This is a genomic window from Streptococcus pseudopneumoniae ATCC BAA-960 = CCUG 49455, from assembly GCF_002087075.1.
In the GTDB taxonomy this organism is placed as follows: domain Bacteria; phylum Bacillota; class Bacilli; order Lactobacillales; family Streptococcaceae; genus Streptococcus; species Streptococcus pseudopneumoniae.
Genome location: NZ_MWSM01000023.1, coordinates 1 through 49581 on the forward strand (window position 1 = coordinate 1; position 49581 = coordinate 49581).

General features: G+C 41.9%; 56 protein-coding genes and 8 pseudogenes. 16 read left to right on the top strand and 48 right to left on the bottom strand.

Annotation, left to right across the window (positions count from 1 at the left end; all coding sequences use genetic code 11):
- The 4 genes and pseudogenes from B4W83_RS06055 to B4W83_RS06070 form a co-directional block, all read right to left on the bottom strand.
- A partial coding sequence (locus B4W83_RS06055) for a transposase (protein ID WP_240149530.1) occupies positions 1–109 on the bottom strand: 109 nt, incomplete at its 3' end.
- Between the two features lie 40 nt (positions 110–149).
- Positions 150–410: pseudogene (locus B4W83_RS06060) on the bottom strand (PaaI family thioesterase); the annotation flags it as partial.
- 69 nt (positions 411–479) lie between these two features.
- Positions 480–1961 (bottom strand): UDP-glucose--hexose-1-phosphate uridylyltransferase, encoded by a 1482-nt coding sequence (locus B4W83_RS06065; protein WP_000604333.1) that lies wholly within the window; start codon positions 1959–1961, stop codon positions 480–482.
- 18 nt (positions 1962–1979) lie between these two features.
- Positions 1980–3158, bottom strand: a complete 1179-nt coding sequence (locus B4W83_RS06070) for a galactokinase (RefSeq protein ID WP_000189883.1) — start codon at positions 3156–3158, stop codon at positions 1980–1982.
- A 163-nt stretch (positions 3159–3321) separates the two neighbouring features.
- Between B4W83_RS06070 and galR the strand changes: the two genes are divergently transcribed.
- Complete coding sequence (gene galR, locus B4W83_RS06075) at positions 3322–4329, top strand: DNA-binding transcriptional regulator GalR (RefSeq protein ID WP_000212530.1); 1008 nt, start codon at positions 3322–3324, stop codon at positions 4327–4329.
- Between the two features lie 45 nt (positions 4330–4374).
- Here galR and B4W83_RS06080 read toward each other — a convergent pair whose 3' ends face one another.
- The 3 genes from B4W83_RS06080 to czcD form a co-directional block, all read right to left on the bottom strand.
- Positions 4375–5412: a zinc-binding dehydrogenase gene (locus B4W83_RS06080; RefSeq protein WP_000833735.1), complete on the bottom strand. Its 1038-nt coding sequence runs from the start codon at positions 5410–5412 to the stop codon at positions 4375–4377.
- Complete coding sequence (gene nmlR / locus B4W83_RS06085) at positions 5413–5766, bottom strand: stress response transcriptional regulator NmlR (RefSeq protein ID WP_001022631.1); 354 nt, start codon at positions 5764–5766, stop codon at positions 5413–5415.
- A gap of 243 nt (positions 5767–6009) precedes the next feature.
- Complete coding sequence (czcD, locus tag B4W83_RS06090) at positions 6010–6900, bottom strand: cation diffusion facilitator family transporter CzcD (RefSeq protein ID WP_000645109.1); 891 nt, start codon at positions 6898–6900, stop codon at positions 6010–6012.
- A 132-nt stretch (positions 6901–7032) separates the two neighbouring features.
- Between czcD and B4W83_RS06095 the strand changes: the two genes are divergently transcribed.
- Positions 7033–7569, top strand: a complete 537-nt coding sequence (locus B4W83_RS06095) for a TetR/AcrR family transcriptional regulator (protein WP_000181701.1) — start codon at positions 7033–7035, stop codon at positions 7567–7569.
- 165 nt (positions 7570–7734) lie between these two features.
- On the opposite strand, the gene pnuC is transcribed toward B4W83_RS06095, so the two are convergent.
- From pnuC to pepA, 7 genes and pseudogenes are all read right to left on the bottom strand, one after another.
- Positions 7735–8541: a nicotinamide riboside transporter PnuC gene (gene pnuC / locus B4W83_RS06100; protein WP_000557773.1), complete on the bottom strand. Its 807-nt coding sequence runs from the start codon at positions 8539–8541 to the stop codon at positions 7735–7737.
- Between the two features lie 344 nt (positions 8542–8885).
- Positions 8886–10406, bottom strand: coding sequence for an ABC transporter permease/substrate-binding protein (locus tag B4W83_RS06105; protein ID WP_000182987.1), 1521 nt, complete (start codon positions 10404–10406; stop codon positions 8886–8888).
- Complete coding sequence (locus tag B4W83_RS06110) at positions 10399–11127, bottom strand: ATP-binding cassette domain-containing protein (protein ID WP_000575218.1); 729 nt, start codon at positions 11125–11127, stop codon at positions 10399–10401. Before B4W83_RS06110 ends, B4W83_RS06105 begins: the two co-directional genes overlap by 8 nt.
- A gap of 14 nt (positions 11128–11141) precedes the next feature.
- Positions 11142–11330, bottom strand: a pseudogene (locus B4W83_RS06115) (nuclear transport factor 2 family protein); the annotation flags it as partial.
- Positions 11331–11367: 37 nt separating this feature from the next.
- Positions 11368–11811, bottom strand: coding sequence for a MarR family winged helix-turn-helix transcriptional regulator (locus B4W83_RS06120; RefSeq protein WP_000655205.1), 444 nt, complete (start codon positions 11809–11811; stop codon positions 11368–11370).
- Positions 11812–12923: 1112 nt separating this feature from the next.
- Positions 12924–13220 carry a bacteriocin immunity family protein gene (locus tag B4W83_RS06125; protein ID WP_000230139.1) on the bottom strand — a complete coding sequence of 99 codons (297 nt, stop codon included), beginning with the start codon at positions 13218–13220 and terminating at the stop codon, positions 12924–12926.
- A gap of 19 nt (positions 13221–13239) precedes the next feature.
- A complete protein-coding gene (gene pepA, locus B4W83_RS06130) occupies positions 13240–14304 on the bottom strand; it encodes a glutamyl aminopeptidase (RefSeq protein ID WP_000209172.1) in 1065 nt (354 codons plus the stop codon).
- A gap of 237 nt (positions 14305–14541) precedes the next feature.
- Between pepA and B4W83_RS06135 the strand changes: the two genes are divergently transcribed.
- The 4 genes from B4W83_RS06135 (at position 14542) to B4W83_RS06150 (ending at position 18263) form a co-directional block, all read left to right on the top strand.
- Positions 14542–15501, top strand: coding sequence for an ABC transporter permease (locus tag B4W83_RS06135; RefSeq protein ID WP_000777227.1), 960 nt, complete (start codon positions 14542–14544; stop codon positions 15499–15501).
- On the top strand, positions 15491–16447 hold the full coding sequence (locus B4W83_RS06140; RefSeq protein WP_001159838.1) for an iron chelate uptake ABC transporter family permease subunit: 957 nt from the start codon (positions 15491–15493) through the stop codon (positions 16445–16447). Before B4W83_RS06135 ends, B4W83_RS06140 begins: the two co-directional genes overlap by 11 nt.
- A complete protein-coding gene (locus tag B4W83_RS06145; protein WP_000764295.1) occupies positions 16444–17196 on the top strand; it encodes an iron ABC transporter ATP-binding protein in 753 nt (250 codons plus the stop codon). Before B4W83_RS06140 ends, B4W83_RS06145 begins: the two co-directional genes overlap by 4 nt.
- Positions 17197–17291: 95 nt before the next feature.
- Positions 17292–18263, top strand: a complete 972-nt coding sequence (locus tag B4W83_RS06150; RefSeq protein WP_000858270.1) for a siderophore ABC transporter substrate-binding protein — start codon at positions 17292–17294, stop codon at positions 18261–18263.
- A gap of 224 nt (positions 18264–18487) precedes the next feature.
- Here the strand turns inward: B4W83_RS06150 and yidD are convergent, their stop codons facing one another.
- From yidD to B4W83_RS06205, 10 genes are all read right to left on the bottom strand, one after another.
- On the bottom strand, positions 18488–18730 hold the full coding sequence (gene yidD / locus B4W83_RS06160) for a membrane protein insertion efficiency factor YidD (protein WP_000821628.1): 243 nt from the start codon (positions 18728–18730) through the stop codon (positions 18488–18490).
- Positions 18730–19452 carry a pseudouridine synthase gene (locus tag B4W83_RS06165; protein WP_001222218.1) on the bottom strand — a complete coding sequence of 241 codons (723 nt, stop codon included), beginning with the start codon at positions 19450–19452 and terminating at the stop codon, positions 18730–18732. Before B4W83_RS06165 ends, yidD begins: the two co-directional genes overlap by 1 nt.
- Complete coding sequence (gene scpB / locus B4W83_RS06170) at positions 19439–20008, bottom strand: SMC-Scp complex subunit ScpB (protein WP_000105298.1); 570 nt, start codon at positions 20006–20008, stop codon at positions 19439–19441. Before scpB ends, B4W83_RS06165 begins: the two co-directional genes overlap by 14 nt.
- Positions 20009–20026: 18 nt before the next feature.
- Entirely contained in the window at positions 20027–20755 is a 729-nt protein-coding gene (locus B4W83_RS06175) for a segregation/condensation protein A (protein WP_000351896.1), read from the bottom strand.
- Positions 20755–21489 (bottom strand): site-specific tyrosine recombinase XerD, encoded by a 735-nt coding sequence (xerD, locus tag B4W83_RS06180; protein ID WP_277422124.1) that lies wholly within the window; start codon positions 21487–21489, stop codon positions 20755–20757. The genes B4W83_RS06175 and xerD overlap by 1 nt, the downstream gene beginning before the upstream one ends.
- Complete coding sequence (gene cbpB / locus B4W83_RS06185; RefSeq protein WP_000560725.1) at positions 21486–21947, bottom strand: cyclic-di-AMP-binding protein CbpB; 462 nt, start codon at positions 21945–21947, stop codon at positions 21486–21488. Before cbpB ends, xerD begins: the two co-directional genes overlap by 4 nt.
- Positions 21944–22465 (bottom strand): metallophosphoesterase, encoded by a 522-nt coding sequence (locus B4W83_RS06190; RefSeq protein ID WP_001118962.1) that lies wholly within the window; start codon positions 22463–22465, stop codon positions 21944–21946. Before B4W83_RS06190 ends, cbpB begins: the two co-directional genes overlap by 4 nt.
- Positions 22441–23451, bottom strand: a complete 1011-nt coding sequence (locus tag B4W83_RS06195) for a nucleoside-triphosphate diphosphatase (protein ID WP_370596809.1) — start codon at positions 23449–23451, stop codon at positions 22441–22443. Before B4W83_RS06195 ends, B4W83_RS06190 begins: the two co-directional genes overlap by 25 nt.
- Positions 23409–24203 carry a glutamate racemase gene (gene racE, locus B4W83_RS06200; protein ID WP_000370374.1) on the bottom strand — a complete coding sequence of 265 codons (795 nt, stop codon included), beginning with the start codon at positions 24201–24203 and terminating at the stop codon, positions 23409–23411. The genes B4W83_RS06195 and racE overlap by 43 nt, the downstream gene beginning before the upstream one ends.
- Positions 24204–24406: 203 nt before the next feature.
- The gene (locus B4W83_RS06205) at positions 24407–24655 is read right to left on the bottom strand and encodes a YneF family protein (RefSeq protein ID WP_000364983.1); all 249 of its coding nucleotides are present in this window, start codon (positions 24653–24655) and stop codon (positions 24407–24409) included.
- Positions 24656–24834: 179 nt separating this feature from the next.
- Between B4W83_RS06205 and B4W83_RS06210 the strand changes: the two are divergent.
- Positions 24835–25530, top strand: a pseudogene (locus tag B4W83_RS06210) (helix-turn-helix domain-containing protein); the annotation flags it as partial.
- 95 nt (positions 25531–25625) lie between these two features.
- Here B4W83_RS06210 and B4W83_RS12750 read toward each other — a convergent pair.
- The 20 genes and pseudogenes from B4W83_RS12750 to B4W83_RS06310 form a co-directional block, all read right to left on the bottom strand.
- Positions 25626–26304 (bottom strand): annotated as a pseudogene (locus B4W83_RS12750) (reverse transcriptase domain-containing protein); the annotation flags it as partial.
- 703 nt (positions 26305–27007) lie between these two features.
- The gene (locus tag B4W83_RS06225) at positions 27008–28621 is read right to left on the bottom strand and encodes a ribonuclease Y (RefSeq protein WP_000404950.1); all 1614 of its coding nucleotides are present in this window, start codon (positions 28619–28621) and stop codon (positions 27008–27010) included.
- 81 nt (positions 28622–28702) lie between these two features.
- Positions 28703–28972: pseudogene (locus B4W83_RS06230) on the bottom strand (recombinase family protein); the annotation flags it as partial.
- A 121-nt stretch (positions 28973–29093) separates the two neighbouring features.
- Positions 29094–29879: a DUF6994 family protein gene (locus B4W83_RS06235; protein WP_000669602.1), complete on the bottom strand. Its 786-nt coding sequence runs from the start codon at positions 29877–29879 to the stop codon at positions 29094–29096.
- A 15-nt stretch (positions 29880–29894) separates the two neighbouring features.
- Positions 29895–30035, bottom strand: coding sequence for a hypothetical protein (locus B4W83_RS12965; RefSeq protein ID WP_000899898.1), 141 nt, complete (start codon positions 30033–30035; stop codon positions 29895–29897).
- Positions 29989–30492 (bottom strand): annotated as a pseudogene (locus B4W83_RS13800) (KilA-N domain-containing protein); the annotation flags it as partial. The pseudogene B4W83_RS13800 and the gene B4W83_RS12965, both read right to left, overlap by 47 nt.
- Positions 30493–30497: 5 nt before the next feature.
- Positions 30498–30623: pseudogene (locus B4W83_RS13900) on the bottom strand (restriction endonuclease); the annotation flags it as partial.
- Positions 30624–30838: 215 nt separating this feature from the next.
- A complete protein-coding gene (locus B4W83_RS06250) occupies positions 30839–31093 on the bottom strand; it encodes a Txe/YoeB family addiction module toxin (protein ID WP_000924721.1) in 255 nt (84 codons plus the stop codon).
- Between the two features lie 3 nt (positions 31094–31096).
- Complete coding sequence (locus B4W83_RS06255) at positions 31097–31351, bottom strand: type II toxin-antitoxin system Phd/YefM family antitoxin (protein ID WP_000388571.1); 255 nt, start codon at positions 31349–31351, stop codon at positions 31097–31099.
- A 260-nt stretch (positions 31352–31611) separates the two neighbouring features.
- Positions 31612–32709 carry a nucleotidyltransferase gene (locus tag B4W83_RS06260; protein ID WP_000156344.1) on the bottom strand — a complete coding sequence of 366 codons (1098 nt, stop codon included), beginning with the start codon at positions 32707–32709 and terminating at the stop codon, positions 31612–31614.
- A gap of 9 nt (positions 32710–32718) precedes the next feature.
- Positions 32719–33459, bottom strand: coding sequence for a class I SAM-dependent DNA methyltransferase (locus B4W83_RS06265; RefSeq protein ID WP_000257066.1), 741 nt, complete (start codon positions 33457–33459; stop codon positions 32719–32721).
- Between the two features lie 108 nt (positions 33460–33567).
- The gene (gene rsfS / locus B4W83_RS06270; protein ID WP_001002999.1) at positions 33568–33921 is read right to left on the bottom strand and encodes a ribosome silencing factor; all 354 of its coding nucleotides are present in this window, start codon (positions 33919–33921) and stop codon (positions 33568–33570) included.
- A 12-nt stretch (positions 33922–33933) separates the two neighbouring features.
- Complete coding sequence (locus B4W83_RS06275; RefSeq protein ID WP_000844709.1) at positions 33934–34434, bottom strand: cysteine hydrolase family protein; 501 nt, start codon at positions 34432–34434, stop codon at positions 33934–33936.
- The gene (gene yqeK / locus B4W83_RS06280; RefSeq protein ID WP_000121671.1) at positions 34435–35028 is read right to left on the bottom strand and encodes a bis(5'-nucleosyl)-tetraphosphatase (symmetrical) YqeK; all 594 of its coding nucleotides are present in this window, start codon (positions 35026–35028) and stop codon (positions 34435–34437) included.
- Entirely contained in the window at positions 35028–35657 is a 630-nt protein-coding gene (locus tag B4W83_RS06285) for a nicotinate-nucleotide adenylyltransferase (RefSeq protein ID WP_000151313.1), read from the bottom strand. Before B4W83_RS06285 ends, yqeK begins: the two co-directional genes overlap by 1 nt.
- Positions 35658–35708: 51 nt before the next feature.
- Entirely contained in the window at positions 35709–36020 is a 312-nt protein-coding gene (gene yhbY, locus B4W83_RS06290; RefSeq protein WP_000060169.1) for a ribosome assembly RNA-binding protein YhbY, read from the bottom strand.
- A gap of 212 nt (positions 36021–36232) precedes the next feature.
- Positions 36233–37339: a ribosome biogenesis GTPase YqeH gene (yqeH, locus tag B4W83_RS06295; RefSeq protein WP_000391176.1), complete on the bottom strand. Its 1107-nt coding sequence runs from the start codon at positions 37337–37339 to the stop codon at positions 36233–36235.
- Positions 37340–37341: 2 nt separating this feature from the next.
- Positions 37342–37869 (bottom strand): YqeG family HAD IIIA-type phosphatase, encoded by a 528-nt coding sequence (locus B4W83_RS06300; RefSeq protein ID WP_000963739.1) that lies wholly within the window; start codon positions 37867–37869, stop codon positions 37342–37344.
- 14 nt (positions 37870–37883) lie between these two features.
- The gene (locus tag B4W83_RS06305) at positions 37884–38792 is read right to left on the bottom strand and encodes a magnesium transporter CorA family protein (protein WP_000242250.1); all 909 of its coding nucleotides are present in this window, start codon (positions 38790–38792) and stop codon (positions 37884–37886) included.
- Positions 38793–38849: 57 nt separating this feature from the next.
- Positions 38850–39410 (bottom strand): mechanosensitive ion channel family protein, encoded by a 561-nt coding sequence (locus tag B4W83_RS06310; RefSeq protein ID WP_001168882.1) that lies wholly within the window; start codon positions 39408–39410, stop codon positions 38850–38852.
- Between the two features lie 138 nt (positions 39411–39548).
- On the opposite strand from B4W83_RS06310, the gene sstT reads away from it, so the two are divergent.
- The 9 genes from sstT to queF all read left to right on the top strand — a co-directional run bounded on the left by sstT (position 39549) and on the right by queF (position 45569).
- Positions 39549–40754 carry a serine/threonine transporter SstT gene (gene sstT / locus B4W83_RS06315; protein ID WP_000821228.1) on the top strand — a complete coding sequence of 402 codons (1206 nt, stop codon included), beginning with the start codon at positions 39549–39551 and terminating at the stop codon, positions 40752–40754.
- Between the two features lie 173 nt (positions 40755–40927).
- Positions 40928–41896 (top strand): aromatic acid exporter family protein, encoded by a 969-nt coding sequence (locus tag B4W83_RS06320; protein WP_000028167.1) that lies wholly within the window; start codon positions 40928–40930, stop codon positions 41894–41896.
- A gap of 126 nt (positions 41897–42022) precedes the next feature.
- Positions 42023–42403 carry a MarR family transcriptional regulator gene (locus B4W83_RS06325; protein WP_000221629.1) on the top strand — a complete coding sequence of 127 codons (381 nt, stop codon included), beginning with the start codon at positions 42023–42025 and terminating at the stop codon, positions 42401–42403.
- A 97-nt stretch (positions 42404–42500) separates the two neighbouring features.
- A complete protein-coding gene (locus B4W83_RS06330) occupies positions 42501–42722 on the top strand; it encodes a DUF4649 family protein (protein WP_000570252.1) in 222 nt (73 codons plus the stop codon).
- A 15-nt stretch (positions 42723–42737) separates the two neighbouring features.
- Positions 42738–43052 carry a thioredoxin gene (trxA, locus tag B4W83_RS06335; RefSeq protein ID WP_001029581.1) on the top strand — a complete coding sequence of 105 codons (315 nt, stop codon included), beginning with the start codon at positions 42738–42740 and terminating at the stop codon, positions 43050–43052.
- Between the two features lie 201 nt (positions 43053–43253).
- On the top strand, positions 43254–43907 hold the full coding sequence (gene queC / locus B4W83_RS06340; RefSeq protein ID WP_000828776.1) for a 7-cyano-7-deazaguanine synthase QueC: 654 nt from the start codon (positions 43254–43256) through the stop codon (positions 43905–43907).
- The gene (gene queD, locus B4W83_RS06345; RefSeq protein WP_000464585.1) at positions 43907–44350 is read left to right on the top strand and encodes a 6-carboxytetrahydropterin synthase QueD; all 444 of its coding nucleotides are present in this window, start codon (positions 43907–43909) and stop codon (positions 44348–44350) included. Before queC ends, queD begins: the two co-directional genes overlap by 1 nt.
- Positions 44343–45059 carry a 7-carboxy-7-deazaguanine synthase QueE gene (gene queE, locus B4W83_RS06350; protein ID WP_000196466.1) on the top strand — a complete coding sequence of 239 codons (717 nt, stop codon included), beginning with the start codon at positions 44343–44345 and terminating at the stop codon, positions 45057–45059. Before queD ends, queE begins: the two co-directional genes overlap by 8 nt.
- An 18-nt stretch (positions 45060–45077) precedes the next feature.
- Positions 45078–45569, top strand: coding sequence for a preQ(1) synthase (queF, locus tag B4W83_RS06355; protein WP_000082587.1), 492 nt, complete (start codon positions 45078–45080; stop codon positions 45567–45569).
- 172 nt (positions 45570–45741) lie between these two features.
- On the opposite strand, the gene B4W83_RS06365 is transcribed toward queF, so the two are convergent.
- The 4 genes and pseudogenes from B4W83_RS06365 to B4W83_RS06380 all read right to left on the bottom strand — a co-directional run bounded on the left by B4W83_RS06365 (position 45742) and on the right by B4W83_RS06380 (position 49381).
- Positions 45742–46410 carry an MIP/aquaporin family protein gene (locus B4W83_RS06365; protein ID WP_000714853.1) on the bottom strand — a complete coding sequence of 223 codons (669 nt, stop codon included), beginning with the start codon at positions 46408–46410 and terminating at the stop codon, positions 45742–45744.
- 109 nt (positions 46411–46519) lie between these two features.
- Positions 46520–47251: a DUF2785 domain-containing protein gene (locus B4W83_RS06370; RefSeq protein WP_246863835.1), complete on the bottom strand. Its 732-nt coding sequence runs from the start codon at positions 47249–47251 to the stop codon at positions 46520–46522.
- 294 nt (positions 47252–47545) lie between these two features.
- Positions 47546–47966: pseudogene (locus B4W83_RS13385) on the bottom strand (transposase); the annotation flags it as partial.
- Positions 47967–48187: 221 nt separating this feature from the next.
- On the bottom strand, positions 48188–49381 hold the full coding sequence (locus tag B4W83_RS06380; protein ID WP_007284833.1) for an O-antigen ligase family protein: 1194 nt from the start codon (positions 49379–49381) through the stop codon (positions 48188–48190).
- Positions 49382–49581: the final 200 nt, after the last annotated feature.

The window sequence follows — 49581 nt, forward strand, 5'->3', positions numbered from 1 at the left end:
TGAAGAGAGTTCTGACGCCAACATCAAAAACCTTGGCTGCCTCGACATGGCTGTGCCCCTCTTTGATGTAATCTAATGCTCGCTGTTTAAAATCTGTACTATATGCCATAGCTTTATTATAACATGCTTGTTTGAAACTAAGTAACTATAATAGTCAGCACATCGTCAAGTTTTCCTGATTTGAGGTAGTTGATAGAGGATTGGAGTGTCACTCCATCAAGCCCCAGAGATATGAGCACCAAACCGCTGATCTGGTCGCAAAGGGTAAAGAGATAACCACCATGGGCGTTGCCATAGTAGTTGAGCGACGAGTCCACTACTTTGGTCGTCACCACAACGTGACCATCTCTCATTTGTTCAATTTCGTAATTTTCAAAGGCAGATATAGCGTCAAAATGAAAGTCTTTCATCGTTTCCTCCTGATATTTCAAACGACACTATGATACTACTTTTTATAGGACTGTGCAAGGAGAAAGCTCCTAGTCTGGCAAAATTCCGACCTGCTCTACAAAGCGCATAAAGGCTGCCTGTCCTTGCTCCGTCTGCTTATAGACTCCTGCATCCTCAAGTACACGCGCAAAAATTGCACCCACAGAGTCCTTGACGATTTCAAGGGCTTTTTCTTTATCTGTTAGATCTGGATGTTGGCCTTTGAGTTGGTCTGCCCATTCCTGATGATAGTCGGCAACTGTATCAGCTTCTCCTACAAGATAGCTAGCGACTTGCTCCACTTCTTCTTTCAGACGTGGTGGCAAGATTGCCAAGCCCATGACCTCAATCAAGCCGATATTTTCCTTCTTGATATGTTGGACATCCTTGTGGGGATGATAGATGCCATCTGGATGTTCTGCAGAAGTCTGATTGTCTCGCAAGACCAAGTCCAACTCAAACTGTCCATCGCGTTTGCGGGCAATGGGTGTAATGGTATGGTGTGGTGTTCCATTACTTTCTGCCAAGACTTGCACTCTTGGATCTGAATACTGGCGCCATTCCTGCAAAATCTTATCAGCCAAGTTGATCAAATCTTCTTTGGAATCCGAAGTCAAACGCAACACTGACATTGGCCACTTGACAATCCCAGCCTTGACCTGATTAAAACCAGTAAAAGAGAAAGTCTTTTGCAAGGGAGCCAATTCCATAGGAAATACGTGACGGCCTCCCTGATAGTGGTCATGAGTCAGAATAGAACCTCCCACAATCGGCAAGTCGGCATTAGAGCCCGCAAAATATCCTGGAAACTGCTCTACGATAGCCAACAAACGTTCAAAGCTCTGACTGCTAATCGTCATGGGACAATGCTGGCCATCTAAAAAGATACAGTGCTCATTAAAATAAGCATAGGGCGAATACTGGAAGCCCCACTCCTGACCAGCCATTTCAAAACGGATAATTCGGTGATTGCTACGGGCTGGGTGGTTGACCCGACCATGGTAACCTTCATTCTCTAGACAAAGTTGACACTGAGGATAATTACTAGCTTGCACCAACTTGGCTACCGCAATCTCTTTCGGATCCTTTTCAGGCTTAGAGAGATTGATGGTAATTTCAAGTTCTCCATAATCAGATGGAACACGATAAGCGATATTTTTAGCAATGGCCTTGAGTTTGATGTAATCATTTTTCTGACTGAGTTGATAAAAATCCTCTATCGCTTGCTCAGGAGAGTGGACATAGGCTTCCCAGAAGTCACGATTGACCTGACTCGGATAAGGAGTCACCAAGTCCATCAGTTCAGTACCAAGGATTTCACGCGCAGTCTGACTATCCTCAATCATCTCTAATCGAACGGCTTCCTCAACTAGCTGGTCCTTGAGGTCAATCAATTTATCCAGATTGGTCTCAACTTCCAAAACACCTTCTCCCACTCGTGCCAAAACACGGTTGGTCAGGTAGATTCGATCCATTTCCTCAAATGAACTTTCAGAAATGACATGTGTTACAAATTTATCTACTAAGATCACTATAGAGCCTCCTTTTGACTAGTCAAGGACGCGAGTGCCACCTGCAACTTCAGCGATATAGAAGCTTGGAGCGTATCCAACTACTTCCTCGTAGTGTTTGCCTACAGCTTCCTTAAAGGCCTCAACAGCATCTTTTTGCACCAAGGCAATGGCACAGCCGCCAAAACCTGCCCCTGTCATGCGAGCACCGAGAACGCCTTCTTGTGCCCAAGCTGTGTGAACAAGAGTATCCAATTCCAAGCCAGTTACTTCATAATCATGCTCCAGAGAAACGTGAGAGGCATTCATCAAACGACCAAATGTTTTCAAATCTCCTGCTTGAAGGGCTGCTTGAGCTTTGAGGGTACGTTGGTTTTCAAGCACAGCATGGCGAGCACGTTTCAAACGATTTTCATCTTTAATCAGATAGCTGTATTGGTCAAAGGCCCACTCGTCCAATTCACCCAAGGTCTGAATATCTAAGGCTGCTTGCAATTCTTCCACTGCTTTTTCACACTCAGCACGACGTTCATTGTATTTAGAGTCCGCCAATTCACGGCGCTTGTTAGTGTTCATGATAACAACGACATTGTCCTTCAAATCAAGTGGTACCAAATCATACTCTAAAGTGTTAGTATCTAGGTAAATAGCACGTTGGTCAGCCCCCATACCGATAGCAAATTGGTCCATAACGCCAGAGTTGACTCCGATAAAGTTGTTTTCTGTTTGTTTTCCGATTTTAACCAAATCGAGACGGTCTAGTTTTAAATCAAAGAGATGCTCTGCCACGACCCCTGTCAAGAGTTCCAAGGATGCTGATGAAGACAAGCCAGCACCATTTGGGATATTCCCATAAACATAAAAATCAAAACCTTTGTCAATCACGTGCCCAGCTTCTTGCAAGAAATGAAGAACCCCTTTTGGATAGTTAGTCCAGCCGTGCTCTTTTTCAAACTTAAGGTCAGCAAGAGGCACTTCTATGATACCCTTGTCCTCAAAGTTAGCTGAGTAGAAACGTAAAACTTGGTCGTCACGCTTGCGAGCTGCACCGTAAGTTCCCAAGGAAATGGCTGCTGGAAATACATGTCCACCATTATAGTCTGTGTGCTCACCAATCAAGTTGATACGACCTGGTGAAAAGAATGTTTGGTCTGCTTCTTGACCAAAAACAGCAAGAAAGTCTTTGCGAAGTGCTTCAGTAGTAAGATCTTGTGTCATATGATTTCTCCTTTTACTGTCCGTTAAGTCGTCTTAACGTGTAATCGTTTTCTTCTATTGTATCCAAGGGATTTCCCAAGGTCAATCCTTTTTACTAAAATTTTACTAAATTATCAGTAAAAGCAGAAAAATATGATATACTAACCTTAAAGAAGGAGGATTTATGGCTACCTTAAAAGACATTGCACAGCTAGCCTCTGTCTCTATCGCGACCGTATCCCGTGTCCTAAACCGCGACCAGAGCCTATCTGTTACAGAAGAAACCAGGCACCGTATTTTAACCGTTGCTGAAGAGCTGGGCTACACCAAGCACCTCAAGACAGGCGAGTCCCACAAGCCCAAGCAAAAGATTGCCATTATCCAATGGGTCAGCGAACAAGGGGAGCTGGACGACCTCTACTACTACCAGATTCGCCTAGGCATAGAAAAAAGAGCTCAAGAGTTGGACTACGATATCTTGCGCTATTTTAATGACCATCCTTTTACCCTAAGCGAGGAAGTGATTGGAATTCTCTGCATCGGAAAATTTAGCCGAGCTCAGATTTCTGCCTTTGAAGAATACCAAAAGCCTCTTGTATTTCTAGACAGTGATACACTTTCCATGGGACATACCTGCATTATTACGGACTTTTACACTGCTATGAAACAGGTTGTCGATTATTTCCTCAGTCAAGGGTTGAATCGCATTGGGATTCTAACAGGGCTTGAGGAAACAACTGATCAAGAAGAAATCATTCAGGACAAGCGGCTGGAAAATTTTAGAAACTACAGTCAAACAAAAGGAATCTATCATGATGAACTGGTCTTTCAAGGAAGCTTTACTGCCCAGTCTGGCTATGACTTGATGAAGGAAGCCATTCAGAGCTTGGGAGACCAACTCCCACCAGCATTTTTCGCAGCCAGCGATAGTTTAGCCATCGGTGCCCTCCGTGCCCTCCAAGAAGCTGGAATCAACCTGCCAGACCGTGTCAGCCTCATTTCCTTTAACGACACCAGCCTGACCAAGCAGGTTTATCCTCCCCTCTCCAGCATCACAGTTTATACTGAAGAAATGGGGCGAGCAGGTATGGATATTCTTAACAAAGAAGTACTCCACGGTCGGAAAATACCTAGCCTGACCATGTTGGGAACCAAACTGACATTAAGAGAAAGTACCCTAAATCAAGAATAGGATAACATAAAAAACGAATAGAGTTCTAAAACTCCTATTCGTTTTTTATTCGATTACAATCATAGACTTAATTGTCTTACGTTCATCCATATCTTTGTAGGCTTGGTCGATATCTTCCAGTTTATAACTTGAAGTAAAGACGCGACCTGGATTGATATCACCATCAAGGACGGCTTTTAGTAAAAATTGCTTATCGTATGTTGTAGCAGAAGCTGCCCCACCTGCTACAGAGATATTTTGCATAAATGTCGAACCAAGAGCACGATTATTATAGTGTGGGACTCCTACAAAGCCCATACGCCCTCCATTATGAAGAACACCTAGCGCCTGTTCTATAGCAGCCTCCGTACCAACACATTCAAGTGCTGCGTCTGCTCCTCCACCGAGGATTTCACGCACCTTGGTAATTCCTTCTTGACCACGTTCTGCAACAACAGCTGTCGCACCTGACTCCATAGCCATCTTTTGACGGTCTTCATGACGGCTCATAAGGATAATTTGTGATGCTCCACGCATCTTAGCCGCGATGACAGCACATTGACCAACAGCCCCATCACCGATAACAACAACCTTGTCCCCTTTTTGAACATTTGCAACACGCGCCGCATGATAGCCTGTCGGCATGACATCTGCAAGAGTCAAAAGGGACTTGAGCATCCCTTCTGTATAGTCAGAAGGTTGACCAGGGATTTTAACCAGCGCCCAGTTTGCATAGTGGAAGCGAATATATTCTGCCTGAAAATCACCCCCCAAATTATTGCCAATATGATTGTCGCAAGAACCGTCAAATCCAGCAAGACAGGCATCACACTCACCACATCCATGTGTAAAAGGGACAATCACAAAATCACCTGGTTTCACCGTCGTAATGGCTTCCCCAGCTTCTTCAACAATCCCAATCGCTTCGTGTCCACTATTTTTGTGTCCAGCTTTCGTTTCTGGATTACGGTACCTCCATAAATCTGAACCACAAACGCACGCACGAACCACACGAATAATCACATCATCCGCTTCTATTATTTGCGGACGTTCAATGCTAGCAAGTCCAACCTGACCTGCCTTTGTATATACTGCTGATTTCATTTAAAATTTTCCTTCCTTATAAAGTTTAATTTTGAGATTTAAGCGATTTAAAGCCGTCTGTAACTGAGACAAGCGCTCCTCTAATTTTTTCTTTTCCTCTTCTAAAATACCAAGCCTCTCCTCTCGCGTTTCATCCCCCTTTTGGTAGAGCGACATATAGTCAACTAAACTGTCTACAGAGACACCTGTCGAACGAAAACACTTAATAAATTCCAGCGCTTCTATATCCTGATCTTGAAAATCACGAATCCCAGTTGCAGTACGAGTAATCGGTGGCACAAGACCAACCCGTTCATAATACCGAATCGTATCCGCTGAAATTCCCAACAAATCACTGGCAGATTTAATATTCATAGGCTAACCTCCTCTCCTTTCATTCACTGAGTTTAAGCTACTCTAACTCACTTATCTTATTATATAACTTTGAGTTGACTCCAAGTCAAGCATTTTGCACCTAATCGAAAAATTTTTATCATTAACAATCATATATCTGGAGTTTATACAATGCTCTTCTCTTACCAATTTTTGAAATATTTAAATAATAAAGAAATTACTCTATTCCAAATAAGATAGTACCCAAGTATTTTTCACTTTTTTCTAATGTTGATGCTCATAACTCCGTTCCAAGTCACACACCTTTCGCTTATGGGTTTGGTGAGTTTCTAGGTCAGCATCAATTTCAATGGTAATATTTTGAAAACCACAATCTTTTAGGAAAATTCGAATAGACTCTTTACAAGTTTCCATATGTTCCATTTCTTTTAGACAAACATGGACAATGGCATTTTTTTCCAAAGCATCCATAGTCCAGAGATTAAGCTGATTAAGGCTGGCCACATTGTCCAATCGCTCCAGGCCACTCTTTACTTGCTTGATATCAAGACCTTCTGGCACAGCATCCAAGAAAATCTTGAGTGTAGACCAAAAACGTGGAAGGGTTTTTGAAAGAATAAAGAAAGAAATGACAAGGGACAAAAGAGGATCTAGGATATACCAGTCCGTAAATCGAAGAACAATCGCCATCAGGATAACAGCTACCCACCCTAGCGTATCTTCCAGAAAATGCAAACTCAGAATAGACTCATTCTTTGTCTTTCCCTTACCAACCACCAGACTCGCTAACAGATTGATAGTAATCGCAATAATTCCTAACCAGAGAATCCCCTCATCATTGACTGGTTGCGGATGCAAAATCTTCGTGACATTTTCCAAAATGACTAGAACAGAGCCCGTTACGAGAATCACAGCTGTTACCAAGGCTCCTAGCAGGCTAAACCGCTTATAGCCCAAGGTGTACTGATTGTCTTCTTCACGATTGGAGATTGTTTCTAGAAAAGCTGATATTCCAATTGCAATCGCATCTCCCAAGTCATGCACAGAGTCAGCAAGAACAGCGCTAGAACCAAATACTCCACCTGCAATAAACTCAACAATGGCATAAGTCAAATTTAAGAAAAAAGCCACCCAAACAGCATATTTTGCCTTCATATTTCTCATTCCTTTGTTATAATAGATTTATGAACACCTTGTTCATTATCATTATCCACTAAAACTCAAAGAAAGGATAGAAGCAAAACGTCAGCTTTATTCAGTTCTGAACAATTTGCCTTAAGTGTCCATATGACTAACATTGACCGCCGTATCAGCAAAACCAAAAAAGCCATCTATCAAGCTTTTATACAACTTTTGAATGCTAAGGGTTACGAGGCCACTACTGTTCAGGATATCATTGATCTCGCAGATGTGGGACGATCCACCTTTTACTGTCACTATGAGAGTAAGGAGCTTCTTCTGGACCAGCTCTGCCGCTACCTCTTCCATCATCTTTTTGAAAGAGAGCAAGCCATTTCAACCGAAGATTACCTAGCCCACCTCTTTCTGCATTTTCAGAAAAACCAAGACCATATCACCAGTCTACTATTCTCCAAAAATGACTATTTCCTCCGTCAACTACAGAGAGAGCTTGAGCACCACGTCTATCCCATGCTGGCTGCTGATTTGAAGCAAACTCACCCAAGTCTACCTACTTCTTACCTCCAACACTTGGTCGTGTCCAACTTTATCGAGACATTGACCTGGTGGCTCAAAAAAGGTCAAGATTTCACAGACCAGGAAGTTGTCCAATTTTATCTAGACCTTCTCATTCCTAAAAATTGAATATAGAGTAAAGCTCAGTTGTCTTATTTCTAGGTTACTGAGTTTTTTATCTTTTCAACAACAAAAGAGGACCCGCCGATCCTCTTTTTCATACTATAAATCCTTGATTATCAACTATATCTGTTTTAATCGAAATCTCAAAACAGCACTTTCAAACATCTTTTCCTAGTTAAGTAAATCAGTATTCTGCTTAGCTGCCTTGCTCCATTGATACCAACCAACTAGACTGTTAATGAGATAAATTAGATATTTCCCTTGAATTTGCAGGCTTTCTCCCCACCAGAGATAGATTGAAAAGACATTGGTAGCCGCCCAGAATATCCACTGTTCACGGTAAACAGCTGTCATGAGGATTTGCCCTACCCCATTGGTTGCATCTGTGATTGAATCACGATAGGGACGATTGGCACCAATAGACTGATAAATGAAGCCAAAGGCCAACCACCAAAGCACACTAATGGAAAGATACTTTGTCCAGCCCTTGCCGTCCAGTTTACGCGCGACAAACTCCTGCTTTTCCTTCTTAAACTGTGCCTGATAAATCCAAACTAGAAGTCCAATTGGCTGCATGACTGTGAAGTAAAGTGTCGTCAGCACCTCACCATAAAAACCTTTCTGTAGGGCCAAAATAAGGTAAATAACAGAGTTAATCAAGCCAAAAAGATAATTACTTGCTCGACCTTCCGATACAAAGATTACACAGATAATCCCTGTCAAGCTACAAATCATCCCAATCCAGTCAACAATACGATGTTCGTAAACCAACTCCAGCCAGAAAGGAAAACTTCCTAAAACCAGCAAATAAATCCACTGGGCAAAACTACGATGGGCAAAGAGGTCATCCCAGATAGCCTTCATAGTTCCTGAAAATCCTAAATCAGCCATAGCCGCAACCATACGACGGTAACCACCTGACATTTCACCTAGGGTTGTTTTGATATTTTCAATTTTCTTTTGCAAATAAGTATGCATCATTTCTCCTTTTGTTTTTAAAGAGCCGTGTCTGGATAGACTTTCGGACGCAACGCTCTATTAGATAATGAACTGCCTATACACAAGATTTCTAACCTTAGTCGACATGAGCTGAAACCCCTTATTTGTTAAGTAGTTCACAAAATATTATACACCTATTTTATGAATAGTCAACTGTCTTTACAGTAAAATTTTAGAAAATCATGAAAATTTTCTCTTTCTTTCCATTTTAAGTGACATTCAGTCATTCTCACATCAAAAAAGCCCAGACGAAATTGTCTGAGCATTCTTTTATCTAGTCGTTTAAGGAAGTTGAGTTCAGTATGTTTAAAGTCTCTACCCCATCATTTCTTCAACAAACCTTGTTCTTGTAGAAATTCCTTGGCTACTTGTTCTGCTGACTTGCCTTCAACACCGACTTGATAGTTGAGCTGGCTCATCTGGCTTTCAGTAATTTTACCAGCCAATTTATTGAGAACTGTTTCCAACTCTGGATGTTTCTTGAGAAGAGCTTCTTTCATCAGTGGAGCCCCTTGATAAGGTGGGAAGAGTTGTTTGTCATCGTCCAATACCTGTAAATCATAACGTGCCAACTCTGCATCGGTTGAATAGGCATCCGTGATTTGAATATCACCTGACTGAATTGCCTGATAGCGAAGGGCTGGCTCCATGGTCGCCACATTAAGATTGAGACCATACATTGACTGCAAGCCCTTATTTCCGTCTTCACGGTCATTAAACTCGAGAGTAAAACCTGCCTTCAGCTGCCCTTCCACTTTTTTCAAGTCCGAAATGGTCTTCAAGCCATATTCTTGAGCAATCTTTTTCGGAACAGCTACAGCATAGGTATTTTGATAAGACATGGGTTTGAGATAGGCTAGATGATCCTGTTTGGCAATACCATCACGCGCTACATCATAAACCTGCTCTGGCTCATGACTCACTTTCGGTGATGGCTGAAGTAAACTTTCAGTCACCGTTCCTGTAAATTCAGGATAGATGTCAATATCGCCTTTTTTCAGAGCTTCATAGAGAAAGCTTGTTTTCCCAAAATTTGGTTTAACAGTCGCAGTCATACTGGTATTTTCTTCAATGAGGAGCTTATACATATTGGCCAAAATTTCTGGTTCTGGACCCAATTTCCCAGCAATGACCAAGTTCTCTTTCTCTTTTTGAGCTAAGAGGGCTGGGCTATAAGACAAACCAAGCAATATGGTCACCAAGGCAAAACCAGAAAAAATCGTCCGCAATTTTGCTTTTTCCATCACTTTTAGTAGGAAGTTAAAGGCAATGGCAAGCACTGCTGAAGAAAGGGCCCCAATCAAAATCAGACTGGCATTATTACGGTCAATTCCCAAAAGGATAAAGGAACCTAGTCCCCCAGCACCAATCAAGGCAGCCAAGGTTGCCGTACCGATAATCAACACTGCTGCCGTCCGAATCCCAGACATGATAACCGGCATAGCCAGTGGAATTTCAAACTTCTTGAGTCGCTCCCATCTAGTCATCCCAAAGGCAATCCCAGCCTCTTGCAGACTCGGATCAATTCCCTTGAGTCCAGTGATGGTATTTTGTAAAATCGGAAAGATCGCATAAATTACTAGTGCTGTCAAAGCCGGCAAGGTTCCAATTCCCATCAAGGGAATAAAGAGCCCCAACAAGGCCAGAGACGGGATGGTCTGGAAAATCCCTGCAATCTGTAAGACCCAATCCGCCAACTTCTCATGATAGCGAAGATAAACAGCCAAGGGAATCGCAAGCAAAATAGCTAGTAACAAGGTCAAAAGTGACAACTGCAAATGTTGAGATAGAGCTGTCAACCAATCACTAAAACGATCCTGAAAAGTTGCAATTAAATTAGTCATGAACACTACCTCCAAACAAGTCTGCTACAAAGTCTGTTGCAGGAGCTTTTAAAATGGTCTCGGGATTCGCCACCTGACGAATCTCTCCATCCTGCAAGACAGCAATACGGTCCGCCAATTTCAGAGCTTCATCCGTATCATGGGTTACAAAAATAGTTGTCATCCCAAATTCTTTATGCAATTCTTTCGTCAGAACCTGCAACTGTTTTCTCGAAATAGCATCCAAGGCTGAAAACGGCTCATCCATGAGGAGAATCTTAGGCTGACCAATCATGGCACGGACAATACCGACCCGTTGCTGTTCTCCACCAGATAATTCACTCGGAAGTCGATGCCCATACTCGGCTACTGGTAAACCAACCTTAGCCAAGAGCTCTTCTGTTTTCTGAGCAATTTCTTCCTTAGTCCAGCCCTTCATCTCAGGAATCAGGGCAATATTTTCCTCAACCGTTAGATTGGGAAAGAGAGCAATGGCCTGTAAAACATAACCAGTAGACAGACGAAGCTCCCGCTCGTCATAGTCTTTGATGCGCTTGCCATCCATATAAATATTTCCATCAGTCGGTTCCAAGAGACGGTTAATCATCTTAATCATGGTCGTCTTACCGGATCCAGAAGGCCCAACTAAAACCATAAATTCCCCATTATCAATCCGTAAATTGACATCTCTCAAGACATCTTTTTCTGTGTAGCGCAAGGCTACATTTTTGTATTCAATCATTCTTTGTCCTCATTTTAAAACTTTCCTCGATTGGTCATGTCTTCTACCTTAGGCATGACTTCCTTATTGTCCCAATGCTCTACAATTTTTCCATTTTCTAAACGGAAGATATTGTACTGGGCATAAGCAAGGCCATCAATCTGAGTCTGACCATAACTAACCACATAGTTTCCTTGTCCTAAGAGTTGGAAAACAAAGTCGAAAGCGGCCTTTACTTATAAACAGCTAATTTGATCTATTTTAATCCTCTTTTGCCTTCTCTTTCAGATTCGCCAAAATTCTTTCTTGAAAGGCTTCAAATTGCCGAATTTCTTCCTCTGAAAATCCTTTGTAAAAGATCGTATCCAATTTCTGACTAACACGATGCCCCACTTCTTTCTGGGACTTGCCTAACTCCGTTAAAACTAAATACTTCTTACGCTTGTCTTCCCCACACGGACTAACAATTACAAGCTTTTGTTCCTCTAGCTTTTTTATCATAGTCGTCAGCGTATTATTCGCAAGCCCAGTTGCCAGAGCAATATCTGTCGCAGTTGCGCAGCCAGTTTTACTATTCCATAAAACCGCTAAAATCTTCCCCTGTTCACCCCTATAAAGAGCTTCAGGGTCTTGACTCAGTAACTTTTGAAAAATCCGCCCATTCAACAAACGAATATGATGGGCTAGCAAATGACTATCTTTCATAACACCTCCAATTATTTCGATATCGAAATGAATAGAATAATTGTAACACTTGTCCTTTCAACTGTCAACTATTTCGATTTAGAAATAATTTTTGATAATGATTTACATCACCATACTCCGGTTCAACTAACTTTTAACGAGAGTTTCTAAACTCCTTCGTCCTCCAGTCTACAAAAGCCTTCCATCTGTACTATACTATATTTTATGAGGAGTCACGTTTTTCCTATCAGACCATTTATTTTAAAGATAGAAGTCAATCATAATTGCTTCCATCTGTTCTTTTATAGTATATTGAAGTTGAACTAGGGCACTGTATCTTCTAAAACATTGATAAAAAGCGATTTGAATTTCCCAATCAATTTGTTCGTATTTATAGCATTTTGAAATTGGAATAGGACACCATGACTGCTAAAAGATTTCTATAAATTCATTTAATCCCCCCCAATCAATTTGTTCATATCTTATTTCATCCCGCTATAATTTCACCTTACCCTATCTTTTTCGTAGCACCCTTCAAACAGCCTATCCCCTACCGTTTGACGATTCCTCACTTCGCTCCACTTCCATTACAGAAGTTTCTTCACTACTATAGGCTCGGCTGACTTCTCATGATTCCTTGTTACTACGCTTTCAGCGCTCATGAGATCTCACGGGATAAGTCCTACATCTTTCCTCGTTTATACAAGATATGAGGACGTTAAAAGGTTAGAGTGAAAATAGGAAATCTGACGCAGAGTCTTTAGACTCTAGAAAGATTTATCTTTTTCACACAAACCTTAGTCCGAATTCAATTACTCTCGTGATTTACGCATATGGGTTACGACCACCTTTTTGGACTTTAGAGTTTGAGGCCCCCTTATCCGCTATATACGCCTTACTATCACCTTCCTGTTCGTAGAGCCACGATTTCGCTATCCCTTCCTCTAACGATTCTTATTTCCAGTGTCAGACTTAAAACGGTCTATCTCCAGACCGTTTTAATCCGCTACCTCACGATAGTCAGGCTTGGGAATCGCTATTGGGTTCACCGGTAGCAGGTGCCCACCGAGGACTTACACCTCAGATGCACGACATGCCCGTCGTACCAAAAAATACTTTGATCCACAATGGAATCAAAGCATTTTAAAAATCTCCCCATACATAAGCGCAGAAACTGCGGTTCCTCTGTACTTGGTTTCTTCTCTCTTGATAAAACGAGCCAAATTGAGCAACTCAGGTGCCGGATGTTTGGGATTTAGGAGCAATTCATGATTGACCAAACCTGAGAGACGAACTGCCAGCAATTGCTCATTTGTAGTAGGCAGTTTTTTAGCAGTATCTAGGAGAGCAGCAACTAAATCCTCACTCAAATCATGTCGAGCATGATTGTAAAGATCTTTTATAAGGCTTTCTAGGTTTGGTTCTACCATCCCTACCACCTCCTTATGTTTAATAATGTTTAATCAAATCAACCGTTGAACGATCCAATTTCTTCACCAAGGCTTGTAAGAAGGCTTGCGCTTCTAGGAAGTCATCCATTGCATAAAGTGTTTGGTGAGAATGGATATAACGAGCACAGACTCCGATTGTTGTTGATGGGACACCACCATTTTTCAGATGTGCTGCGCCAGCGTCTGTTCCGCCTTTACCACAGTAGTATTGGTACTTGATACCAGCTTCTTCAGCTGTTGTCAAAAGGAAATCCTTCATTCCTGGGAGAAGCAAGTGACCTGGATCGTAGAAACGAATCAAGGTTCCATCTCCAATCCTGCCTTGACCGCCATAAACATCACCAGCAGGTGAGCAGTCAACTGCTAGGAAAACTTCTGGGTCAAACTTGGTTGTGGAAGTATGCGCACCACGGAGACCAACCTCTTCTTGGACGTTAGAACCCAGATAGAGTTCATTGCCAAGTTTCTGACCTGACAGAGCTTCCGCCAACTCGCTAACCATAAGAACACCGTAGCGGTTGTCCCAAGCTTTTGAGATGATATTTTTTTCATTGGCTGTCAAGATTGCAGAGCTATCTGGTACGATGGTATCACCAGGACGGATTCCAAAACTTTCTGCCTCAGCCTTATCCGCAAAACCGCCATCAAAGACGATATCGGCAATGGCTGGCATGGTTGGTCCCCCCTTTCCACGAGTCAAATGCGGCGGAACAGAACCTGAAATCACAGGAATTTCACGACCGTCACGAGTCAGAAGTTTGAAACGTTGGCTGCTGACTACCATGGGGTTCCAGCCACCGATTTCTACGACACGGAAGGTACCATCTGGCTTGATTTCGCTGACCATAAAACCAACTTCATCCATGTGAGAAGCGACCAAGACGCGCGGCGCATCCGCTGCTTCTGAATGTTTAATACCAAAAATACCACCCAAGCCATCTGTCACCACTTCATCCACATGCGGTGTCAATTTTTCACGAAGATAAGCACGGACAGGCGCCTCATGACCTGAGATAGCAGCAAGTTCTGTTACTTCTTTAATTTTTGAAAATAATGTTGTCATTTCAGTTCCTTCTTTCTTTCATCCATTTTACCACTTTTTAGAGGAGAAGGATAGTGGGAAGGTGGATAGTTTCTTACTCAGTTTTCCTATAAAAAAGAGAGACAGATATTCTTTCAGGAATTTTTCTTTCTTTTTTACATTAAATTGTCAGAAATTTTATTGACAGATTAGAAAAAACATGTTACAGTAATATCCGCAGGTATCTTTCGATACCAAATCTACATGAAAGGACGGGGTATGAAACTTTCTCATTATTTAATTGGCTTACTTCTGCTCCTAGTCTTTCTCTCTATTAGCATTGGAACCAGTGATTTTTCATGGGGAAAACTCTTTGCTTTCGACCAGCAGACCTGGCTACTATTTCAGGAGTCCCGTCTTCCAAGAACCATCAGTATTCTCCTTGCGGCCTCTAGTATGAGTATGGCAGGCCTTCTCATGCAGACCATCACTCAAAATCAGTTTGCTGCTCCGAGTACAGTTGGAACCACTGAAGCCGCCAAACTGGGAATGGTATTGAGCCTCTTTATCTTTCCGTCTGCGAGTCTAACCCAAAAGATGCTCTTCGCTTTTGTTTCATCCATCATATTTACCCTCTTCTTCCTAGCCTTTATGACCATTTTTACTGTAAAGGAAAGGTGGATGTTGCCTCTGATTGGAATCATCTATAGTGGGATTATCGACTCAGTCACAGAAGTTATCGCCTATCGTTTCAATCTGGTTCAGAGTATGAGTGCTTGGACCCAAGGATCCTTCTCCATGATTCAGACTCATCAGTATGAGTGGCTCTTCTTAGGCCTCATCATCCTGATAGCCGTTTGGAAATTATCCCAAACCTTCACTATCATGAATCTAGGGAAAGAAACCAGCGAGAGTTTGGGGATTTCCTACTCCCTACTTGAAAAACTGGCCCTCTTTCTGGTGGCACTAACGACTAGTGTCACCATGATTACCGTGGGTGGCTTGCCATTTCTCGGGGTCATCGTTCCCAATCTTGTTCGCAAGCGCTATGGAGATAATCTAAGCCAGACCAAACTCATCGTCGCACTAGTCGGTGCCAATCTAGTTCTGGCCTGCGACATCCTATCCCGAGTTCTGATTCGGCCCTATGAGCTGTCTGTCAGTCTTCTACTAGGAATCATTGGTAGCCTCGTCTTTATCCTACTTCTCTGGAGAGGGGGACGAAAAGATGCAGTTTAAAAGCAAACATACCAAACTCTTCTGCCTTCTCATTATTCTGGCCATTGGAGCTTGTCTCCTCTATTTTTGGCCCATCACCCACCTGTCTGCCTTTGCCTGGAAGCTACGTTCCCAAAAAATTGTCGTTTATCTCTTGGTAGCTATCGCGACTGGGATTTCGACCATTAGTTTTCAAACCCTGACGGAAAATCGTTTCCTGACGCCAAGTATTTTGGGAATCGAATCCTTCTACGTCCTACTACAAACCCTACTACTGGTTTTTGAAAGTAAGTTTCTTCAACTCGGGAAGTCTCCCATTTTAGAATTCCTAGTCTTACTTCTACTTCAATCCCTCTTCTTTCTCGCCTTGCAAGGCTACTTGAAGACACTGATGAAGCAAGACCTTGTCTTCATTCTGTTGATCTGTCTAGCCCTCGGAAGTCTCTTTCGAAATATCAGTACCTTCCTTCAGGTCCTGATGGATCCAAACGAATACGATAAACTGCAGAATAGTCTCTTTGCCTCCTTTCAACATCTCAACACTTCCATCCTAGCCATTGGTTCTCTGATTATCCTTGCTTTGACAATCTTTTTCTTTCAAAAAGCAGTCATTCTGGATGTCTTGCACCTGCAAAGAGAAACAGCTCAGGTATTGGGACTCGATGTTGAAAAAGAACAGAAAGAACTCCTCTGGGGTATCGTACTTTTGACCTCAACAGCAACTGCCCTGGTAGGACCTATGGCCTTCTTCGGCTTTATGCTAGCCAACCTCACTTACCTAATTGTCAAAGACTATCGGCACAAGTTGCTCTTTATCGTGGCCATTCTGGTCGGATTTATCAGTTTGACCTTGGGGCAGGCCTTGATTGAACGAGTCTTTGCGCTGGAAATTCGCATCAGTATGATCATCGAGAGTGTGGGTGGCTTCTTATTCTTTATCTTACTTTATAGGAGGGCGCGTCGGTGAAACTGGAAAACATTGACAAATCCATTCAAAAACAGGATATTTTGCAAGGCATTTCGCTTGAAGTCAGTCCTCAGAAACTGACAGCCTTCATTGGTCCAAATGGTGCTGGAAAATCGACTCTCCTCTCCATCATGAGCAGACTGACCAAGAAAGATCAGGGAATTCTCAGTATCAAAGGTCGTGAAATCGAGAGTTGGAATTCGCAAGAACTAGCCCAAGAACTGACCATCCTAAAGCAGAAGATCAATTACCAGGCAAAATTAACCGTTGAAGAACTGGTCAGCTTTGGACGTTTTCCCTACAGCCGAGGACGCCTGAGAGAAGAAGACTGGGAAAAAATTCGAGAAACTCTGAACTATCTGGAACTGATAAACTTAAAAGACCGCTACATCGATAGTCTGTCTGGCGGCCAGCTCCAACGTGTCTTTATCGCTATGGTACTGGCCCAGGATACGGACTTTATCTTGCTGGACGAACCACTCAACAATCTCGATATCAAGCAAAGCGTCAGCATGATGCAGATTCTTCGGCGACTGGTGGAGGAACTCGGCAAGACCATTATCATCGTCCTCCACGATATTAACATGGCCAGCCAGTATGCGGATGAAATTATCGCCTTCAAGGACGGTCAAGTCTTTAGCAAGGGAAGAACCAATCAAATCATGCAGGCTGACCTGCTCAGTCAACTCTATGAGATTCCTATCACGCTAGCTGATATCAATGGCAAAAAGATCTGTATCTATAGCTAGTAACATAGAAGCTCAAGTTAGAGAACCTTCGGTCTCTTAGTCAATAAGACCAAGAGACTCCCTAAATCGTTATCACATTTTAAAAAGGAGAAATCATGAAAACATCCCTTAAACTTTATTTCACTGCCCTAGTGGCCAGCTTCTTGCTTCTACTTGGTGCATGCAGTACAAATACAAACTCAAGCACTAGTCAGTCGGAAACAAGCAACTCTGCTCCAACAGAGATAACCATTAAAAGTTCACTAGACGAAGTCAAACTTTCCAAAGTTCCTGAAAAGATTGTGACCTTTGACCTCGGCGCTGCGGATACTATTCGTGCTCTAGGATTTGAAAAAAATATCGTTGGAATGCCTACAAAAACAGTACCAACCTATCTCAAAGACCTAGCTGGAAAAGTTAAAAATGTTGGTTCTATGAGAGAACCTGATTTAGAAGCTATCGCCGCCCTTGAGCCTGATTTGATTATTGCTTCCCTACGTACACAAAAATTCGTAGACAAATTCAAAGAAATCGCCCCAACAGTTCTCTTCCAAGCAAGCAAGGACGACTACTGGACTTCTACCAAGACTAATATCGAATCCCTAGCAAGCGCCTTTGGTGAAACTAGTACACAGAAAGCCAAGGAAGAATTGGACAAGCTAGACAAGAGCATCCAAGAAGTCGCTACTAAAAATGAAAGCTCTGACAAAAAAGCCCTTGCCATCCTCCTCAATGAAGGAAAAATGGCTGCCTTTGGTGCCCAATCTCGTTTCTCTTTCTTGTACCAAACCTTGAAATTCAAGCCAACTGATACTCAATTTGAAGATTCTCGCCACGGACAAGAAGTCAGCTTTGAAAGTGTCAAAGAAATCAATCCTGACATCCTCTTTGTCATCAACCGTACTCTTGCCATCGGTGGGGACAACTCTAGCAACGACGGTGTCCTAGAAAATGCCCTTATCGCTGAAACACCTGCCGCTAAAAATGGTAAGATTATCCAACTAACACCAGACCTCTGGTATCTAAGTGGAGGAGGTCTTGAATCAACAAAACTCATGATTGAAGACACACAAAAAGCTTTGAAATAAGCCACTTCAAACTCAATTTAATACTCAATGAAAATCAAAGAGCAAACTAGGAAACTAGCCGCAGGTTGCTCAAAACACTGTTTTGAGGTTGCAGATAGAAGCTGACGTGGTTTGAAGAGATTTTCGAAGAGTATAAAATTTTGACATTCTAAAACGCATCCTATCAAGTTCACTCAAACCTGATAGGATGCGTTTTTATCATTTTGAAATCTATTTACCTCACCTCATTCCCCTTCTTGATTCCGTTTGAGGGAAAAGTGGTCTGGGACGGAGTCCTTACCTGTTTTCGACCAGGGATGGCAACGTAAAATCCGAGCCAAGCCCATCAAAACACCCTTGAAGCCATGTTTTTCAATAGCCTGAATCATGTAGTTGGAACAAGTCGGCTCAAAGCGACAAGAGGGTGGAAAGGCTGGTGAGATAAACCGTTGGTAAAAGCGCACAGGCGCTATTAAAATTCGTTTCATTATTTCTTGGTTACAGCCATGGTGTGTAGTTGGCTGATTTCTTTTTTATTAAGACGACGGGATTCTCCTGGACGAAGTCCTGTCAAGTCTAGATGTCCAAAACGGGTCCGTGACAACTTATCTACTTGGAGACCGACAGCTTCAAACATCTTTTTAACCTGGTGGTTACGCCCTTCATGGATAGTCAACTGCACCACAGAGCGGTTTTTGACTGGGTCCACTTTGAGAATCTCATAGACAGCCGGTTTGGTTTTCTTACCATCAATCTCAAGTCCACGGGTCAAGGGGCGGAGATTATCCTTATTGGCCACACCTTTAACACGCGCGACATAAACCTTGTCAATCTCATTACGAGGGTGAATCATCTCATCCGTAAAATCCCCATCATTAGTCAAAATCAAAACTCCTGATGTATCCCAGTCCAAACGACCTACAGGGTAGATGCGCTCTTTCACGTTGGGCAAGAGGTCGACAACCGTCTTGCGGCCCTTGTCATCTATCACACTGGAAATGACACCGCGTGGTTTGTTAAGCAGATAATAGACCTTTTCTTCGTTGTAGATAGGTTGGCCTTCAACTTCAACCTTATCGCCTGACTTGATAGTGGTTGCTAGTTCACGTACCACTTGGCCGTTAACCGTCACCAAACCTTGCTTGATCAGCTCTTCTGCTTTTCTCCTACTGGCCACACCTGCGTGGGCAATATACTTATTGATTCTCATCTTCTTCTATCCTTTCACCAAATAATTGGCTTTCTTGGGCTTGAATCTCAAGCTCATCAATCACTGGTAATTCTTCCAAATGGTTAATTCCCATGTAATCTAGGAAATAATCTGTAGTCACATAGAGGTTGGGGCGACCCAACACTTCTTTTTTCCCGTCTTCTCGTATCAAGTCAAAGGCCTGCAACTTTGCCAAGGCCCCACTCGAGTTGACCCCACGGATGGCATCAATCTCTATCCGTGTGATGGGCTGTTTGTAAGCAATGATGGACAAGGTTTCAAGGGCAGCCCGAGATAAACTCTGGTTGATAGGTGCCTTAGAGTATTCCTTCAAAATCTCTGCAAATTGAGGCTTGGTCACCAATCTATAAGCGCCCCCTGTCTCAATTAGAGCCAAACTGGAATCTGGGGCCTTTTCATACTTCTGGGCTAATTTTTCTAAACTCTGTTGGATGCCTGTCGGTGGCAGAGAGAGGAGTTCAGCTAACTGGCGGACTCTAATCCCATCTTCACCCGCTACAAACAAGAGCGCTTCTATTTTTGCTAAAGTACTCATCTTTCCTCTCTATCAAGTCTAGCTTTGGGCCACTTGACTTTCTTCCTTCTTTTCCATGAGATAAATATCTCCGAAACTCTCCTCTTGTACGAGGGTTAGCTCCTGGGTTTTGATTAACTCTAGGGTTGCCAAAAAGAGGGTGATGACCTCTTGGAGATTCTGGGCTTCCTTAAACAAATCCTGCAAGCGCAATTGATCTCGTCCAGCCAAGGACTCTTTCACGATAATCATCATGTCCTCAATCTTATACTCATCCCTCAAGATAGTCGTGTGGTTCTGTGCAAACTCCTCTTTTTTCTTGGCTAGGATATTTGAAAAAGCCAAAAAGAGATCAATGGTCGTCTTGTCATGCACAAGCTCCGCATCTTCGTATATCAACTCTGTCGGCGCTTTGGAATAGTGCTGGGCCCGTTCTTGGTGTTTGGCTTCCAAGTGCTCCCCCAAGAGCTTGAACTTGCGGTATTCTTCAATTTGAGAGAGAAGATCCTGCTCCAGGTCATCTTCCAAATCTGTCACTTCCGCTACCTTTGGCAAGAGCTTGCGGCTCTTAATCAACATGAGCTGACTGGCCATAACCATGTACTCACCCGTCACTTCCAGACGCATGGCCTGCAGGGTTGAGACATAGGCTAGATACTGTTCGATAACTTCCGTAATGGGCACATCGTAGATATCCATCTGATACTTAGAAACCAGGTGCAAGAGCAAGTCCAGGGGCCCTTCAAAATCTTTTAATTTAATATCCATTATCTATATTTTTCTAAGGTCAGGACTGTTTTTAATCCTAATTTTTTTGCAATTTCGTACAAATCGACCTTGTTTTCTATTTGTCTTAGAATAAACTGTTCACGTAAGACTTGAGCTGATAAGGTTGAGAAACCTTTCTCCTTGACAAAAGCTTCTAACTGACGAAAGGCCCACTGACGAGAATAGGCTTTCCCTCCCCTTTCAAAGAGATATATCTGGCCCATCAAGGGTTCCAACTCCGAAAGCAAGGTCGTGGGAATGCTGACAATCCTCTGTTGGGAAGCCTTGCTGATTCGCAACACCTGAAAATCCAGATTGATGTCCGCAACCTTGATGGCTAAAATCTCACTGGGCAAGAGCCCCATTTCTAGGATTAAGAGCGCTAGCAAGCGTCCCTCTGGATGGTCGCTTTCCTGCCAAAAAGAGTCTAGGTATAGAATCTCTGGCTTTTCCGTCTTCTTTTCAGCTTGTTTGGCTAATTCCAAGCGGTAAAAGCTGTCCACCTCTCCTTTTTGATAGAGAAAGTATAGAAATTGGTTACAGGCCGAAATCTTTCGCTTCTGGGCGCTGATTTTTAGATTGGCTAGCTGGGCTTGGTAAATCTTGAGACTGGTCTCAGAAATCCGCTCACCTACCATGTCTAAAAATTGCTCCAAATCATACTTATAGGACTGCTTGGAATTGACAGACAAGCCCTGCTTTTCCTCTAAAAAGGCTGAAATCCTGTCTCTCATTGGCATCGAATCTCATATTCCTTACTAAAGTCATGCAAGAGGGCATTAACGGCCTTGAGGATGGACTTGCGCGTAATAATCCCTTGGAAAATACCCTCTGCATCCACAACCGGTAAGAAGGACTCATCTACTAGCTTGTGCAAGACCTCCGTAATGGTGAAATCAGGCGAAACAACCGCTACGTCCGTTTTTGTCATATGAACGATATCCGTATCCGCCATGATTTCTTGGCTCAAGTCATGCTCCATCTGATAAGCCATAATATCTCTGAGTCCAATCGTCCCAACAAACTGTTTTTCATCTGTCACAACAGGAACACGGGTATAGGTCATCTGACTGAGCAAGAGGGTCGCATGATCCGCATTGTGGGTATCAATCAACACAGCTAGATTTTTAGCAGGGGTCAAAAAAGTTTCCTCCTGCCCCAACAAGAAAGTCTCAAACTCCTTGGCAATCATCGGCTAAACTCCTTGGACAAACCTGGATACACCTCGTGATCTCGTGTCAAAAAGTCCACTTTGAAGTAACTATCATCAATCTCCACACGAGCATAGAGACATTCTCTGATGGTACCTCGTGGTTGACTGATAGAACCTGGATTTAGAAAGAGGATCTTGCCTTCCAACCAAGCACTTGGCACATGCAAGTGACCATAGAGGCAGATAGCGGCCTCTTCCTCCTGAGCCCAGTAGTCCAACTTTTGAAAGTTGAAATTGATGTCAAACAAGTGACCATGAGTTTGGATAATCTTGGTCGAACCAAGCTCAGTCACCAGACGTTCTGGGTAGCCGGCGTAGAAGTCCATGTTCCCTTTAACAACGCGGATGCCCTCCCAAAGTGGAGAATCCGGACGTAGTTCAGAATCGCCGTTATGAAAAACGGCATCGACTTTGCCCACATAGCGATCACGGACTTCTTCCACAATCAAGCTATCGCCATGGGAATCGCTCATTACAATGATGGTTTGCTTTGCCATGATGGAAATACCTCCAAAAGTTTCTTAACGGCTAAGGCACGGTGAGATTGACTATTTTTTTCTTCCAGGGTTAATTCAGCTGATGACTCACCTGTTTCTCCTACAAGGAAGAGGGGATCATAGCCAAAGCCATTTTCACCCTTAGGTTCAAAGTTAATATAACCTGACCAGTCTGCTTCAACAACTAAACTTTCCTTATTTGGGCTGGCTACGACTAGGGTTGTGTGGAACTGAGCCGAGCGGTCCTTGAGTTCAAAGACCATGGCCAATTCGTGCAAGAGTTTGGCATTATTTTCACGGTCAGTTGCTCCCACACCTGCGAAACGAGCTGACCAGACGCCTGGTAAGCCACCAAGGACATCGACTTTGAGACCAGAATCATCTGCCAAAACCATCTTGCCCGTTAATTGAGAAATGGTTTCTGCCTTGAGACGGGCATTTTCTTCGAAGGTCATGCCTGTTTCAGCTACTTCAGGCAGGTCAGGATAGTCATTAAGATTTTCCACATCGTAGCCTAACTTATCAAAGATAGCTCGGAACTCTTTGGTCTTGCCTTCGTTACGAGTCGCAATCAATAAGGTTTCTCTGACCTTGTTTGTCTCAAAGAATGCTTCTACATCAACACCTTCTTTAGGCAATTCTACATGCAGGAGTTGCCCATTTTCAACTAAGAGAACCCCCCCCTGACGTTGAATGACTTCTACATTTCGTCCCATTTCTTGGTTGAGGATATCTACCACAAAAGACAATAAACGGTAGAGGGAACCATAGCGTAAAACAGTAACAGAAACAGGAAAACCTCGATCCTCATCTCGAAATCTTTGGGCAAACTCCAATAGAGGAAAATCCAAGTCATCATCCGTCAACGTCCGGACGCCACCAAAAATACCATAGGACCCGACATACCAGTCCTGTTCATCCTTATATTCATAAATTTTATTTGTCATAATTCTACATGCTCCACATGAATCTCTTTTTCCAGCCATTCTTCACCAATTTGTGCAAAACTTTGGCTGCTGGCTGTTGTGTAAAAACGGTGATTAAGTGGTCCAGCATCGCGACCACGATTGATTTCAAAATAATTAAGTAAGACTGAGATGTCCCGTACGCACTCTGCTCCACTATCGATGAGCTGAACCTTTGGTCCCATGACATTTTGAATAATAGGTCTGAGCAATGGATAATGGGTACAACCCAAAATCAGGCTATCCACCTTTCCAACCAAGGGACGCAGGGTTTCATAGACCACTTTCTTGGTAACACTGGTTGACAGGGCGCCAGACTCGACCAAGGGGGCAAACTTGGGACAGGCCAAACTCTCCACCTGTAAGTCTGGAGCCAGATCATGAATTTTCTGACGATAGATATCTGATTGTACCGTCATGGGCGTTCCAATCACACCTATTTTCCCACCTTGACTGGACTTGATAGCTGCCGAAGCTCCTGGCAAAATAACACCTAGGACAGGAATATCTAGTTGAGCCTTGATTTCTTCCCAGACGACCGCAGTCGCAGTATTACAAGCAATGACAATCATTTTGACATCCTTGGTCAAAAGAAAGTTGACCAACTGCCAAGTATATTCACGAATTTGCTCAGCAGGACGGGGACCATAGGGAGCCCGTGCCGAATCTCCAATATAGACGATTTCTTCATGGGGAAGCTGGCGCATGAGCTCGCGCACAACGGTCAAGCCCCCGACACCCGAATCCAAAAAACCAATTGGGCGATTATCCATACAGTCTTCTTTCTAGTCTTTTTTCTGATTGATAGTTCATTATGATTACCGTTCCTTATGAACTGAATAATGACAGCCTAATCAATAACTATCTCTCTTAATCATAATCAAATATCAATAGAATGCAAGGAAAAAGTCTCATCCCTAAACCCTTAGCCAACATAGTGAGAAGTCTGGAACTTTCATCCCAGACTTTTCCTTATCTATTTTTTCTTTTTATTGTTAGCAAGGGCTGCCTTTTGTTGGCGAATGATTTGGTGGTAAACTTGTTGTACCTTGGCTTCGCTTGGTTTTTGACCATTTGCACTCAAAAGAGTACGAACTGCTTCAGCATTCAAACGTGGGTTGTCAGCGAATTCCTTTTCGATTTGCTTACGAACCAAGTACATTCCTCCAATAGCTCCTCCTAAAAAAGCTAGCACAATCAATACAATTGCTAAAAGTAAATCCATCATTTTTCTCCTGTTTCTTTTTGAGTCCCTTTCATTATACCACAAACTAGTCACCCTGACTAGTTTGTTTTACGCTATCAGGGATGGAATGTAATTCGAATGTGAGAATGTCTTTAGTAAATCGAACGTGAAAATGTCCCATTTGATAAAATAGTCGTATGAAAAGTATCCAACTGAATATGAATGAAACGAAAAAATATCTTGTGATAAAAGCTATAGACCAAGGAAAGAAAACAAAGAATCGAGCCTGTGTCGAACTGAATCTTTCTGAAAGACAAATCAATCGTCTGCTACTAGCCTATCAACAGAAAGGAAAAGAAGCCTTCAGACACGGAAACAGAAATCAAAAACCAAAACATGCAATCCCTGATGAAATCAAAGAACGTGTCCTAAAGAAATACCTCTCCTATGAAACATATAAACCAAATGTCCTTCATTTCTGTGAATTACTAGCTGAAGAAGAGGGAATTCAGCTCTCTGATACAACTGTTAGAAAAATACTCTATAAGGAAAACATCCTCTCTCCCAAGTCTCACAGAAAGACAAAGAAGAGACTAAGAAAACAAGCTAAACTGAACCGCAATCATCCCCTAGACAATCCAATCTTACCGTCCGCTAAAGATTTCCTGGAAGACACTAAAAAGCTACATCCTAGTAGACCCAGAAAGAAATTTGCTGGAGAACTCATCCAAATGGAGGCTAGCCCTCATGCCTGGTTTGGAGCAGAAACCTCTAACTTACACTTAGCCATTGATGATGCTTCCGGCAATATCCTAGGGGCTTATTTTGATAAAAAAGAGAACTTGAATGCTTACTATCATGTCCTTGAACAAATATTAGCCAATCACGGTATTCCCCTTCAAATTATAGTAGATTGAAACTAGAATAGTACACCTCTACTTCTAAAACATTGTTAGAAATCGATTTGACTGTCCTGATCGGTTTGTCCTATTCTTATTTCATTTTACTATACTTTCAAACCTAGCCGTTTCTCAATAAAACGACTAACTGAATACATCACACGCTTAGCGGCTGCCTCGCTTCCGACCATCATCACACAATCATCTGCGTAGCGCACAAATCGAAGTCCCCTCTTTTCTAATTCCTTGTCCAATTCATTAAGCATGATATTAGATAAGAGAGGAGATACATTTCCTCCCTGTGGTGTACCAACTAGCGTTTTATGACGCCGACCGTTAATGATAACACCTGAATGAAGATACTTACGAATCAAGGATTCCCTATCTCCGTCTTCGATCATATTATGTACTAAGGACATCAATCTATCTTGAGGAACCCTATCGAAAAATTTCTCTAGGTCTATATCCACTATCCACTCATAGCCGTCATTTAAGTACTCTAAGAGCTTGGACAATGGCTTGTTGGATTATCCTATCCATCACTGTCGGAATCCCAAGCTGAAGGACACCTCCATTGGGTTGGGGGATTTCAACTCGCAGGACTGATTGAGGTTTGTATTTTCTCTGTTTTATCAGCTCCTTAGTCAAGCGCCAGTTTTGTCTGAGATAGTCATCCATCTCTTCGATAGTCATTCCATCAATCCCAGCTGAGCCTTTATTGGATTTTACTTGATTGTAAGCTTCCAGCATATTTTCGCGTGATACTATCTTATCTAGCAATTTTGACATGTGCCTATTCCTTTCTTGTTTTGGTGCCTGAGGGATATCTTATATTGGTGAACCTTCATCTAGTCAATACGTGACAGAGTCCAGTTCTATCAGACCGTTCGTTTTACAGACACAAGTAAAGTAGGATTACTTCGATCTGTCGTTTTCTCTTTCTAGCGACAGAGCTCACGGGATAAGTCCTACATCTTTCCTCGTTTAGACTAGACATGAGGACGTTAAAAGGTTACAGTGGAAAAAGATAAATCTTAGTTCGAATTCAATTACTCTCGTGATTTACGCATATAGGTTACGACTACCTTTTTGGACTTTAAGGTTTCGCGCCCCCCCTATCCGCTATATACGCCTTACTATCACCTTCCTGTTCGTAGAGCCACGATTTCGCTATCCCTTCCTCTGACGATTCTTATTTCCAGCGTCAGACTTAAAACGGTCTATCCCCAGACCGTTTTAATCCGCTACCTCACGATAGTCAGGCTTGGGAATCGCTATTGGGTTCACCGGTAGCAGGTGCCCACCAAGGACTTATACTCAATGAAAATCAAAGAGTAAACTAGGAAACTAGCCGCAGGCTGTACTTGAGTACGGCAAGGCGACGTTGACGTGGTTTGAAGAGATTTTCGAAGAGTATTACACCTCAGATGCACCACATGCCCGTCGTACTTCAAAAAAACTGAAGTCAGATTTCACTGACCTCAGTTTTTTATTATTTAGCATAATCTACTGCACGAAGCTCACGAATCACGGTTATCTTGATATTTCCTGGGTAATCGAGATTGTTTTCAATTTTCTCACGAACTTTGTGAGCTAAGATTGTGACTTTGTCGTCCTTGATTTTTCCTGGATTGACCATGATACGAATTTCACGTCCTGCTTGAAGGGCAAAGCTATTTTGTACCCCTTCAAAGCCGTTCGCAATTTCTTCCAAATCATGGAGACGCTTGATGTAGCTTTCAAGAGACTCACTACGAGCACCTGGACGAGCTGCGCTCAAGGCATCTGCTGCAGCAACGATAACTGCAATGACGCTCTCAGCTTCAACATCTCCGTGGTGACTAGCAATCGTATTGACCACAACTGGATGTTCCTTGTACTTACGTGCCAATTCCATACCGATTTCAACGTGGCTACCTTCAACCTCGCGGTCAATGGCTTTTCCGATGTCGTGAAGGAATCCAGCACGACGGGCAAGAGCCGCATTCTCACCAAGCTCGCTGGCCATAATACCAGCTAACTTAGCAACCTCAATCGAATGGCGCAAAACATTTTGGCCATATGAAGTCCGGAATTGCAAGCGACCCATAATCTTCATCAAGTCTGGATGAAGGTTTGGTGCGCCAATCTCATAGGCAGCAGCCTCACCGTATTCACGGATCTTATTGTCAATCTCTTGACGGTTTTTCTCAACCAACTCTTCGATACGAGCTGGGTGGATACGACCATCCTTGAGCAACATTTCCATAGTCATACGGGCAATCTCACGACGAATCGGATCAAATCCTGACAAGGTCACCACTTCTGGTGTATCGTCGATAATCACATCGACCCCTGTCAAACTTTCAAAGGTACGAATGTTACGACCTTCACGACCAATAATGCGTCCCTTCATAGTATCGTCTGGCAGATGAACCGTTGAGTTTGTTGACTCCGCTACATATTCACCAGCGATACGTTGCATAGCTTGAACCAGGATGTCCTTGGCCATTTTGTCAGAACGTTCCTTGACCTCTTGCTCAGCTTCGCGAATACGACTGGCAATCTCCTTGGTCAAGTTTTCCTCTGTCTGTGCCAAGATAATATCTCGTGCTTCTGCCTGAGACAGAGCACCAATACGCTCTAGTTCTGCTTCTTTTTGTCTTTCGACTTCCTCTAATTGCTCTTCACGCGCATCAAGGTTTTTCGCTCTATCAGAAATACTTTGTTCTTTTTGTTCAAGTGTTTGTTCTTTACTCGTCAAATTGTCGTCCTTACGGTCAAGGCTAGTAGCTCTCTCTGTCAAACGACTTTCGATTTGTTTGAGTTCTTGACGTTCTGATTTGAATTCAGCGTCCACTTCTTCACGGTATTTTCTGGCTTCTTCTTTGGCCTCCAATAGTGCTTCTTTTTTAAGAGACTTGCTTTCACGTTTGGCTTCATTAACAAGTAAATCCACTTCACGCTCAGCTTGTCCACGTAAATTAGTTGCTTCTTGTTCAGCATTTAAAAGCATCAACTCTGCAGCTTCCTGAGATGATTTCATCTTAGCTGAGATGCTGACATATCCAATGACTAAACCAATGATGACGGCAAAAACAGCAATCGCAAGCGACATGATTTCCATGTTTTTACCTCATTTTATTGTTATTCCGAATGACATACATTCTTTTACATTCTACCATAAAAAAGTAATTTTCACAAACCTTAAATGGATATCGCTAACATCCGCATTATCACTATCATAGTTATCATTTACAGATATAAAGCGAATACCTTTTTCAAGAAATATCTTTTGTAAGTACTTTCCTGACTCGATATACTCTCTGCCGAAACGAGATAAATCTTTTACCATAATGATAGAAAACTTTCCTTTATTCAGGTCATCAATCATATTCTTAAAATTTGGTCGCTCAAAATTAGAACCACTATATCCATCATCTACATATTCATAGGATAATTCAATAGATTTCTCTTCTACCTCAAAAGCAAAAAGGATAAATTCCCCCTACACTTAAAATTTATCCCTCTTGGTAACCTCTTTTATTAATTTTTTTGATAAAGAAAACGCACATTTTATTTAACTGGTGCTGAAATATTTATAATAATATTTTTTTAGTTCTTTCTAGAATAATGATATTAAGATTTTTCATATATCTTATATATTCTTCTTCTGTGCTAGCAATCCTAATATCTTCTTTATCTAAAAAGACAACCTGATTGTTCTCTAAATCTGATTTAATTAAATCTATAATTTTATTTTGCTCATATATAAATCCTTCTAACTTAAAAAACTCGACAAATTTCTCAAATCCATTTTTACAATTATCATCATCAAAAAATAGTTCAAACCATTCACGGTAATTCTCTATAGCATAATCTATTTTTGAATTATTATTTCCCGCAAACCATTCTTTTATAGCATATAGTGTTAAATCAAAACGATCATAATATCCTTTATAAATTCCATTCTTGATTCTAGGTTTTCCACCTCTAGCTGTATTAACGGTTTCTGATTTTCCACCACCTCTAGGGAAAAGAATGTGTCCACCTATTGTTCTTGAAATACTCAAATGATCTAAAATTATTCTGTCGTTTAATCCTGCCTTTCTTGCCCAATAAATAGAGGCTCCTATATAATCACTTGATAATAAATACTTATCCTTATCAATAAATAAAGTATAAAAATCTCCATTTCCAAAGTTTTGGCATTTATTACATACAGATGTTATTTTAAGTTTTTCTTTTGAATCATCATCAAAAAACATCTTACATAAATCATCGTACAACGCCTTACTACATACATCAGGATCCTTTCTATTATATAATGAAAAACCTTTAGGAAAATAAGGATATAAATCAAATAGATAATTTTTAAACTTCATATTTATTACTCTCCATTAAATCTTTTTAGGAAATTTAAAGTCAAATTTTCCTCCAAGCACACCCGCACTTACTCCCGCAACTACTACAAGTGTTGTACTAATTGTTCCTATTTTCTTCACGCCACTGTTTAGCTCTTTTGTTAAATAAAACAACATTGATCATATCTGCTTCACTTACATACTTGTAAGACAACTGTTCGTTGGTAAGATCTTTTAAGAGATATTCTTTGATTGCATCTGTATGAATTTTGTAGTTAATCTTAGAAATTTCTCTATTCAAATTCCAGCCTAATGATATCTTAGAATTTTAATCTGACTTAAGTCTTTTGTAATCCTGAATTACATACATCTTAAATTCAGCAGAAATACATGAAGCAAATTCAAAGGCAATATCTGTATGTGCAAATGCACCACCATATCTTCCACCTTTTGAGATAATTCCGATTGCTCCAGTTTTCTCTACCCATTTCTTAGGAGACAATGTAAATGAATTATATCCAGCTTCCGATTTAATTCGGTCGAATTCGACCGAATTGAAATTCATGTTGTTTAAGCTTTTCCATAAACCAAGAAACTCAATTGTATCTTTTCTTCTCATCCAATTTTTAATTACATCACTCGATACTTATCCGAACGATAAGCTCCACGTAAGGTGTTCGCAATCGACCAAACTGCATTGACTACATTTGAAATCTGAACATCGTTCGACTGGAATATCGGTAGTTTTTCTTTAAAATTAGACATTTGCTTCCCCTGTTTTTATGATTTACAATTCTCTTCATTATACCACAAATTAAGAGTTATAAAGCGAATTCAAGGGTAAAGATCGAAGTTCATATACTAACTTTCTTTTCTGAGTTTTTGTCTTTTGTATTAGGGATTCTGTCATTTTCCAAAAAACTTTATCTTAAACTTACTAATAAAAATTTAAAAAATAAAAAGCCTACTTCGCAGTAGACTTAGTAATGATCTTTAAAGGACAAGAAAGCCACGCTATCTCCATCCATCATATAAATCAAGCGATTTTCTGCATCAATACGCCGTGACCAGGCTCCTTGGTAATCATATTTGAGTGGCTCTGGTTTTCCTATTCCTGTAAATGGATCGCGTTGAATATCCTTGATTAATTTATTGATTCTTTTTAGTGTTTTTTTATCTTGGTTTTGCCAGTAGCAATAATCTGCCCACGCATCTTCTGTAAACTTGAGTAGCATTCATCACTCCTCAATCACATGGACCTGAATGCTTCCAGCACGGACTTGAGCCATTCCTCGCAAAACCTTGTCTGATAACTCCTTATTTTGAGCGATTCTCAGGGTTTCCTGAATACTGTCCCATTCGCTCTTTGAAAGAACTACAATGTCCTCATCTGGATTTTTATTGACCACCGTCAAAGGCTCAAATTCATCATTTACCTTCTTCATGTAGTCCTTTAAATGATTTCGGAATGTTGAGTAAAGGACTGCTTCCATAACCATACCTCGTTTTAGCTCTTTTCCACTATTATACACGAAAAGAAAGAAATTGTCAGGAACTTGTACAAGATTTTCTTTTCCATCTATTTATACTCAATGAAAATCAAAGAGCAAACTAGGAAACTAGCCGCAGGTTGCTCAAANNACTGACGAAGTCAGTAACATATATACGGCAAGGCGACGTTGACGCGATTTGAATTTGATTTTCGAAGAGTATTATTCGTAAAAAATCTCAAAAAGCCTACCTTTCGGTAGACTTAGCTTGTTTCTATTCTAATCGGCACTCTTCCAAAATTTTGCTCTGCTATACTTGGCTTTCCTAGTTGGTAAATCTGGTCTGCTTTTTGGGTCATAGCATCCCAAGGTTCTTTGCCAATTCGGCTGACTAGATTGACCTGTCCTTTCAGAGACTTGAGATGTTGCCTGCCTTTTTCAGTAAATCCAAGGACATGAATGGCTTCTGGCAAGACATTTTCTCTAGCCTGCACCAAAATATAGGTCAATAGGCGTCTGACACGCGCCTTGGTGTAACGTTTGGTCGCAACCGCCTCGACCAACTCTTCTACAGACTGGGCTGGTTTAATAGCTTCTTTAATGCGCACAGCCATTTCTTGATTGACCTGATAGATGGTGGTTAGGTCGGGATTTGACAAGATTTGATAGCGGAGCAAGGGAAAATAGTCTTCCCAGATCACCTTACTGGCCTGCTCAAATAGGGCAACAGAAGGCATAAAGCGTTCTAAGAAATCTTGGTCCTTCTGATGTTGACGGAGGGCTGTCGCCGAGGCAAAGTCCACATCTTTATTCACAGAATGGTAACCTGCCCCCTGACGCTGAATCGTATGCAGCTTGATATTTCGTCCTGCAACCGCCTTTGCATAGGCCAGAGCAAGAACATGATTGGGGGTATTACCTGAAAAATCAAGACCAGCAAATTCCTTCCACATAGATTGGGTTTTCTGGGGATAGGAAAGGGAATCAGGCAGATTTTCCACAAATTTCTCCATCTCAGCACCTTTCTCTGTGTATAAGTCAGCGATTTTCTGATAATCTCGAACTTCCTCTGTCCCAAAAACTAGACTATCAATGCCCAAGCGATCCAAGATATCCACAGCTCCTTGACCAAAGAAATCAGCTGCCTGAACACTGACTAAAAAGGGCAATTCCACTACCAAGTCTGCGCCATTTTCCAGCGCCATCTGGGCCCTTGTCCACTTATCCACAATAGCAGGCTCTCCACGCTGCATGAAATTCCCTGACATGGCAACAATTTTCAGTCCCTCTGCCTGATCCAGCAGGTATTTATGGCCATTATGAAAAGGATTGAACTCTGCGATAATACCTGTGATGGTCATGATGTTCTCCTACTTCTGCGCCACAAAAAACCAACGGGTGCTAGTTTCTGTTGGTTCCTTATCCTCAAAGTCTGCATAGAGTTTGAAGGACTTGAATCCAGCCTGTTCCAGCAAGATATCATAGGTCAAGATCTCATAAGTCCTCTCCTCATGTACTTCATCGTGGCGACTAAAGGAACCGTCAGCCTCCTTGATAAAGAAAGTCAGCTCATGCACGATGGAGTGAGGAGCTTCGTCCTCATATGTATCCCAAAGCATGGCAAAATCTTCCGCATTTTCATGGTAGGAATAGCCAGGGAATACTTCATCTGTCTGGTAGGTCGAGTGCACGTCAAAGATGAAAACTCCCTCTTCATTCAGCGCATTGTACACGTCCTTAAAGACGTCCCCTACTTCCACCTCATCCTGCATATAGCAGATAGAGTCCGAATAACACGTGACAAAATCGTATTTCCCTGCCTTGGACAAATTCAGCATATTACCTTCTATAAAAGCAATCTTTTGCTTGGCTGAAGTTGCTCTCTTCTCCGCAATCTTCAACATATCCGCACTCAAGTCAAGTCCAGTCACATCAAAACCAGCCTGAGAGAAGCGCACTGATTGAATTCCTGTCCCACAAGCCAATTCCAAGAGTTTCTTTCTCTCCTTGGTCTTAGGCAAATGACGCAGAGAAAAATTCGTCCATTTGTCGTATAAACTATCGTCCATGACCGCATCATAGACCGCCGCAAAGGTTTCATAAGTCGCCATAATCATGATACTAAGAGCTCCATGGTAAACACCACTAGCCCTTTACCTTTCTATCAATTTTTCTAAAATAAGCAAAGAAACCCAGTTGACTACAACTGAGTTCATCTTCTAAGCAAGAGCTTCTGAAATATCTACTGAATTCGCCTCATGCCATAGCTTCTCTAGATTATAATGGGCACGCATTTCTTCTGAAAAGATATGCACGACAACAGCACCGATGTCCAGTAAGACCCAGCCTCCAGCTGCATCGCCTTCGACATGGCTACCTTTAAAGCCTGCTTGAGCTACTTTTTCACGGATATTAGCTGCGATAGCGTCCAACTGACGGCTATTCATTGAGCTAGTGATGACAAAGTAGTCCGTCACACTAGTCAAATCTTGTACATCAAGTGCGAGGATATCCTCCGCACGTTTCTCATCAGCCGCTTTCACGACTAGTTCTAGTAATTCTTTTTCGTTCATTTAATCCTCTTTTTAGAAAATATGTTTGTAATCTAGAACATCTGCAAAGCGCTCCTCCCAAATGTCCTCATAAAATTCATTAATCGTTTCTGCTGGAATGTCATCCCCATCAAAGGTTGTGACAGCACCTTCTGGAACAATAAGCTGATAGCCATATTCAAAGGCAACCTTGACAGAGGTATCCACACAATATTCTGTCTGCATACCACATAAAACTAATTTTTCAATCCCCTGCTTATCCAAGTATTTTTTTAAGCCAGTTTCTTTGAAAATACTGTTATATTTCTTCTGAAAGACCTTTTCAGCAGGTTTTCGATTTAAAAGCGCAGATAACTGCCAATCTTCTGATGTTTGAGCTTCAGAGTTCTCAATATGTTGAACATAGATAATTTCAATATTCTTGCTTCTAGCCTGGTTTTGTAAATAAGAAATTTTTTCCAATAGACTTTTTGTCTGGAACCCAGTTTCTACTAAAACATTCTGAACATCAATGATTATAAAAGCCGTCTTCATTTAGTCCTCTTTCAAATAGTGCACAAAGGCGTTATAGGTTTCAAGGGTTTGGGGATAGATGGGGAATCCCTGATGAGCTAGATACTCCACGGTACGAGCTGTTTCGTAGGCCACCGCCTTATTGAGCGATAGACTTGCAATCTCACGCGCCACATCTACTCCAGGAAAGGCTCGATTGTGCTCGATATAGTCTGCGACGTAGATGACCTTATCTAGGTCTGTCATTTGACCAGCTCCGACTGTATGAATTTCAATGGCTCGCAGAATTTCAGAATCATGCAAATCCAAATCTTCCTGAATTTTGTAAATTCCGACCATACCATGCCAGACATTATTGCCCCAGTTTTTGAGGTCAGGGTCTAGCTGGTAACGGTCAATCAAGGCTAGAAATTCCTGATCTGACAACTTTTTAGCATAGTCATGAAGAAGACCTGCTAGACTTGCTTTCTCAACATCTACACCAAAGCGCTGAGCTAATTCCATAGCGGCACGCTCCACACCCAAGCAATGGGTTAAGCGTTTTTCAGGTAGAAACTCTACCATTTTTTCCAACAAGGCCTCACGGGAGCAGTTGATATAGTCTTGATAGGACATCAGTAGAGCCCCTCCTTCTCGATGTAGTCTAGCACTGGCTGAGGTAGGAGAAAGTTGGGTTTCCGACCTTGGGCAAGGAAGTCCCGCACCATGCTGGACGAGATATCCATGAGCGGTACGTCCACCCAGATAACTGGATAGGAAGTCCCTACCTTGTAGCGTGGACGCTGAACCCCCACAAACTGAACCATGTCAACCAGTTCATCAATTCGGTACCACTTAGGCAGATAGTCAACCATGTCGGCACCGATGATAAAGTAATAATCCGTATCTGGATTCTTCTCTGTCAAAATCTTCATGGTGTCGTAGGTGTAGGAAATACCCTTGCGCTCCAACTCAATGGTTTCAATGACTAGGCCGTCAATTCCCTCAATTGCCAACTCAAGCATCTTGAGACGATGGTGTTCAGGGATGGTTTCCTTTTTATCAACGTGAGGAGGTTGGTATTCAGGCATGAGAAGAACTTGATCCAGTCCCAACTGTTGCCGTACTTGATCCGCAACAATGAGATGGGCATTGTGAACAGGGTTAAAATTCCCCCCTAAAATCCCAACTTGTTTGCGTTTTTTCTCCTTGATTTCTGGCTCCAACTCTACCTTGGTAAAGGGAGTCAATAGTTCGATTGTCATAGGCTAGTCCCCTTTATTTCTCTATAAAAACAGTTATTTGGAGTTTCGGTCTTAGATTTCTTTGACTTTCTTAGAAATCTTGCGATTTTCTTTCTTGCTAGATTGTTTAAACAAAATCAAGATGCGTCCGATTTTTTGGACTGTATCCACACCGATTTCTTCTTCCAAAATTTCAGCTACTTCGTGGATATTTTCATCTGTATTTTGCAAGAGCGTTACTTTAATCAATTCGCGTGCATCAAGTGCTTGACGAACGCTGGTTTTGATTTGGTCGTTGAGACCATTTTTTCCAATTTGGATGATGGGTTTGAGGGTGTGTGCCTGACTGTTGAGGAAGGCACGTTGTTTTGATGTTAATGACATAATTTCTTAAAAGAGTTTCTTTTTATACTTTTCTAAAGTGGTGGCGGACGTTAGCAAAGTCCTTCGGGCTTTCATGACTAAAATTTGAGCCTATGGTCTCAAATTTCCCGCAGTTGGTACAATCACTTGTACCAACTGACACCACGGCGAAAAGTATTCTCTACGGGCTCGCAACGCTCGCCTTAATAAAGACAACCCTTTCCTTTCTGTGTTTAAATAATTGCTTTTCGTATGACGACTGCGACGCCTTCTGGTGCCCAGACGGCGACTTTGGCAGTGCCTGTTACGCGGATCCAGCCGAGTCCTGAGATGACTAGGTCAGTTTTGTCCTTGATATTAAAGACATGTTGGACCAATTTTGGAAAATCTTCTTTTTCCTTGCTATTTGGTGGGGTTAAAAGGGTTCCAAGATGCTTGTCGTAAAAGGCACTAGCACCTTCAAGCTTAGTACGGTGGAGTTTCAATTCATTGTCAAAGAAGGCTGTGAATCCTTGCTTTTCACCCGCAATGAAATCAAAGCGTCCGAGACCACCTAAAAACAGGGTTTGTTCAGGATTGAGCTGATAGGTTTTAGGCTTGATTTCCTTTTTAGGACTAACATACTTGAGGTTTTTAGCCGTCAAATAGTGAGCCATCTGGTGACGGTGGATAATCCCCGGCGTATCGTAGATATAAGATCCGTCGTCAAGCGGAATCTCGATCTTGTCCAAGGTTGTTCCTGGGAAGCGCGAAGTCGTAATGACATTCTGGTCACCCGTGATTTCTTGGATAATAGCATTGATTAGGGTTGATTTTCCAACGTTAGTTACCCCAACGACATAGACATCACGGCCCTTACGGTAGTGTTCAATCTTGTCAATGACTTCCTTAATGGCATGCTTGTTTTGGGCTGAAGTTAGGACGACATCAACTGGACGGAGACCTTCTTCGTGGGCACGTTCCATGAGCCACTGGCTAATCTTGCCTGGTTTAACAGACTTGGGCAAGATATCTTTTTTATTTCCAACCAGGAGGACATCATTGCCCGAGACAAAACGTGGCAAGCCTGGGATGACAGAGCCATTAAAGTCAAAGATATCAACGACATTAACCACCAGGGCATCACTGTCTCCTACCTCGTGCAAGAGTTTTAGGAAATCATCGTCTGTCAATTGAACATCCGTGATTTCATTGTAGTGGCGGAGACGGAAACAGCGTTGGCAATAGATTTCGCCAGTCTCCAATCCTTTTTCAAGTGCCGACTGAGGGGTAAAACCCAGACCAGCCTTATCTGTCGTCTGAATGGTTGCTCCACAACCAATACAGAGAATTTCTTCCATAGTTAAATTCCTTTTTTATATGTAATCGGTCCGTACATTTCAGTGATTTTTCGCATAACACGACGCTCGCGAGCTCGGTTAATCTGCGTTTTAATCGAGTCATGTTGGACCAAGGGTTTGACTAAAATTGACCGAATGCCTGCACGGTGGGCTGCTCGTATATCTGTCATGAGCTGGTCGCCAACCATGACCACTTCGCTTTTCTCATAGTGAAATTCCTTCATGGCACGGTCAATCCCAAATGTGAAGGGCTTTAGAGCCCAATAAACGTAGTCAATCTCAAACTTCTCAACTGCTCGTTGGACGCGTTTTTTGGTGTTATTTGACACTACGATAATGCGAATGCCCGCGTCCCGAAGGTCATGTAGCCATTGCTTCATCTCTGGTGTCCCGTCAGGATTATTCCAAGCAATGAGGGTATTGTCCAAATCTACCAAAACAGCCTTGATTCCCTGCGCCTGCAGGCTTGGGACTGTCAGATCATAGACTGCTTCCACAGCAAAATCTGGCATGTAGTTTTCAATCGCCATTCTGGCTCCTTTTCTTAACTTTTTTTCGCAATTTTCCTTAGTAACAAGGATAAAACAATCCATAACCCTGCACTAGCTATACTGATGTAGAGCCAAGCATGGGGCTCATCTGTTAGAGGTAGGGGAACATTCATTCCGAAAAAGCCTGTCACGACTGCCAAAACAGCTAGCAAGACTGAAATGATAGTCAAGGTTGTCAAATTATCATTCAGATTATTGTTTAGAATATTGTTGTAAGAGGCTGAAAGTTGCTGTAAAATCTGAGAGATTAGGTCTGTCATGGATACCAGCTGATGAGCCTCAATCATGGCATCATCAAACTGTTCTCTCTCAATCTCATCAAAACTACGATACAAGGCATGACCTTGAATATGCTCCAACAAAATCCGATTTTGTTTAGCAGCCGCAGTAAGATAAACCATACCCGTCTCCAAGTCGGAAAGGGCAAAAAGATTTTTCTTAGTTGTCCGCTGACGCAAGAGACCATTGACCTCGTCCTTACTCTTATCCATCTGCTCGATGACAGGGTAGTAGGCATTGCTGATGATTTCCAGACTGGCAAAAAGAAACTTGTAGATCGAAAGCGTGTCATGACTCTCCAGATAACGGGTCATTTGTTCAATGACATAGGCGTTCTTGGTATTACTAATGGTAATCAGGCGACGATGCTCCACGATAAAGGTCATGGGAAAAGTCTCATAGTAGGCCTTGTCCTTTTTCACATCTAGGACATTATAGATAAAGGTAACCGTCCCACTTTCACGGTGGTAGTCCATGTGGGCACGCTCATTCCTATCCAGTGCGTACTCAATGGTTTCCTTGTCCAAGCCGTAGATTTCAGAAAGGTCTTCTAGTTTATTCAACTTTCCGAGGTCTAGGTCTATCCAGGTACAACCATTGCCCAACTGCTTTTCTAAAACCATCTTTTCTCCTTTATTAAACTCCCTCTATTGTACCACAAATTACTTAAAATAACAGGTCTAGTCCGTGCGTGAGAAATTGCTAACAACCGTGATATTTCGGTTCGGAACAAAGTGAAGAGCTTGCTCCTCGCTACGAAGCTGGGTCGTACGAATTCCCACGCTGACGACCTTGCCCGATACAGTAATGGGGCCATTGGTCAGAACAACCTCATCTCCCACATCCAGTTGACGTTCAAAAAGGATGAAAAAGCCATTGATGACATCAGACAGAAAACCTTGGGCTCCCATCCCAATCGCCACCCCAGCGATTCCAGCACCAGCCAGCAAGCTAGATACAGGTAAGCCTAAAATCGATAAAATACAGTAGAGTAAAAAGAAATATGACGTATAATTAAACACATTTTCTAACAAACGTGAGATGGTTTTCTGGCGCCCGACATCATGATGAGACATCTTTAGAGAAGGTTTGGCAATTCTCTGCACCATGGTATGAAGCATTTTTTTAGCAATATAAAATACAATCAAAAGCAGTAAAAGAGAAATGACCTTGGTTAGAATATTTTCGATAATGGTTGTCACATCTAGCTTTTCAATATAAGCTTGAATAAATTTTTGCATATAAAACTCCTTTATTTCATTATACCATATTTTCATCAGTCTCATTATCCATAAATATTCAAAAAATAGACAGAAAATTCTTGATTTTGTCTATCGTTTATACTATAATCATAATCACTACACAGAAAGGAGATTATTATGAAAAGAATCATTCATGCTTGGAACAAGGCAAGCCTTGTCAAGCGTATCTTGATTGGTATGCTTTGTGGGGGAATTCTAGGACTGACCCTTCCTAATCTCTCAGGAATTGGGCTACTCGGGGATTTATTCGTTGGAGGTCTAAAAGCTGTTGCTCCTATCCTAGTCTTTGCTCTCGTTGCTAATGCCCTTTCCCAACATCAAAAGGGACAAGATAGCAATATGAAAACTGTTGTTTTCTTGTATATCCTAGGAACTTTTGCCGCTGCTCTTGTAGCTGTACTAGCAAGTTTCATCGTCCCTATTGAAATCACCCTAAATAGTGCTAATACCGATATTGCTCCACCAGATGGGATTGGACAGGTCCTCAGCAACCTCTTGCTCAAACTGGTTGACAATCCAGTCAACGCCCTGCTTACTGCTAACTATATTGGAATCTTATCTTGGGCAGTCATTTTTGGAATTGCTATGAGAGAGGCCAGCAAAAATAGTAAAGAATTACTAAAAACTATCGCTGACGTGACTTCTAAAATTGTCGAATGGATCATCAATCTGGCTCCATTTGGAATCCTTGGTCTTGTTTTTAAAACCATTTCTGACAAGGGAATCGGAAGCCTTGCCAACTACGGTATTTTATTGGTTCTATTAGTAACGACTATGCTTTTTGTTGCCCTTGTGGTCAACCCTTTGATTGCCTTCTTCTTTATGAGACGCAACCCTTACCCTCTAGTTTGGAACTGCCTCCGTGTCAGCGGTGTGACAGCCTTCTTCACTCGTAGTTCTGCGGCTAACATTCCTGTCAACATGAAACTCTGCCATGACCTTGGACTCAACCCAGATACCTATTCTGTTTCTATCCCACTTGGCTCTACTATCAACATGGCTGGAGCAGCGATTACCATTAACGTTTTGACCCTTGCTGCGGTAAACACTCTTGGAATCCCTGTTGACTTTGCCACAGCCTTTGTCCTCAGTGTGGTAGCAGCTATCTCAGCCTGCGGTGCTTCTGGTATTGCGGGAGGTTCCCTCCTTCTTATCCCAGTTGCTTGTAGCCTTTTCGGTATTTCTAACGATATTGCCATGCAAGTTGTTGGGGTTGGATTTGTGATTGGGGTCATCCAAGACTCATGTGAAACAGCCCTTAACTCTTCTACAGACGTCCTCTTTACTGCCGTTGCCGAATACGCAGCAGCCCGTAAAAAATAACTCATAAAGGCAAGCCTGCTCAGGTTTTGTCTTTTGCTCTTTTATTCTAACTTATACTCTTCGAAAATCAAATTCAAACTACGTCAGCTTCGCCTTGCCGTACTCAAGTACTGCCTACGGCTAGCTTCCTAGTTTGCTCTTTGATTTTCATTGAGTATTATCAGGAAATTCTTATGTCTATTAGCCAACGTACGACCAAGCTCATCTTAGCTACCTGTCTTGCCTGCCTGCTTGCTTATTTTCTCAATCTTTCCTCAGCAATTTCGGCTGGAATTATCGCTCTCTTGAGCCTATCTGATACGCGTAGAAGTACTTTAAAACTGGCTCGCAATCGCCTCTTTTCCATGCTCCTAGCTCTGGCTATCGGTGTTCTAGCTTTTCACTTGAGCGGATTTCATATCTGGAGCCTTGGTCTCTATCTTGCCTTCTATGTGCCTCTAGCTTACAAGATGGGCTGGGAAATTGGCATCACACCAAGCACTGTTTTGGTTAGCCATCTCTTGGTACAAGAGTCAACCTCTCCAGACCTTCTAGTCAATGAATTCTTTCTCTTTGCTATCGGTACAGGATTTGCTTTACTGGTCAATCTCTACATGCCTTCACGAGAAGAGGAAATTCATCACTACCACACATTGGTAGAAGAAAAGTTAAAAGACATCCTCCTGCGCTTCAAATATTATTTATCCAGAGGGGATGGACGCAACCGAGCACAGCTGGTGGAAGAATTGGACACCCTTTTGGAAGAAGCCCTCAGACTGGTCTATTTGGATCACTCAGACCACCTCTTTCACCAGACTGATTACCATATTCACTACTTTGAGATGAGACAGCTACAAAGTCGTATCCTGCGAAATATGGCCCAGCAAATCAATACCTGTCACCTAGCTGCCAGTGAGAGCCTGATTTTGGCTCAACTCTTTTCAAAAATTGCAGGTCAACTGAGCCAGACCAATCCTGCTTCTGATTTGCTAGATGAAATCGAACGCTATCTGGAAGTCTTCCGAAACCGCAGTCTGCCCAAGACAAGAGAAGAATTTGAAACCCGCGCTACCCTTCTTCAACTCCTACGTGAAGCCAAAACCTTCATCCAAGTAAAAGTTGATTTTTACAAAAATATGGACAGTAAAAAAGAAAACCACTAAAAAACAGAACTTGCCAGCATTCTTGAAAAGTAGTATAATTATTGCATGCGCAATCATCTTGTGACGCAGAGACTGCCCGTTAATGGACTTTCTTCTATTTATGACTCTAAAAAGAAAGGAGACACTATGACCTATTTGGAAAAATGGTTTGACTTCAATCGGCGTCAGAAAGAAATTGAAAGTCTCCTGGAAGAGACCATTGCCCAACAGAGCGAGCAAAGTCTGACCTTGAAAGAGTTCTACCTGCTCTACTATCTGGACTTGGCCCAAGAAAAATCTCTACGCCAGATTGACCTGCCAGATAAGCTTCATCTGAGCCCGAGCGCAGTTTCTAGGATGGTGGCTCGCTTGGAAGCTAAAAATTGCGGTCTACTCAGTCGCATGTGCTGCCATCAAGATAGACGCTCTAGTTTTATCTGCCTGACAAATGATGGGCAAAAGACACTGGCCTCGCTACAAAAGGCTGTCGAAGAAAGCTTGGAAGCAGGTTTGGATTTCTTGATTTAAGATGATTTTAGAAAAAAGTTGCGTGCGCAATCATTTTTATTGACATTCTCTTTTACAAGGAGTAAAATAAAGTCAAGATTAAACAAAGGAGTTTTATATGATTGAAATTACTTATCTAGACGCCAGTAAGAACGAAAGAACTGTGACTTTCGAATCCTATGAAGATTTTGATCGTTCGCAACAAGCTTGCATTATCGGCGTCGCAGACTACTACCCTGTCCAAAAATTGACTTATAAGGATCATGATTTGGACTACCATGGGACTTATGGAGATATCTTCTTCTATCTCAAGAAACAAGATTTAAGCCAATATAACTAAAAAAGGAGAAATACAATGGCAAAAGCAATTACAGATGCAACATTCGAACAAGAAACAAAAGACGGTTTGGTCTTAGTAGACTTCTGGGCAACTTGGTGTGGTCCATGTCGTATGCAAGGTCCAATCTTGGACAAATTGTCTGAAGAACTTTCAGAAGATGTCTTGAAAATCGTTAAAATGGACGTTGATGAAAATCCAAACACAGCTCGTGCTTTTGGAATCATGTCTATTCCAACTCTTCTCTTCAAAAAAGACGGCCAAGTTGTCAAACAAGTTGCTGGTGTTCACACAGCAGAACAAATCAAGGCCATCGTTGCTGAATTGAGCTAATCAAACGAGAGACCAAGTACTTTCTTTGGTCTCTTTTTTCTTGCCCTTTGCCATTTTTCAAAAAATATGCTAGACTGTAAGTAGAATATTACGATGTTTGGGACATGCCATCGCTAAAAAAAACCTTGACTTGGTATTTTTTAGCTCCCTCAAGGGAGCTTTTTGCGTGCTCTGAACATTTCCCATTTTGGAAGGAGTACTATGAAACGTCAATCAGCCTTGGTCGTCTTTAGTGGCGGTCAAGATTCCACAACCTGCCTTTTCTGGGCTAAAGAACACTATGAAACGGTCGAAGCCGTTACCTTTGCCTATGGCCAACGCCACCATCTCGAAATTCAAGTTGCCAGAGAAATCGCTACGGAACAGGGCATTCGTCATCACATCCTAGATATGTCTCTGCTGGGGCAAATCACTGAAAATGCGCTGACCTCTGATATGGAGATTGAGCAAAAAGAGGGAGAAGTTCCCAATACCTTCGTTGACGGTCGAAACCACCTCTTTCTATCCTTTGCGGCAGTCCTTGCCAAGCAACGAGGCATTAAAGATATCGTGACAGGTGTCTGCGAGACAGACTTCTCAGGCTACCCCGATTGTCGAGATGTCTTTGTCAAATCCCTTAATGTTACCCTCAACCTTGCCATGGATTACGACTTCGTTATCCAAACACCTCTTATGTGGCTAGACAAGGCTGAAACTTGGGAGCTAGCCGACCAACTCGGTGCCTTTGACTATGTTCGTGAAAAGACCTTAACCTGCTACAACGGAATTATCGGGAGCGGCTGTGAAGATTGCCCCGCCTGCCACCTACGTCAACATGGGTTAGATGTTTATCTCTCACAGAAAGGAGAAGCCTAATGTTTTTTGCACCCAAAGAAATCAAACAGGAAACTGGGGAGTCTCTTGTCTACAATCCTTATCGGACTCTAGTCTCCAAAGAATTTACCTTTGATGCTGCTCACCACCTCTTTCACTATGAGGGAAAATGCAAATCCCTGCACGGCCACACCTATCATCTGCAGATTGCTGTCAGTGGATTTTTAGATGAACGTGGTATGACCTACGATTTCGGAGACATCAAAGCGACCTACAAGAACTACTTAGAGCCCCACTTGGATCATCGCTATCTCAATGAAACTCTTCCCTATATGAACACGACTGCTGAAAATATGGTTTACTGGATTTTCCAAACCATGAATCAAGAGTTGCCAAACGAGCGCGGTCTCCGTTTGGAATACGTTCGTCTCTATGAGACTCCGACTGCCTTTGCAGAGTTTAGACGGGAGTGGTTAGATGACTAGGGAACGTGTCCTCAAACTACCAGTTCTAGAAATTTTTGGCCCAACCTTTCAAGGCGAAGGCCGTGCAATCGGGCAGAAAACCATGTTTGTCCGCACTGCTGGTTGCGACTACCACTGCGACTGGTGCGATTCTGCCTTTACTTGGGATGGCTCTGAAAAGCCAACTCGTATGACAGCTGACGAGGTCATTGCTGCCTTGGATAAATTGGGGAGCTACGACTATGTAACCCTATCTGGGGGAAATCCTGCTATCCTAGCAGCCAACATGGCCGAATTGGTCACCAAACTCAAGGAACGTGGTGTTACTCTGGCTGTTGAAACTCAAGGCTCTCGCTGGCAAAATTGGTTAAAAGACATCGACCAGGTTACTCTCAGTCCCAAACCTCCTTCATCCAAGATGGAAGTCAACTTTGAGACCTTGGACTTTATCGTTTCCCAACTTGATCCAGACAGGGTCACCTTTAAAATCCCTGTCTTTGATGATGCCGATTTGGCCTTTGCCAAAGGGATTCAAGAACGCTACCAACCAGATGTTCTCTTCTTATCAGCAGGAAATCCTGAGCCCAAGGCTACGGGTAATATTGTCCAAGACCAACTGGACCGCCTCAAAGAACTCTGGGAACGTGTCGCTGCTGACGACAGCTGGGGCAATGTCCGCGTCCTCCCTCAACTGCATACCCTCCTCTACGATAATCAACGTGGTGTTTAAGATTAGAAAGAAAAAATCATGTCACAACAAGAAGAAATGAAAAACCTAAGCCTACTAGGCAACAAAGAAACCAACTACATTTTCGAATATCAACCAGAAGTCCTCGAATCCTTTGACAATCGTCATGTGGAAAATGACTATTTTATCAAATTTAACTGTCCTGAATTTACCTCACTTTGCCCGATCACTGCTCAACCAGACTTTGCGACCATTTATATTTCCTACATCCCTGACAAGCTCTGTGTTGAGTCAAAATCCCTCAAACTCTACCTCTTTAGCTACCGAAATCACGGAGATTTTCACGAAAACTGTATCAACACCATCGGGAAAGACTTGGTCAACTTGCTAGACCCTCGCTATTTAGAAGTCTGGGGAAAATTCACTCCGCGCGGTGGCATTTCAATCGACCCCTACTACAACTACGGTAAGCCTGGAACTAAGTATGAAGGCTTGGCAGAACAACGCCTCTTCCAACACGACCTTTATCCAGAGAAAATTGACAATCGTTAAACTCATACTCAATGAAAATCAAAAATCAAACTAGGAAGCTAGCCGCAAGTTGCTCAAATCACTGCTTTGAGGTTGCAGATGGAAGCTGACGTGGTTTGAAGAGATTTTCGAAGAGTATCATACGAAAAAGCCCTGTTCCTCTAGATGAGGAGCAAGGCTTTTTGTTTTTCAATTATTCTTCTGTTCCAAGGAAGTTTTTTGCAACGAGGGCTGCAAGAACCCCACCAACGATTGGTGCAAGGATGAAAATCCAAACTTGTTGAAGGGCTGCGCCACCTACCAAAACAGCTGGTGCCAAGCTACGAGCTGGATTTACTGAAAGCCCAGTAATGTTCAATCCGACAAGAATCATCGCCATCAAGGACAAACCGATTACCAAACCAGCAATCGCGCCATTTCCCTTGCTTGCTGAAGTCACAGTCATGATAACCAAGACAAACAAGAAAGTTGCGATGACTTCAAACAAGAAACCACCAAAGACAGTGACACCGTTTGCCAAGGCATTTTCACCAAGACTAGCAGTTGACATACCTGAGTTAGCCAAGAGGAAGAAGACAGAAGCAGATGCTAAGAAAGCTCCAACTACTTGTCCAAGTATGTAGTTTACAAGTTCTGAAGATGACAAACGTTTGTTTACAAACATAGCAATCGAAACAGCCGGATTCAAGTGAGCACCTGAAACAGTTCCGATTGAGTAGGCTGCCACCACGATTGCCAAACCAAAGGCAAAGGCGATTCCAAGGTGACCTAGGCCATCAAGACCATTTCCAAAAACAACAGCTCCTGTCCCGACGAATACAAGCATGAACGTACCGATTAACTCAGCAACAAATTTTTTCATTTTCTTTCTCCTTTTTTCAAAAACTAGATACTAGTCTATCAAAAGTAGGAAAGGGTTTCAAGAAAATTGATTGGAAATTTTTTGAAAATCATAGAACTACTAGCAATACCTAATATTGAAAAGATTGAATAGCTTCTTTCAAGTCATCTTGTAAACTATTTCTCTGGTCAAGTTGGACATAGACTTCCAACAGACAGGATCTGAAGTTGGAAAATTTATAAAAATCTTCCCTTTCTTCTATCGGAAAGTCAACAGCTTTTATCCAAGAAGCTACTTGCTCTTGCGCTAACTTCCCTTGTAAAATAGGTTCATAGATCACTCTTGCTAAACGCCAATCCTCATCATCTGTAAAGCGAATCGAAACTCTTTTAAATAGTTGGCCAAGTATATCAAATACTTCATGAACTCTGTTTTTAGGAAAGTTGGGATGACAAACCACCTCTGTCAGTAAATCGGCTCCATGTGCAAAAGCATGAACCCAACCATACTGACTTGAAAAACCCGTTGTATCCTTTTCTTTTGAAAGATAATACAAACCTTGATTTAAAAGGACATTACGAATTCCTGCATTTAATTCCTGATAAAAAATCGATTGCTGGTTGGCATCTGCAGACAAGAGATTTGCATAAATAAGCGCCCTAAAAGAACGTTCAAGGGTTGACAGGCCTACCTTATCAATATCTTTATCTAACCCTCCATCAGATGAAATCCCTTCAGCAATGAAATGAAATTGTTCCTGTGTAAATAGCTCTTCCTGAATCCCTCTAGCAAAGCTTGTAAAAACAAGGTCATCACGAATTTCTGGAGAAGGATCTCCCAAATGATCAAGTAGCCACTGGATTTCTTCCTAGTTATAACTTGGTTTTTCTTCTGCTATTTTTCTAAGTAACTTTTGATACATGGTCAATACCTCTACATTTCTAGCAACTGTTCAAAAATCTGTCCTTAAATGACTTTAGCAATTTGTAAAATTAAGTTAAAGAGAAAAAGACATTTATATTCAGAGAAACAGCACATTTCTGAAAGGATACATAAATGATTTATTCCATATTACCACAAATGAACTTGTAATGATAGAACTTTATCACAAAAATCACATTTCTGTCTCAAAAATTGCGAAAAACTAGTTATATAGTCATTTAGTTTTAAAAAAGCGTTCCAAACATTCAAAAATAGTTGGGACTTCCCTTAATAAATCTGTTACTTTCTTTTTTCAAGATAGCCCAAGCTTACTCAATAGGATTCAAATCTGGTGAATAAGGCGGTAGAGGTAAGAAAAAGTGTTTATCTTGGATGCAGAGTTCATCCAAAATGTTCTTGGGATCAAAACTAGCATTGTCCATGATAATAACACGAGGTGTCTTCAAAGCAGGTAGAAGTTGCGTTTTGAATCACTCCCCAAAGAAATCGCTTGTCATGCTGTTCTTGTAAATCATGGGAGCTATAAACTCTCCGTCTACTTGTCCTGCAACAATTGAAGTTCGCTCAAAACGACGTCCGCTAATCTTTTCATAGACTTTCTCCCCTCTAGGAGCCCCTGCATAAGGACGAGGGAGCGCTATTGTATAATAGATTGAAACTAGAATAGTACACCTCTACTTCTAAAACATTGTTAGAAATCTATTTGACTGTCCTGATTGATTCATCCTGTTCTTATCTCATTTCACTATATTCACCGGTAGTGAATCTCTACAGAGGACTTACACCTCAGATACACAACATGCCCATCGCATAAAAAATCTCCTACCCAAGGTAGAAGATTTCAATCTTATAAAACTTAATCCGTCATGTCCGATACCAAGGTTCGATGCTCCAATGGAACACTGCACATAACTAGCAAGAAAATGAAACCTGACTGAATCCAGAAGAGGGCCAAGTCAAAGATTCCATGCACAGCAACCACTGTAAGGAAAGACAGATAAAGACCGATAATCGGACGTTTCCCCGACTCCTGACTCATATCCATCATCAAGCGAACAGGAGCAACAGAAGACAAAACTAATAAAATGGTACCCACAATTCCGTAACTCAGAATCGTATCAATATAAAGACTGTGGGCATGTTCATGATAAGGAGCATGTATCCGAGGATAAGAGTGCATATAGGTCAATGGCCCTTCACCCCAAAAAGGATTTTGCTTAAACAAGGCCATCCCAGCATCCCAAATAGAAATTCGTTCTTCCATAGAAGAATCTAAAGTCCCCATCCGAACTCCCAAATCACTGGAAAAGAGGAAGCTCAAGCCAATCGCAAATACCCCAATACTAAGCCAAAAGGCCTTCCAGTTTTTAATAGTCGTAAAGAGATAGATGATTGCTCCAGCGATAATAGCAGGAAAAGCAGTTCGATTTTGCGTAAAGTTCAATCCAAAGAGATTAACAAAGCCTGCAATCACACAGAATACTTTCAACCAATTCAACTTGGTCGTTGTAAATAGATAGAAAGCAATCATGATACAGAAACAACAAATAATTCCATAATAATTAGGATTAAAGAAGGTCACTTCTGCACGATTCTGATGCCACACCTGCATATTGGGTGAAAGAAAAGCATAGTTGAATTTCTTCACAATTTGGAAATGTTCTAAACTCGCAAAAGCAGCTGACAAGACGCTACCAAACAAGACGAGCTGCAAAATTAATCGAAAGAATTTATGTGATAAAATCGACTGATATTGCAAAAATAAAATAGCAAACAAAAACATTCCTACTGAAGCCACAAGACCCATCCAATTTTGTGCAAGAATGGATATAACAGTACTATAGCCAAGAAAAAGAAGCAGCATCGGATGCTCCCCCATTTTCTGAAGAATACTTTTCATGTCTCCTGTAAAAATCAAACTGATAATATATAAACAGAATACAACTACAAAAAGATAAAAGGGCAAAAAGATACTCAGGATAATTCCCAATAAAATCAGCTCTTTACTAGACAACCCTATCAGCTTTTCAATAAAGCCTATTGATTTCAAAATGAATCCTTTCTCTCCAAATCAGCTGATTCAGATAATAGTAAGCTATCCTGTATTATACCACTTTTTTAACAATTTGAAAACAAAGGAAACGTTTTCCAAAATAAAATGTAATTCGAATGTGATAATTGAAAGTTCTATAATGAAGTTAGCCACCCAGCCCTCCTAAAAATTAGATGGTTCAACTAGCTTATAGCTAG

What these genes read in the sequence shown, in the direction of transcription:
- galR (WP_000212530.1), top strand. Translation starts at nt 3,322, where the DNA reads ATGGCTACCTTAAAAGACATTGCACAGCTAGCCTCTGTCTCTATCGCG.
- queD (WP_000464585.1), top strand. Translation starts at nt 43,907, where the DNA reads ATGTTTTTTGCACCCAAAGAAATCAAACAGGAAACTGGGGAGTCTCTT.
- czcD (WP_000645109.1), bottom strand. Translation starts at nt 6,900, where the DNA reads ATGAAGGCAAAATATGCTGTTTGGGTGGCTTTTTTCTTAAATTTGACT.
- yhbY (WP_000060169.1), bottom strand. Translation starts at nt 36,020, where the DNA reads ATGTCATTAACATCAAAACAACGTGCCTTCCTCAACAGTCAGGCACAC.
- B4W83_RS06250 (WP_000924721.1), bottom strand. Translation starts at nt 31,093, where the DNA reads ATGCTACTCAAGTTTACAGAAGATGCGTGGGCAGATTATTGCTACTGG.
- nmlR (WP_001022631.1), bottom strand. Translation starts at nt 5,766, where the DNA reads ATGAATATTAAATCTGCCAGTGATTTGTTGGGAATTTCAGCGGATACG.
- B4W83_RS06275 (WP_000844709.1), bottom strand. Translation starts at nt 34,434, where the DNA reads ATGAAGACGGCTTTTATAATCATTGATGTTCAGAATGTTTTAGTAGAA.
- B4W83_RS06260 (WP_000156344.1), bottom strand. Translation starts at nt 32,709, where the DNA reads ATGACCATCACAGGTATTATCGCAGAGTTCAATCCTTTTCATAATGGC.
- B4W83_RS06175 (WP_000351896.1), bottom strand. Translation starts at nt 20,755, where the DNA reads ATGGATATTAAATTAAAAGATTTTGAAGGGCCCCTGGACTTGCTCTTG.
- B4W83_RS06255 (WP_000388571.1), bottom strand. Translation starts at nt 31,351, where the DNA reads ATGGAAGCAGTCCTTTACTCAACATTCCGAAATCATTTAAAGGACTAC.
- xerD (WP_277422124.1), bottom strand. Translation starts at nt 21,489, where the DNA reads ATGAGAGACAGGATTTCAGCCTTTTTAGAGGAAAAGCAGGGCTTGTCT.
- cbpB (WP_000560725.1), bottom strand. Translation starts at nt 21,947, where the DNA reads ATGATTGCCAAGGAGTTTGAGACTTTCTTGTTGGGGCAGGAGGAAACT.
- yqeK (WP_000121671.1), bottom strand. Translation starts at nt 35,028, where the DNA reads ATGTCCTATCAAGACTATATCAACTGCTCCCGTGAGGCCTTGTTGGAA.
- pnuC (WP_000557773.1), bottom strand. Translation starts at nt 8,541, where the DNA reads ATGCATACTTATTTGCAAAAGAAAATTGAAAATATCAAAACAACCCTA.
- sstT (WP_000821228.1), top strand. Translation starts at nt 39,549, where the DNA reads ATGAAAAGAATCATTCATGCTTGGAACAAGGCAAGCCTTGTCAAGCGT.
- B4W83_RS06135 (WP_000777227.1), top strand. Translation starts at nt 14,542, where the DNA reads ATGAAACTTTCTCATTATTTAATTGGCTTACTTCTGCTCCTAGTCTTT.
- B4W83_RS06320 (WP_000028167.1), top strand. Translation starts at nt 40,928, where the DNA reads ATGTCTATTAGCCAACGTACGACCAAGCTCATCTTAGCTACCTGTCTT.
- B4W83_RS06070 (WP_000189883.1), bottom strand. Translation starts at nt 3,158, where the DNA reads ATGACACAAGATCTTACTACTGAAGCACTTCGCAAAGACTTTCTTGCT.
- B4W83_RS06330 (WP_000570252.1), top strand. Translation starts at nt 42,501, where the DNA reads ATGATTGAAATTACTTATCTAGACGCCAGTAAGAACGAAAGAACTGTG.
- B4W83_RS06125 (WP_000230139.1), bottom strand. Translation starts at nt 13,220, where the DNA reads ATGGTAGAACCAAACCTAGAAAGCCTTATAAAAGATCTTTACAATCAT.
- B4W83_RS06310 (WP_001168882.1), bottom strand. Translation starts at nt 39,410, where the DNA reads ATGCAAAAATTTATTCAAGCTTATATTGAAAAGCTAGATGTGACAACC.
- B4W83_RS06140 (WP_001159838.1), top strand. Translation starts at nt 15,491, where the DNA reads ATGCAGTTTAAAAGCAAACATACCAAACTCTTCTGCCTTCTCATTATT.
- racE (WP_000370374.1), bottom strand. Translation starts at nt 24,203, where the DNA reads ATGGATAATCGCCCAATTGGTTTTTTGGATTCGGGTGTCGGGGGCTTG.
- B4W83_RS06285 (WP_000151313.1), bottom strand. Translation starts at nt 35,657, where the DNA reads ATGACAATCGAACTATTGACTCCCTTTACCAAGGTAGAGTTGGAGCCA.
- B4W83_RS06105 (WP_000182987.1), bottom strand. Translation starts at nt 10,406, where the DNA reads ATGACTAATTTAATTGCAACTTTTCAGGATCGTTTTAGTGATTGGTTG.
- B4W83_RS06080 (WP_000833735.1), bottom strand. Translation starts at nt 5,412, where the DNA reads ATGAAATCAGCAGTATATACAAAGGCAGGTCAGGTTGGACTTGCTAGC.
- queC (WP_000828776.1), top strand. Translation starts at nt 43,254, where the DNA reads ATGAAACGTCAATCAGCCTTGGTCGTCTTTAGTGGCGGTCAAGATTCC.
- B4W83_RS06190 (WP_001118962.1), bottom strand. Translation starts at nt 22,465, where the DNA reads ATGGCAAAGCAAACCATCATTGTAATGAGCGATTCCCATGGCGATAGC.
- B4W83_RS06195 (WP_370596809.1), bottom strand. Translation starts at nt 23,451, where the DNA reads ATGGCTGGAAAAAGAGATTCATGTGGAGCATGTAGAATTATGACAAAT.
- B4W83_RS06265 (WP_000257066.1), bottom strand. Translation starts at nt 33,459, where the DNA reads ATGGCGACTTATGAAACCTTTGCGGCGGTCTATGATGCGGTCATGGAC.
- yidD (WP_000821628.1), bottom strand. Translation starts at nt 18,730, where the DNA reads ATGAAACGAATTTTAATAGCGCCTGTGCGCTTTTACCAACGGTTTATC.
- B4W83_RS06305 (WP_000242250.1), bottom strand. Translation starts at nt 38,792, where the DNA reads ATGGTTTTAGAAAAGCAGTTGGGCAATGGTTGTACCTGGATAGACCTA.
- B4W83_RS06325 (WP_000221629.1), top strand. Translation starts at nt 42,023, where the DNA reads ATGACCTATTTGGAAAAATGGTTTGACTTCAATCGGCGTCAGAAAGAA.
- B4W83_RS06165 (WP_001222218.1), bottom strand. Translation starts at nt 19,452, where the DNA reads ATGAGAATCAATAAGTATATTGCCCACGCAGGTGTGGCCAGTAGGAGA.
- B4W83_RS12965 (WP_000899898.1), bottom strand. Translation starts at nt 30,035, where the DNA reads ATGTTGTTTTATTTAACAAAAGAGCTAAACAGTGGCGTGAAGAAAATA.
- trxA (WP_001029581.1), top strand. Translation starts at nt 42,738, where the DNA reads ATGGCAAAAGCAATTACAGATGCAACATTCGAACAAGAAACAAAAGAC.
- pepA (WP_000209172.1), bottom strand. Translation starts at nt 14,304, where the DNA reads ATGACAACATTATTTTCAAAAATTAAAGAAGTAACAGAACTTGCTGCT.
- rsfS (WP_001002999.1), bottom strand. Translation starts at nt 33,921, where the DNA reads ATGAACGAAAAAGAATTACTAGAACTAGTCGTGAAAGCGGCTGATGAG.
- B4W83_RS06235 (WP_000669602.1), bottom strand. Translation starts at nt 29,879, where the DNA reads ATGAAGTTTAAAAATTATCTATTTGATTTATATCCTTATTTTCCTAAA.
- yqeH (WP_000391176.1), bottom strand. Translation starts at nt 37,339, where the DNA reads ATGGAAGAAATTCTCTGTATTGGTTGTGGAGCAACCATTCAGACGACA.
- B4W83_RS06095 (WP_000181701.1), top strand. Translation starts at nt 7,033, where the DNA reads ATGACTAACATTGACCGCCGTATCAGCAAAACCAAAAAAGCCATCTAT.
- B4W83_RS06300 (WP_000963739.1), bottom strand. Translation starts at nt 37,869, where the DNA reads ATGGCGATTGAAAACTACATGCCAGATTTTGCTGTGGAAGCAGTCTAT.
- queF (WP_000082587.1), top strand. Translation starts at nt 45,078, where the DNA reads ATGTCACAACAAGAAGAAATGAAAAACCTAAGCCTACTAGGCAACAAA.
- B4W83_RS06365 (WP_000714853.1), bottom strand. Translation starts at nt 46,410, where the DNA reads ATGAAAAAATTTGTTGCTGAGTTAATCGGTACGTTCATGCTTGTATTC.
- B4W83_RS06225 (WP_000404950.1), bottom strand. Translation starts at nt 28,621, where the DNA reads ATGGAAATCATGTCGCTTGCGATTGCTGTTTTTGCCGTCATCATTGGT.
- scpB (WP_000105298.1), bottom strand. Translation starts at nt 20,008, where the DNA reads ATGAGTACTTTAGCAAAAATAGAAGCGCTCTTGTTTGTAGCGGGTGAA.
- B4W83_RS06205 (WP_000364983.1), bottom strand. Translation starts at nt 24,655, where the DNA reads ATGGATTTACTTTTAGCAATTGTATTGATTGTGCTAGCTTTTTTAGGA.
- B4W83_RS06150 (WP_000858270.1), top strand. Translation starts at nt 17,292, where the DNA reads ATGAAAACATCCCTTAAACTTTATTTCACTGCCCTAGTGGCCAGCTTC.
- B4W83_RS06120 (WP_000655205.1), bottom strand. Translation starts at nt 11,811, where the DNA reads ATGAAAGATAGTCATTTGCTAGCCCATCATATTCGTTTGTTGAATGGG.
- queE (WP_000196466.1), top strand. Translation starts at nt 44,343, where the DNA reads ATGACTAGGGAACGTGTCCTCAAACTACCAGTTCTAGAAATTTTTGGC.
- B4W83_RS06110 (WP_000575218.1), bottom strand. Translation starts at nt 11,127, where the DNA reads ATGATTGAATACAAAAATGTAGCCTTGCGCTACACAGAAAAAGATGTC.